We start from the raw sequence: 45,077 nt of genomic DNA on the forward strand, positions 1-45,077 counted from the left end.
AGGAACGAGGTGCGAGGAACGAGGTGCGAGGAACGAGGTGCGAGATGCGAATTATCGTAGGCGCGATTTTATATCGCGCAATATTCAAAGATAACGCGGGGTAAACCCGCTGCTACAATTTCACGCCTACACCAAAACGTAGGAACGGCTTTAGCCGTGAATTGTTCTAAACACTTCGGCACTAAAGTACCTCCTACGGGGTAGGCTCACAAACCACACCGCTCGGCTCAAAACTGACGGCTTTACTTATTTTTGCGCCCATGTTGCGCTAAACGCTCTAACTTGGCTTTTAAAGATGGAGGCGCGTCTGCGGCGATGGCGCTGAGGTAATCGGCTGTTTGTTCGCTCATTTGACGTTTAGAAACAGGCTTTTGCTCTGGCTTATTTGTTGCCGATAAGCGCTGAGTTGCTTGTGGGTTTGCGGTAATTTTAATTTGCCCAAGCTCTACCATACCAGCGGCACGAAAATGCGAGAGCATATCCATTTTTAAGTAATTTAAACGCAGTGCAATCGGTGCCGAAACCGCTTCGATCATCAAAGTACCATCACGGTAATTACTTACTCGGCACTTTTTCGAAAGCGTTTCACCTAAAAAGTCATCAAGAATCGTTTGTTGAGAAGACAAGCCTTGGGTTTTACCAGCATAAGATGCCAAGCGACCACTCAAGCCCGCCATAATATCGCCAACAGCTTTTGGCGCGTATCTATCTTTTGCCATTAATCGTCTACCTAAAAAGGTTAATCACCACAAAGAGAATATACCACCTACGTAAATATGAAGCTATTAGGTTCGAGAGTCGAGGTGCGAGGTACGAGATGCGAGGTACGAGATGCGAGGTACGAGATGCAAGATGTGAGGTGCGAGATGTGAGGTGCGACGCTTGCTTGGCGCGTCTAACATTCAACACAAAGCCGGAAAATCATTAAAGAGCCTACAAACAATAACTCTCGGCTCAAAACTCACAGCTGAAAGCTAATGGCTCCTTAAATTTCACGCCTACGTGGGAACGGCTTTAGCCGTGAATTGCTCTAAACACTTCGGCACTAAAGTACCTCCTACGAGGTAGGCCTTTGGGTAAGGCCCACAAACAACACCGCTCGGCTCAAAACTTACAGCTTATAGCTTAAAGCTTCTCTTCCTCCCCCGTGATTGTTTCTGGTACACTTTTCCTTTGTTTTTTATTTAACTTTCGCGATGACTCAACACTCTCTTACTTTAATTGTATTGGCTGGCGGGCTGGGTAGCCGCTTTGGCGGAAACAAACAAATTGCCGAAATTCCAGGGCTGGGCTGTACCATCATGGAACTTAGTATTCAGGATGCGGTTAAAGCTGGTGTGAGCCAAGCGGTGATCATCATTAATAAAAAAATTCGTGCTGAGTTTGAAGCGACGATTTTACCGCGCCTACCTGAGTCGCTCGAAGTAATCCTAGTTGAGCAAGCAATTAGTGCAGTGCCAAATGGTTATGAGTACCTAGCCGCTGAACGACAAAAACCTTGGGGTACAGGTCATGCATTACTTTGCGCAAAACCCTATGTAAATAACCCTGCTATTGTTATTACAGCCGATGACTATTATGGCGAGTCTTCTTTTACCATTATTAGCGAACACTTCAAACAGCATAGCAATTGGGCAATGGTAGGCTACCCAATAAAAGATACGCTCTCCGAAGAAGGTGGTGTAAATCGTGGTGTATGCTCTGTTGATAGCCACCAGCATTTAACTGATGTGGTCGAGTACCTAGATATTAAACTCGAAAATAATGTTTTAAAAGGCAACAATCCACATGATGAGAGATTACAAATTGCCGATGATGCCCTAGGTTCTATGAGCTTTTGGGGAATAACACCGAGTTTATTTAATGACTTAGAAACAGGTTTTATTGAGTTTTTAGAAAATACTGACAACGGTGTCACGAAAGAGTATTATTTACCAAATGAGATACAACTCGCGATTCAAGATAACCGCCAAGCTGTAACCGTTTATACTGCACAAGAGCCATGGTATGGCGTAACCTACAAAGCTGAACTGGATGCAATAGCACACACTTTATGTCAGTTACGTCGTAAGCTAAACGATTAAACCCTCGCCTCTTCTTGCAAAAAATAAGTAATGGAAAATTAATGAAGTCTAATCCTGTTGCAACTTATCTTTCTGAGCACTTTGGCTTAAGCACAGATAACGTAACGCTAAAGCCAATTGGCAATGGCCACATCAACACAACCATGTTACTTAAATCAGAAGAAAACGCCTTGGTTGTGCAAAAGTTAAATACCGATGTGTTTCCTAACCCTGAGCACCTAGTTGAAAATGCACGACTAATTGAGCAGCACCTAAGTGAAAAACACGACAATGGTGAATACAGCCTCGAAATTATTCGTCATGTTCCAACTATCGAAAGCGACTTTTTAGTTGAATGCGATCAAGGTGTTTGGCGTGCACTCGAATTTATTGGCGGCAGTTATAGTGAAGATGTGGTAGCAACTATCTCGCAAGCACAAACTGCAGCCAATGCATTTGGACAATTCGCGCTAGCATTACAAGATTTTCAGGCTGATCAGCTGCATCATGTGATCCCTGATTTTCATAACTTAGCGATGCGCTTTGATGCTTTCAAAAAAGTCATCGAAAAAGATCCTGTAAACCGTGTAGCCCTTTGCCAAGACGACATCGATTTTTGTTTAGCTCAGCAATCTTTAGTTGATGAATTAAAACAGCTTGAAGGAAACATTCCTTTAAGACCATGCCATAACGACACAAAAATCAACAACATGCTGTTTTGCACGCAATCTGATGATGCAAAAGCAGTCATCGACCTCGATACCTGTATGCCTGGTTATTGGTTATTTGATTTTGGCGATATGGTGCGTACCTTCTGCTCTCCTGAGCAAGAAGATTCAACCAACCTAAATAATGTACGTGTTCGTGAAGAGATCTTCGCCGCCATCGTTAAAGGTTATGTTGAACCACTACAAGATGTGATCACCGACGCCGAAAAAGAAAGCTTTTGGTTAGGCACCAAAGTCATGACCTTTATGATTGGCCTGCGCTTTTTAACAGACTTTATTGATGGCGATAATTACTTTGCCACCAAGCATGCAAACCACAACCTAGAACGCGCCCGCAACCAGTTTGCTCTTTATCGCGATATTCTTGAAAAGGAACATACGTTAAAAGCGATATTAGAGATAAATAAAGGTTAGAGATGCGAGATGCGAGATGCGAGATGCGAGATGCGAGATGCGAGTTATTGTAGGAGCGATTTTACACCACGCAATATAAAAAGATTACACGGGAAATAAATTTCACGCCTACACCACCGTAGGCGTCACGCTTGCTTGGCGCGTCTGACATACAGCGCCCAACCCACAAATAAATGCATAACCAAAATTGATCTTCAAACTGACGGCTGAAAGCTGACAGCTCCTTAAACTTTCGGCACTAAAGTACCTCCTACATGCATTACCAACAAACGCCACCGTTCATCTGTAAACTAACCGCTGAAAGCTGACAGCTCCTAAAATTTTACGCCTATATTAAAACGTAGGGACGGCTCTAGCCTTGAATAGCTTTTCGCTCGCCCATTGCTCTATAAGTCAATAACTTCTATTCTAAAACCTCGCTTAAAGATCAGGAGTTTATTATGCATATAAAACACCACGGAGCGGTGAAAGGCGTAACAGGGTCTTGTCACCAGCTATTTATTGATGACACAAATTCTGTACTTGTTGATTGTGGGCAATTTCAAGGAGAAGACAGTAAACAAAACTTAGCTATCGAGTTTGATATATCAACGGTAAAAGCGCTGATTGTCACACATTGCCATATAGACCATGTTGGTCGCATACCCTATCTACTTGCAGCTGGTTTTAAAGGGCCTATTTTCACCTCGGCTGCCACCGCCAAGCTATTGCCTATGGTGATTGAAGATGCTTTAAAAGTGGGTGTAACTCGCGATGAAGCAATGATCCGCACTTGCTTAAAGTTACTAAAACAACAAATTGTCTCTCTCGATTTCAATACATGGTACTGCATTCCCGAAGGAGTGGGCTTTAGCCCCGAAAAAGTAGCCTCAAGTAAGCAAAATTCATTATATAAAATCCGCCTGCAACGTGCCGGGCACATTTTAGGCTCTGCCTATGTTGAAATTGAGCTAGGTAAAAAGCCAAATACGCATAGAGTGGTATTTTCTGGTGATTTAGGTGCGCCTTACACACCCTTATTACCAACGCCTAAACCGCCTTACCGCGCCGATACATTAGTTATTGAGTCGACCTATGGTGATAAAAACCATCAAGGCCGTAAAGAGCGCGTAGCCGTACTTAAAAAGGTTATAGAACGTGCCATAAGTGATAATGGCGTGGTACTTATACCCGCTTTTAGCATTGGCCGAACTCAAGAGCTACTCTATGAGTTTGAACAACTTATTCATTCTGCAAGCAAGCGCTCTATGTGGCATAAACTGCAAATTATTGTAGATTCGCCAATGGCAGCCAACTTTACAAATGAATATTTACACTTCAAACAGCTATGGGATAACGAAGCAAAAAAACGCGTAAAACAAGGCCGCCACCCACTCGACTTCAACCAACTACACACCATTGATAGCCACCAAGAACACCTTGCCCTTATAAACTTTTTAGCCTCCAAACAGCAACCAGCAATAATCATTGCTGCTAGCGGTATGTGTAATGGCGGCAGAATAGTTAATTATCTAGAACGGTTTTTGCCCGACAAAACAACCGATGTCATCTTTGTTGGCTACCAAGGGCAAGGAACTTTAGGCCGAGAAATTCAAAAATACGGCTCTCGCGGCGGTTATGTATTTATCGATAATCAAAAAGTAATGATTAAAGCACAAATTCATACCATTAGCGGCTACAGTGCCCATGCAGATCAAAAAGGATTAATCAGATTTGTTACCGGCATGCGTAAAAAGCCAAGTTTAATCAAAATCGTCCACGGTGATGAGCAAGCCAAACAAGCACTAGCAGAAAAGCTAAAAGCAGAGTTAGGCGAAAGAGTAGAAATAGTGGTTAGTGGTTAGTGAGTAACGAGTAACGAGTTGCGAGTTGCGAGTTGCGAGTTGCGAGTTGCGAGTTGCGAACAAGGGTAAATTAATTGTTTTTATGTAAGTACATTAATTTACCTAGCATTTTACCAATTTCTTCACACTCATTTGTTATGAGTAAGTAGTTTTCCTTATGCAAGTAACCCAATTCAAAAGCAAGCATAACTTGTGTTTTGAGTTCACCAACGGAGCCTTTAGCTATAGAAAGGAAATGAGCTCTTTCTTTTTTAGAAAAGCGCTCATACCCTTCAGCTATGTTACTTGGAATTGAAACCGAGCAGCGACACATTTGATCTTTTAAACTAAAATCTTTGAGTAAATAAAAACTTCTATAAACTAAAAGACTTAATTGAAAAGCTCTCTTCCATACATCTAATCTCTCGTAGTACATAGCCACTCCTTGGCATCAGTATCTGACTCGTATCTCGTATCTCGTATCTCGTATCTCGTATCTCGAATCTCGTATCTCGTATCCGATTCTCGCATGTCGAATCTCGCCCTTCGCTACTGCGAGTCGTTATTATTTATAACTCTCATACGCTTCTTTCATTCGCGCTAGGTTGCTATAAATATAGCTCGAAGTTAAACGTCCTTTATTAAATACCGTGTTATCAAGCGTGATTGAAGATGTTGGAGCGTAACCTTCATTAAATACAAGAGTATTTACATCATTACCAACACGGGTAGATACAGATGTCCGCCACGCAGACTTACCTTTTAACTGACCAAAACGGGTAACGTTCATATCTTTACGAGGTGTAAGTGGAATATTTATTGCCACACCCACCTTTTGTGAGTCAGTTTCTTGATAGAAAATACCTACGTAGCTATCTCCATACCAAAAACGACTTTCTAGTTTATAGCCACTATCACCATAAAAATAATTACCACCAGATGCGTGTAATGTAATATCTTGCTCTACCCAGTTATATTGGTAAGAAAGTGTTTCATATTCTCGAGATGCTCGGTAATCAGCAAAATCATAATACGCGATTTTTGCACTTACTTTATGACGGCCCTCTGGGCTCAACCACGCGGTTTCGTTGATTATAGCTTTATAATCAAAGTAGTCTTTATAAAAACCTATTTGCGTTTGGTTGTAAAAACCATATGGCAGAGCAAAAGTTTGGTACAGGCTGGCGTTAACTATTCCTTCGTCAAGGCTGTAATTATCAAACACTTTACGGTCTTCAAAATCATCACTCTCTTCAACAATTGTTTGCGCGGCAACGTTAATACCCGCTCCTTTCCAAAGAGGTATATCTAGCGTAGCTCGCACTCCAACTGAATAATCAAATACACCAAATTCTGTAGCATAAGTAGATGAAAGGACAGGGTTTACTGTCAACCTTGGTTTAAAGTAAGGGCTAGCTTCTGCTTTACCTGCCCACACAACCCCTTCAGGAATGCTTACTAGACCTTGCTTGATATTTAGATCGGGGCTAATACCACGCTCTACAAAGGCGCGGTAATTATCAACACTACCTTTAATAGCAATTAAAGGTAAATCTGATTTTGCTAACTGAACACTAAAGTGTTTATTTTCTAAATTAACATGTTCTGTAATGCGGCCTAGAACAACCCCTATAGCATCAATGTCGTTGCGATTAAATACTGAGTTTTCAAAATTAACAAATACTGTGCTGGTATTAAAACCCACTACAACATTTTCAAAACCATCACCAATTAGTGCTTCTTTTAACTGCTCAACCTGTCCGCTTAAATTTGTGTTCGCAAGTTCATTTGGCGCTTGTTCAATATGAGCAGTAGTTAAAGCCTCAGGCTTTTCTGCAAGCTCTGGCGCCATAGATGCTTGAAAAAAGCCAAAGCCATGATCATTTATTTTAGCCACAGGTTTAGTGTTAATAGGCTCTACATATGGCGCTGGTTTAACAGATTTGTAATTGCTTTTAGCTTCGTCTGATAAAGGTAAGCTAAAGTTAACCCCCCAATAGGAGTCTTTATCTTCTGAAAAATCAGTACTACTGTAAAAACGGCTGGTAAAAGTAAGCTCGCCAATATCATATAGCCACTTTTTAGGTACTGTTATACGCGCTGCGGCATTTACCGCTTCAGCATCATACTCTGTTAGTAAGCTAAACCATTCAAAAGGTTGCCACTCAATGCCAGCAAACGCACCATCCATCAAGCCCATTGGACGATCACTAGTTCCAACACCAGCACTAAAGCGAAAGTCCCATACCTCTTTTGATGCTACTGCATAATAGATTTCATAATTGTTTGCTGCACCACCTATATCTTTAGCACCCAATGCGAAACTAAACCATTCTTTGGGTATATAAGGTAGCTGGTACTTTGCATTAAACGATAAATCTCGGGTTTGCAAACGACCTTCACCATGAAACAAATTATCGTGCATTGAGTTAGAAGATATCTGCCCGCTAACTTCAAGGCCTTCAAATAACCCTGCTAAAAAAATAAAATTATGGCCATCCTCAAAGTTCCGCCCTTTAAAACTCAACTGATTGTTAAAGCCAACATCTGCTGTGCCTTTTGACTGTACTTCGGAATTTGGGGTATTGATTAAACCGGTATAACCAGCAAAGGATTGGTAATTTTTAATATCATCCGCAACCACAGGTAAGCTCAATGCAGCTGCACAACTTAAAAATAAGGTATTAATTTTTGGCATAAGGGATCCGAGTTAAAGTTATAAAATCCTTGAATTAGATTAAATATAACATCAGAAGCAAAAAACAAGAAGTTGGTATTAGAAGTTTGCGAGTTGCGAGTTGCGAGTTGCGAGTTGCGAGTTGCGAGTTNNNGAGTTGCGAGTTGCGAGTTGCGAGTTGCGAGTTGCGAGTTGAACAAAATTATATTTGGGGTGGGATAAGCAAGTGGTTAAAAGCTAGTAACTCACTTCTAACCACTAATATCTAATGCTTTCTTTTTAAACCGCTTTTAAATGACGCTCTGCTGGAGCTACCATTTCGGTTACGAAATCAGTGAATTCTCCACCTAAGTTTTCATCGCGCATGCTGTATTCAACAATCGCCTTTAAGTAGCCCAGTTTGTCACCGCAGTCGTGAGCACGCCCACTCATATGGAATGCCTCAACGATTTCGTGTTTCATTAACTCATCGATTGCGTCAGTTAATTGAATTTCGCCACCTGCACCAGCAGGAGTGTTAGCTAGCAGTGGCCAAATTGCTTTAGATAAAACATAACGACCAACTACCGCTAGGTTAGAAGGTGCCTCTTCTTCTTTAGGCTTTTCGACCATGGTTTTAATAGGTGCACTTTCGCCCGCATTAATTTTAACGCCACCAATGTCAGCAATACCATATTTATGAACACTTTCTTGTGGTACTGGCTCAAGCATAATTTGGCTTGCTTTAACCTCGTTAAAGCGTTTTATCATTGCCGCAACGTTTTCGGTTTTTTGATCAGCAGTATAGCTATCTAAAATAACATCGGGCAGTACCACAACAAAGTCGTCATCACCTACAATTGGTTTAGCACACATTACCGCGTGACCCAACCCTTTAGCCTCGCCTTGACGAACATGCATAATGGTTACATCGTCTGGGCAGATAGAGCGAACTTCTTCAAGTAGGGTGCGTTTTACGCGTTTCTCAAGCGTTGCTTCAAGCTCAAAGCTGGTATCAAAGTGATTTTCAATAGCATTTTTAGAGCTATGAGTAACAAGTACAACTTCTTTAATACCTGCCGCTACACACTCGTTTACTATGTATTGAATTAGTGGTTTATCAACCAACGGCAGCATTTCTTTAGGAATAGCCTTTGTCATTGGTAACATACGTGTACCAAGGCCTGCAACAGGAATAACAGCTTTCATAAATTAGTCCCTTATTTAATAATTTAATCTACAATAACACCAAACTAACAGTACCAAAGTAGATACAAGCTGAATGGTTCATAATTTAATTTTTCACTAAATGAACGAAAAACTGAGCTTTAGATAAGCTTTAAGCTCATTCGTTTCTCATTAATCTGTCTTTGTGATATTGACTTTTGCGCGAAATAAATGTCACGCCTACAACACCGTAGGCGTCACGCTTGCTTGGCGCGTTTTAACCCGCACACAATACGAAGCAATTATTTATTATAAAAACCTTTATACCAGCTGATTAACTCAGCCACGCCTTGCTCTACCCCAACCGCAGGCTTGTAACCTGTTGCAGCAAATAAATCTTGTGTATCGGCATAGGTTTTATAAACATCACCTGCTTGCATTTCACGGAAGTTCTTTTTCGCTTCAAGACCTAACTCAGATTCAATTGCTTCAATAAACTTCATTAGGTTAATCGGGCTACCATGGCCAATGTTGTAAACTTTGAATGGCGCTGAACTTGATGCAGGCGAACCTGTTTCAACCTTCCAGCTATTATCACGTTCTGGTACAACCTCAGCAGCTCTAACAACACCTTCAACAATGTCATCAATATACGTAAAATCACGCCACATATCGCCATTGTTATTAATATCTATGGTGTCGCCATCGAGCATTTTTTTAGTAAAAATAAACGGCGCCATATCAGGGCGCCCCCACGGACCATAAACAGTAAAAAAGCGTAAGCCAGTTGTAGGTAAGTTATACAAATGAGAATAACTGTGCGCCATTAACTCATTAGCTTTTTTAGTCGCAGCATAAAACGAAACAGGGTGATCTACACTATCGGTTGTTTCAAATGGTGTTTTTTCGTTTAAGCCGTAAACTGAGCTTGAAGACGCATAAACCAGGTGCGCAACCTTATTGTGACGACAGCCTTCTAAAACATTTAAATGCCCAACTAAGTTTGAATCAGCGTAAGCATCAGGATTCTCGATTGAATAACGCACACCGGCTTGAGCCGCTAAGTGAATAACACGATCAAATTGCTCGCAGGCAAACAACTCGGCCATTGCAGCTCTATCTGCAATATCTAGCTTAATAAAAGTAAAATTTTCGTGCTGTTCAAACTGAGCTAGACGTGCATGTTTTAAATTTACATCATAATAATCGTTCAGATTATCAACACCAACAACAGCATGGCCTTGCGCTAGTAATTTTTGACTTGTAGCTGCACCTATAAAACCTGCAGCGCCAGTTACTAAATATTTCATTATGTTCCTATCTTATTGAGCCCGTAGGCTGCCAATTCATTTGACTTAATGAGAGTTAAGAGCGGCTTCATAGAGAAGCCAAATGCTCACAAGAGATAATGAGATGCTTCGCTTTAGAGGAAAACAAAAAGCATTATTATCGCATTCTCATTCACTTTTCTTTGTGCAAATATCCTCGCGCGAAATAATTTTCACGCCTAACTCAATACATATAATCGCACAAAGAGGCTAAGAGACGCTTCGCTTAAGGGAAGCAAAAAGCATTATTATCACTTCCTCATTCACTTCTCTTTATGAAAATATTTTCGGCACTAAGCCTTCTACAATATATGCCTTAGTAAAGGCCTACAAACAACACCGCTCAGCTGAAAGCTGAAAGCTGAAAGCTGAAAGCTGAAAGCTGAAAGCTGAAAGCTGAACAGCTATTTCGCCTTAATCACTACCAAATAAATCACGTGTATAAACTTTTTCTGCAACATCTTGTAACTCTTCATCCATACGGTTAGAAATAATTACATCAGCAGTTTGTTTAAGCTCATCTAGCGATTTAATAACACGAGAATTATAGAATGAATCTTCTTGTAGACTTGGCTCATAAATAACAACTTCAATACCTTTTGCTTTTATGCGTTTCATTACACCTTGAATAGCAGAGGCTCTAAAATTATCTGAACCTGACTTCATAACTAAGCGATAAATACCAACCACTTTAGGGCTTCGGGCAATAATTGAATTGGCAATAAAGTCTTTACGAGTAGTATTAGCATCAACAATTGCGCGGATCATATTGTTAGGCACATCTTGGTAATTGGCCAATAACTGCTTGGTATCTTTTGGTAAGCAGTAGCCACCATAACCAAACGATGGGTTATTATAATGTTTACCAATACGCGGATCTAAACCAACACCTTGAATAATTTGTTTTGCATCAAGGCCATGGCTTTCGGCATAGCTGTCTAGCTCGTTGAAGTAAGCCACACGCATTGCAAGGTAAGTATTAGAAAAAAGCTTTATAGCCTCTGCCTCAGTAGAGTCTGTAAAAAGTACCTCAACATCTTGTTTTATAGCACCTTGCGCTAATAAACCAGCAAAAACTTGCGCGCGTTCGCTTTGCTCACCCACAATAATACGTGACGGGTGCAAATTATCGTAAAGTGCTTTACCTTCACGCAAAAATTCTGGTGAAAAAATAACATTATCAGTATTAAACTTCTCTTTAACTGATTTGGTATAACCAACCGGTACCGTAGATTTAATAACCATAGTTGCCTTTGGGTTGATTGCTAAAACATCTGCAATTACCGACTCAACAGAACGCGTATTAAAATAATTGGTTTCTGGGTCATAATCTGTAGGGGTAGCAATTACAACAAATTCAGCATCTTTAAGTGCCAGTGTTTTGTCTGTTGTAGCTGTAAAATTAAGTGATTTATTCTGTAAAAAATCACTAATTTCAACATCTACAATAGGAGAATGCCTATCTTTCAATAGCGCAACTTTAATTTCGTCAATATCGAGTGCTACAACTGAGTTATGTTGCGCTAACAACATTGCGTTCGACAGGCCCACATAACCTGTACCTACTACGGCAAGTTTCATTTAAAAAATCCTTAAATAACCTTTTCACTTAGACAACAATAAAATAACTAAGAGTATTAAATGTACTCATCAAGTCAAATTTGTGATTAAAACTAATATATATTACATTGATGAATATGATTTTTTTGGTAGGTCTAGTTTTTTTCGAACATAATTCATGATTTCGCAGTAATTCATTAATAAAACCAAATAGACTATGAAAACAAACATGAAACCATAAAGCATTATAAACTCAGGAAAATCAAACACTTCCCCTATAACACCTACACTTGCAAAAATAGCAGCTATAGTGCAAATAAAAAGCAATGTTTGGATAGAACTAAACCCTAATCGCTGACATATATGGTGCAGATGTTCTCTGTCAGGCTTAAAAGGTGACTTCCCTTGTTTGATTCGGCGAATCATAATAGCAACCATATCCATCAGAGGCACTGCAATTAACCACAATGCCGTGACTGGTCGAATCATTGGGCTTCCCTCATTTTGACTAGCGCCAATCAGCAACCATATTACAGTAAATCCGATTAGCATACTTCCTGCATCCCCCATAAAGACTTTACGCTCGCGGCCTATTAAACCCAAGTTCATAAGGATATAAGGGAACATACAAACAACTAGTAGCAGGCATAAATAACTTAAGCTTTGCTCTCCAACTCCACTTAACAATAAGCCAATACTGCCAAATGTTACAACTGATAAGCCTCCCAACAATCCATCAATACCATCCACCATGTTAAAGGCATTAATACAACCTAGAACGGCAATTATGGTTACTAGCGTTCCCATTATACCCAGCTGAACTTCACCAAAACCAAATAGATTACCTAAACTAGTTAACTCAGCTTCAGCAAAATAGATCATCCCAAAGGAAACTAGTGCCTGAATACCCATTCGTACTTTAACACTCAAATCAAACCTATCATCAAGCGCACCTATTAAAGTCAAAATTGCAATACTAACCATGAATAGGTTGGCGTGATTTATTATTCCGGGATGAGAATAGATATAATGAATGATTGTTATGCAAATAGAAATACCGCCTACAAGAGGGACATTCCCTGAGTGGTGTTTCCTCCCAGAAGGCTTATCAACGAGGCCGATAATACGTGCAACTTTTCGCATTAAAAACAAAAAAGCAAACGAAATAAAGAAAGTGAAAAAAAGGTCAATAAACACAATTCGTCCCAGAATTTGTCAATAAAGATTTATAAAATTCTAATACAAATAAGCTATATTTTCTAGTATAAATTATAAGCAAATAAGTATGTAACAACCGAAAAAATAAAAACAAAAAAAACATAAAGTTATGAGATTAACTCACCTAAACCTTTTGTATGCAAAACTTTTTACAAAGCTAGGACTTAGCCTTAGACCAAATAACAACAGCGTATGCAAGATGTTACTTAATGAAAAAATATGTAACATTTTCATTGCATATATCCTAGAACTAAAATCATTTACAGCCTTCTTAAACCCTCGACGTGCATGAAAGTTTTCATCAATTCTGAATTTCAAAAGGGGTTTAGACAAATTAGCAAACTTATACTCTTTTTTTAGCAAATCAACCCAAAGATAGTAGTCTTGCGTGTTTTTTAAATTTGAATCATAAGCTAAATCAGCACGTCCGATTACATTCATATTAAACATTACTGTAGGATGGTTGAATGGGCAGCGCTTTATAATATTTTTAGTTAAATCCGCATGTTCACTAGGCATCAGCTTGAGGGTTTCGTTACCTTTATTGTCAAACTCAATAATAGAAGAACCCAAAACTGCAACCTCTGGATTTTTTTCAAAAAAAAGTACTTGTTCAGCAATTCTACTTTTGAAAGAAATGTCATCAGCATCCATCCTTGCTATGTAGTCAAATTCATCTTTGTCAAGGATACGCTCAATAGCTCTATTTAATTGAAACGCTAGCCCTTTATTTTCAGGATAAAATTCACAATGAAAATTATTCCTAGTTTGATATAGCTCTATGACTTTTTTCACTTCAGCTGTAACAAAGCCATCAACTTGCAAAAAAACGTCCAATTTTTTATAACTTTGTTCAACCAAGCTTTCAAGTGAAGCGACAACGCACTTTGCATTATCATTCTTATATATTGAAATAGCGACAGCGACTCTACTCATCAAAAGCCCTTTTTAAATCATCAGTCATCTCATAGCAACAAAGCTTTCGTTGACCGGAATATACGGTGTCAAAAAGAACAAAATTACCACAGCTAGAAAACCTAGGATGTAGATCACATCTAGTTTCAAGGTTATAGTCAAACCCATGATAAAACTCTCCGAGTTCAATCAATAATTTAGAATTCAGATGCCCTAATATAAGTTTTTGCATCCGTGCTTTATCCGGATAGGTATCTGTAATGAAGTAGTCATTTTTTATGTTAGGATGTCCATCTCCAAATGTTCTTAGATTTGGATGATTGAAAATTTTCTGACAATTGTTATCTACATTGATCACCCAATAAGCGTCTATACCATCACTCCCTCTCAAATAACCAAATATTTCATTATTTGATTTCCAAAAGCAATGACTTACCATATCGTTGTTACTAACGACTTTCATGTTTCCATCAAGGTCGGCCAAGATCAACCTATCAAACCTTTGGCCTTTATGATACCAGCGGTGTATAAACATATAACGCTCCCCTCCAGGAGAGATCATTATATGATTAACAGTATGAAGGGATTCATCCATATTAATTTGTGTTTCGAAAGCTATTATCTCTTTTAAAGATAGTGTTAGTTTTGATTCACCACTCTTAAGATCAAGGTAGAATATCCCATCATTTTCGTTATCAGGCAAAGCTTGGTGAGTAACCTTCTTTTTGTTAGCAAAATACCCGTAATCACTTGACAATACAGCCAGTCGCTCGAAGTTCAAAGTAAGAGCAAAAGAGTCTGAGTAACAATCATATATAGGAAGTTCAAACTGTTTAACTTGCTTCCTATCATTAGAACTTACTATACGAGAGCAATACTTACCTCTGTTAGAATCATAATCATTAAAAATAAATAAGTCATCGTTAAGCCATTGAAGCTTAGAACCTTGTTGCCAATTGAATGCTTTGGTTTTAAATCTTGCTAAAGTCTCTCCATTAGGGAATTTTCTTAATGCTACTGTAACTTCATCAAAATTTTTAGGAGCTAATTTGGTATTTGAGTGCTCATGAAGTATCAGATACTTACCAGAGCAATTTAAAGGGCTTTTATCATAATAACCAAAAAAAGTTCCAGCTCCAGCGTCATAAAACATGTGATTATTGCTTTTAATTTTATAGCCTTTTTTTGCTTTAAAAAAAACGATTCTAGAGTAGACATTCTTAATAAAGACCTTGACTATAGGAAACTTAGACAAAAAGCGAGCTATATGCCTTTCTACTGTATTATACGATTGAGACATCTTACTTTTTACCTCTGAAATTCATCATTGCTGATAGCCCTTTTTCTCCGAATAGTAAAACAAAGCTTAAAATTAAAAATTTTACTGATCTAGTTTTTACAAAGCTCTTCATCGCAAAGCTAGCCCCCTTCCATGCACCTTTACTTATAAGGTATTTATGGCACAAAAAAAGGTAAGTGGAGTTCTTACGAGCCTTAATTTGCTTTTGATTAAGCCTTGCTAAGTAACTAGAGTACTTTCGATCAATAATCTCAATAGCTTTATAATTATTATTTAATGACTTAGAGATACTAGAAGAATATAAAAACACATTTATTTTAGTGAGGACATCATCAATAACAGCGACTTTTGCACCATTCATCAATGCTTTTAACCAAGCTTCATAATCCTGTCTAGCAGGTAACTCTTCAGAAAAGCCACCAATCATAACTGCAAACTCTCTTTTTATAGTTACCATCGATGTCGTTCCAACTTCATTCTTGATTAACTGAGTCTCAAAACTAACATGTTTTGATGGAGAAATAGTATATGCACTCTTAGAGTTAATAAAATCAACTTTTGCTTTAGAGGTAATAATATCTGCATTAGTATTAGAATACTCTTTTAATACTTTCTCAATTTTATTTGGATAAAACTCATCATCATCATCAAGAAAAGAGACTAAGGTAGACGTAGCCAATTTCAAGCCCATATTTCTTGAGTAATTAGCTCCCATAGGCTCACTATTCCTATGAATTACAGTTAGAATACTGTTTGGTAGTTCCGAAAGTAATGACAGATGCACCCTTACATCTGAACCATCATCAACAACAATAACTTCTTTCGGTAATACCGATTGGGTTTTGATGCTTTTTATTGCCCTCACCAAATCATCATTCCGGTTTTGGGTTGTAATTACAACCGACAAATCATGATTTATCACTTTACGCGCCTTATAATTTTAAATAATTAATTTTAGTTGTTCAAAGTTAAACATGTCTTGAGGTATGTTAATTACCGTATTAATAAAATTAAAAACAAGAAGTGTTGAAAACAAAACAAAAACAACTCCTGCAAACTTCAATTCAATGCGACATAGAAACCATGAAAAAACGATATAAAAAAGTAACAGTATATAATTTAAAAACCTCAAATAAACTTGCTGTTCAATACTAAAACTAAAAAGAGCCAATGAGAGAAGAAGGTAAGTGAATACAATAGAAAAAATCATACCCCTTGCTTCACTCGGGTAAAAATAGTTTAGAGAAATAATAGAAAAGACTATCAGCGTTGACAATACCAAACTAACAAAGGAGACCGGGTTAATTGATATTAGGTATTTTGTAAAACCTAGATAAGTAATGACCTGTTCAAAGGAAAATATTAGTAAAGGTAATAATAGAAGCGACGTAAAAATAACAGGTATATAACCTAGCCTTTTTATAAGAACATTAAAAACTATTGCAGCAATGAAAAAAAGTCCAGCCACATGGAACGATGCGGATAAGATAGCATATAAAAAACATTTACCGCTTGATACTTTATGATAAGAATCTAATTGAATTACCTGGAAGAAAATTGCAATTGAAAGCCAAGTTTGTAAAGCATTAAAAGTACCTATTAATATATTTGGAGTGAGGATGAAAAAAATTAATCCAAATATTGGGGTTGGGGACTTTAGAAAGAACCGGCATAGAAGAGCAACACACAACAAACGGAAAAAATAAACAATCCCAGCATTTGAAACACCAATATAATCAAGAGCAATTACAACAATTGAAAACCCAGGCTCTCTAAAATACTCACCTTCAACTATTTTAACCACAATCTCTAAATAGCTATTATAATCTCTACCAACAACGGGGTTAAAGTACAAATAGAAAGCAATCAATACAAATACAGCTATGTATGAATAAAACTTTAAATTATTACCATAAAACCTTGCAGAGCTAGGCATTACTAAATATCCCCTACATAATGACCAACCAATTCCTGAGCCAGCAGTTTTATTGAAAAATTTTCGGTTACATAAAATTCTGCATTTCTAGTAATATTATCCCAATCATGACGCTGACTAATAGCAAGTTCTAAAGTATTAATATAACTTTCCAAATTTCCTTCCTCAAAAAGGTAACCGGTTTTTTCATGTTCTATTAACTCTGGCAAGCCGGAATGGTCGCTTGCTACAACAATACAGCCTAGAGCCATAGCTTCCTTCGCAACATTAGGTATTCCCTCTGAATTACCATCAGCACCAGTTCTACTAGGCACTAAAATAATATCACTTTTTGAAATACTACTCATGCACTTTGAATTATGTGTGGCCCCAAAAAAATGAACACAATCTTCGAGTTTATTTTTATTAACAAATCTCTTAGCTTCTCCAATAAGAGGTCCTTCACCAAACACCTCTAATTTGATGTTATACCTATCCTTCAGCTTTAGTATTGCACTTAAGGACATTAAAATACCTTTTTTTTCTACTAGCCTACCAACTTGAATTAACTTAATAGAATCTGTACTTTTATTCGAAGGAGGGTTATATTCAGGGAGAGTATTAAAGTCCAAACCTGAATAGTTAACAAAACACTTACTTTCTGACACACCTTTGTTTACAGCTATTCTTTTCAAGCTTTCTGAAACAAAAAAGTATTTTTCAACCCCAGCGTTGCTATTCTCAAATAAGTCAACTTCCTTTTCTGTTACTATGCCGTACTTAGATATATCTACTCCCCTACCCGTTGAAAAAAGCTTTTTTGATATATTAGGGTTTACAGTTTTAGCTAGAACTAAATAAGCCGTTAAATCCATAAATTGACCATGCATAACATCAAATTCATGATTCTTCATTAACCTTGTCATTAACGCAGCTTTTGCATGCAATTTTAAACTAAAATCAAAGATACTGCGGTTTTTAAACTCCTTACTCAAAAGAAGTAAAGGAATATAACTAACAATAGAGCTAATTAACTGCATTCCCCTACTAATTTTAGAAATCGAATTAGAGCTTAAAATTGAGATTTGACCAGATGAGTATAGAGAGTAAAGATTCGGAGCTTGCTTTTTTAATTTAATAAAGTCAACGTTATATATAGTAACAATCGTAACAGCCAGCGAAGTATTTTTAGCAAGCTCCTCCACAAGCCTGTTTATAAAAGATTGAGAAAGAACAGGAAACTTTTCTACTACAATTGCCAACTTAACTTTATTCAAAACTTTACTTACCCTGCACTATTTCTTTAATCATGCCGTTCAGCATATTAATGCCATTATCAATAACTTCTTTGTCTGGTGCAAAATTAGGAAGATTTAGGAATGCATTAGAAAGCCTATCTTCATCAAACTCATCATGCTCGATACAAAACTGACTTAGTGATAATTGAGAATAGAGTCTTTTAGTCTTACTATGTTTAGGTATTGCTATAACTTTCCCGTTCTGCGATATAGTGACAATTCCTACATGCAGTTTACTAGTAATTACCAGTTCAAATGAAGCTAACAATGAAATCATTTCTGTAACATTCACATAAGGGACCAATTTATAATCACTATCTGTGAAACCAGCTTTTTCTAAAGCTGATTTATATTTAGCGATAATTTCATCATTATAGCTGACATGGTTATCAAATATTACATTAAGCGGAGCATCCAAAAAATCTCTATGCTCAACTTTAATAAAACTTAATACTTTAGCTATCACAGCTTCACTTGCAGTATCTAAGTGTATAGCTAGTCCTTTACGTTCTTCTTCAACTAATGGAGTGGATAGAGCTAAGTCAACACAAACACCTACATCATCAAGAGAAAAATAATCTTTACAAAAGTTGTAAGACTCTTTATCACGCACAAGGATATTACTGCATTTCGATAAAAAATTACCGACCAACTTTCGATAGATTGGATTCTCTAAAGGTCCTACCCCTACACCTAATATATGATATTGTGCTTTTGGAAAGTCGGAATTCCATGCAAAGTGTCTATTGTAGTTTCTATAAACCCATCTAGCTTTTTGGACTATACCTACATTAGGCTCGCCAAAATACCCTCCCCCACTGAAAATTACATGCTTGACATCATTTTTTTCATTAGCATTTACTACAGCATACCCTATAGAGTTTTGCTCTTCGGTTAGACCATCTGTTGCCAACCTAACGTTTTCTTTTCCACAAAAGAACGCAATACGATCACAAAGCAGCTTAATTAGTAAAGTATCGCCAAAGTTATTAACAAAATATGATCCATGCACTACTATTTTTTTGGGTTCCATTTATTTACCACTCTCTATTTTTAAAAATTTGTTTCTTTCCACTAAATTCTTTACTTTTTCTGCATTTCTCGCTTTTATAACTCGCTGAGAAGGACCAACAACAACATCTCCAGGGCTAACATCTTTACTTATAATTGCCCCCATCCCTATTACAGCACCATCCCCTATCGTCACTCCTGGTAATATACAAGCATTCATACCGATCCACACGAACTTACCTATTTTGATAGGTGCCGACACATCTTTTTTATCATAGGGCAATAATTCACCATCTATGTTGTGATTAACTGTATGCAAAACAACATTTCTTGAAATATGTGTATAGTCACCAATTTTTATTCCGCCAGCGGCCCTGATAAAGAAGTTCCTTCCTAAAAAGACATGATTACCTATTTCCAATTTATCTTTTTCATAAACTATTCCCGGTCCTTCAAATTTAACTGAAGGGCCTATTTTTTTGGATCCTTTTAAAATTTGAGTCGCTAGTACCCTTTCATACCTTTTCTGGATAACTATTTGTATATTCGCAATAAGAACAAAAAAAACATTTACCATTTTTTTAAATAACACGTTGCCCCCTATTCATCTTAAGAAGAACAAAACATATAACAAAAAAGTAATGCAAAGATAAAACTAATGAGTAAAAGTATATTGACCAGACCATATCAAACCCTCTTATCTTTGACACATAAAACACCGCCCCAATCAATATCAATCTAGTAGCATGCATTATAAAAGCAGCATAGTTTAGTTTTAGAACATTTAAAGCGGTTATTAATGTTGTAGCTGATATTTGAAAAACCAATACCAATGAAAGGGCTCTGCCTAATTCTCCTGCAACAACCCATTTATCACCAAAAACGAACTCAAAAACAGTAGGAGATAATATAAAAACCACTGAAAACATTAAAACACCCAGCACAACCAACTTCTTTAATGTTAATATTGTTAGTTTATATATTTCCTTAATATTACTCTGACCTAACGAGGATATTTCAGAATAATAAACTTTACTTACAGACTGACTTATAACATTTACTGGAATTGAAATTAATGATATAGCCAAAGACAACTGCCCCACCAAGCCAATATCAAAGTATTTACTACAATATAATATAGGTAATTGAGCTGCAACAATGTACAAAAAATGTGAAGGAACTTTAAAATAGACAAAATCTGCATAATAACGAGCGACTTTAAACAGGCGACTCATATTTTTTATATACGTCACCTTCATTTCCTTATAAGACAAGAAATATGAAACTGTACCTGCACTATATTGAAATGCATTACCCAAGATCAAGCTTAATGCTGAGGGATGTAAAATACCTAACGTAACTTTAACCACTCCACCTATTAAGCTTTGTTTAAAGATAACTTTGGAGATAAGCTTGAAATCTTTAACTCTAGCCACCCAAAAACTATAGGTTTCTTGGAGGCTTAAAATGAATGCAGTAAAGATTAAAAAGTACAAATAATCAGATATACCTTCCAACCCTAATAGAGCAACAACTTGATTTTTGAAAAAAAAAGTTAATACAATAAGGCTCACAGCGATAATCAGCGAAGACCAAAGGCTTATATTAACTAGAATTGATGCAGCTCTATTGCTTTTCGGTAAAGGAATAGCAAGACAATACCTCAAGCTTAACATAGGCGCTACTATTAGCATTATTGATACAAATTGGGCAGCTTTTCCCATATCTTCAGGGGTATAAAGCCTTGTAATTAAAGGCATCAATGCAATACCAATTATTTTGGCAGAAGCACTACCTATTACCAGCCTTTTGATATTCTTAATCAAGGTATTATACTACTTTAATTATTTGACTTGTATTCGTAATTGTAATAGCCATAATAGCCATAGGCATTGCTAGCTTTTTTAACTACACCGTTAAATACCACACCTTTTACATCTATGCCATTTTGCTCAAAGCGGTTACGGGTAAGCTCTATTTCGCGCGCGTGGTTTTGCCCAAAACGTGTTACGAGTAATGTAGTACCTGTGTGGGCACTTACAATTGCAGGGTCTGTTACCGCTAAAATAGGTGGGGTATCAATTATTACAATGTCGTATTTGTCTTTTACCTGCTCTACTAATTTAGTAAAGTTGCTATGCATTAATAACTCAGACGGGTTTGGCGGTATTTGACCACGGGTAATTACGTCGAGGTCTTTAACTTGTGATGTTTTAGTTACTTGCCCAAGTGTAAGTCGGCCTGATAATAAATCACTTAAACCATCGTCCCATTTCATGCCGAACTGGGTTTGTAAATAACCTTTGCGCATATCAGCATCAATGATTAGTACCTTTTTACCACTCTGTGCCAACACTGTTGCCAAGTTAACTGATATAAACGATTTACCTACACCTGGGCTTGGGCCAGAAATTGCAATAATATTATTTTTTGCCTCCATCATCGCAAAGTGCAAGCTAGTACGGAGACTACGTAGCGCCTCTATCGATAAATCAGCCGGGTTATCTACTGCTAAAATAGATTTAGGCTTATTTTTCCCCTTACGTGCTTTACTAAAGCCTGTAAGCTTATCTTGGTAATCTGAATAAGGTACGCTCGCATAAACAGGTAAGCCTAATGCTTCAATTTCGCTTGGGTCTTCAACCCCTTTATGAATTGCTTTTTGAATAAGCACTATAGCGACTGCCAGCATGCCGCCTAACATGGTTGCCATTATCACAATTAAAGCTTTTTTAGGTTTAACTGGCTTAGAGGTGTTTACCTCAGCGTGGTCAATTATACGCACATTACCCACTGTACCGGCACGTACAATATCTAGCTCTTGTGTTTTGCTTAAAAGTAACGTGTAAATTTGGTTACTTACTTCTACATCACGTTTTAAGCGTAAAAGCTCTTGTTGGGTTTCTGGTAGGTTACCTACCTCACCCACTAAGTTTTGTTTTTGTTTTTCTACCGCTTCAATCTGTTCAAGTACACCTTGGTACGTTGGGTGGCTGTCTTTAAATTTACGACTTAATTCTAAGCGTTTTAGCTCTAATTCTTGCAGCTTGGTTTCGAGCTCAACTACTTGTTCAAGTACACCTTGAGTCTCTAAAGTAATATTGATTGATTGGCGCTTAATTTGGTAATCATTAAAACGCTGCTCGGCATACTCAAGCTGCTTTTTAACCTCTGGTAGTTGTACTTCTAAAAACTCGAGTGATTTTTGTGCCTCAGCGCTATTACGCTCTACATTACGGCGCACATAAATAGCCGCTACTTTATCAAGCACCTTTTCGGCAAATTGTGTACTTTCGCTTTGTAAACTCAAGTTAATAATGCCTGAGTCTTTCCCTTTTTCACTTGCACTAATATCTTTTTGTAAGTCTAAAATAGTATTTAATCTGTCTTTACGTACTAATGTAAATTCTGTATTAGGGCGGGCAATTAAACTACGTATAGTTAAGTTAAATTTACCGTTAGTTAGCTCTTCACCCACTTTACCTTGCAAGACTACTTCGTCTTCATCATTTAAAAGGGTATAGTTTTTGTTTTTATCAGTCCCTTCACCTGCAACAAGTGTAAAACCAGCACCAATTGCTGAGCGGGGAACATCAAATCTGAATACCTCAATGCTCTCACCGCCCCAGGCGTAACTTGACGCACCAAAACTTGGGTCGGCTAAATCGCCACCTTCCATTGGGGTGAATTTACGAAACGCTCTATTACCAATCACCGGGAATAGTTTAGGTTCAGCAACTATATCAAGCTTTAAGGTATCAACGGCTTCGCCTATCACAGAGCGTGACTTAAGCAGCTCTATTTCGGTTACAGCAGCAGAGGTGCTTTCGAACATACCGGCCATGTCATCAAAGCCTGGTACAGAACCACCACCATCTTCAACTTGGATCATGGCAGTTGCTTGGTAAACAGGTGTAGCAAATACCGCATAAAATACACCAACAGCCATAAATACTGCGGTAACGGCTGCAATAAAATACTTACGGTCGATTAATGCACCTAACAGCATCATTAGGTCGATATCTTGACTGGTTTTATCTTGCGTCGTTCTATTTTGTTTATTGTTTGCTGCTAATGCAGTGGGCTGAGCATTCATTTACTAGCCTTTCCTTATAAATACTTTTGCCAAGCGCTACATGCGCTATCGATTAATGCGTAAACGTGTTCAAAGGCTTCTTGACTTTGGCGGTATGGATCAGGGATTTCTTTATCGCCTATCCATTTGCCAAGTAAAAATGTTTTGCCGCGAGCTTGAGGGTAACGTGCGCACAAATCGTTAACATGGCGCTGCTCCATCACTAAAATAACGCTATTATTTGCCACCAAATTTGAGTTTATTTGTCTGCCTTGGTGCTCGCTCATATCAATATTATGCGCGTTGGCAATTTGCTTTGCTTGTGCATCGGCAGGTTTACCCTCAAGGGCGGTCAACCCTGCTGACGAAACAGCAACGTTTTTACCTTGTAGCTTACTTTTTAATACATATTCGGCAGTAGGGCTTCGGCATATATTACCTGCACAAACTACTAATACAGAATCAAACATACCTTTTCCTAGTTTACAATAGGCGAAATATCATCAACCGTTTCAAAAGTACTTAACGACGGTAATATTAAGCTAATTACACGATTCCAACGCGCTAGTGGTGCTGACGTTACATATACAATGTCGTGCGGTTCAAGTTCAAATTGTTCGGCAAGCACTAATGCAGCAATATTCTTAGCATGAAGTTGGTATACATCAGCAATTACACCATCAGTGTTTAAGTTGCGTTTGCGAAGAACAAATACACCATTAGCGTCGGCTGTATTTTCGTTTAGGCCACCAGCATCGCTTAATGCTTCTGCTAAATTTAAACCATAGCGATTAACACCCACTGTACCAGCGCGCTTTACATCGCCAAGTACAAACACTTTTTGCATATCATTACGACTTACGTGCACAATATCGCCATGCTGCAATAAGCGATTTTGCGAAATATCGCCATAGGCATAAAAATCATCTAACTTAATAATTTCTGTTTTATCACCGCGAGTAAATGTCACGGTGCGCCAGTCAGCACTTTCTGTTAGGCCGCCGGCTTGGTTTAGAGCATCGATTAAAGTTAATGGGATCTCTGTAACTGGTAATACACCTGGCTTGTTTACTTCGCCTGTTACATAAGCCTTTTGGCTTCTAAACCCAACCACTTTCACATCAACCTGTGGCTCTTCAATTACTCGGCTTAGGCGCTTTACAAGCTCTTTATGAACTTGTTGTACTGTTTTACCAGCAGCTTGAATATTAGGTGCGTATGCATAAGTAATTGTGCCATCTGCTTGAACGCGGAAACCGTCAAACTCTGCGGTACGTTGCACAGCAGCAGGAATGGTTAACTCTGGGTGATCCCAAACACCAATCGTAAGTACATCACCTACACCCAATTTGTATTGGTAATTAGATGTATCGATACCATCTAAACTAGAAGGTGTGAAGTTTTTAACTTGAGATTGCTTTTGTTGATTAATTAGTGAAGAGTCAATGATTTGAATATTAACCTTTTCGAGTTCCTTCTCTACATTATCAATTTGTTCGCCCGACTCGATTCCTTCGAAATGGCTGCCGGGGATGATTGTACAGCCTGTCATTGCTAGTAGCGCAAATGACGTCACAATTGTTTTACAGCTAAGCGCCATTGTTATTTCCCAAATAATTTTTTCTTAAAACGTCCAGTTTAAATAAAACCATAACTGTTTATTTTTTGCTGCCTAATTAAAGCATGGCAACTAGATGTTCGCAAGACTGAGTGTTTAGTAAACGCTCACTTGTGACAGTTTTTTGCAAAATAGTTAATGAGAACATCTAGGTTCTTCAAAATTAGAAATCATTGATTGTGTGTGCTTGCAAGCGGTATCGCGTTAAAAATAAAAGAACATACACCTAGGACGTGTTTTAATGCCGAACATTTTACCTAATTCACGGCTAACGTAGTTCGGCGTTAGGCCATCACACAGCATACCATTATGTAGGCGTGAAATTTATTTCGCGCGAAATGTTAGCTGCAGCGCAGTGTTTGAGACGCGCCAAGCAAGCGTGACGCCTACGACCGTAGGAGACGTTTTAACACCGAATATTCTTCCTCAATCACGGCTAAAGCCGTTCCTACGACTTCTGCTTCTCGCTTCTCGCTTCTCGCTTCTCGCAAAACCTTGAAAGCAAAAACCTTTTGCTTGTCTAGCCCTTCGGGCACGCTTCCGTTTCAGTTCGTCGCAGAGCTCCTCTCGCTCCATCTTGAAAGCAAAACTCTTTGCTTTCTTGCCCTTCGGGCACGCTTCCGCCCCTAGGTTGCAGTTCCTACGTACTGATTTTATTTTTATTTTTTAACGTGTTAAAGCGTAATGCTTACACTGTAGGAGGTGTTTTAACACCGAATATTTTACCCATTCACGGCTAAAGCCGTTCCTACGTTAAAGTTGCGCTAAACCGCGACTTATAAACTAATTTCTTTATTATCTACACTTACGGTGACTTGTTTGTTCAATAAATTAACTAACAAAATGCTACGCATGTCACCGTCTGGCTCTTGGTAAATAGCTTGAATATTTTTAAATGACTCTGTGTTTAGGTAAACAACATCACCGGCTTTTGGTAGCGTTGATATTACCTCACTCATATCACTTATAGACTTAAGCTGTGTCATTAGCTGCTCAGGTACGATTTGAAATTTATGGCCATAAGCAACAAAGCCACTTACCCCACGGGTATTTTTTACCGCAGAAAAGTTACAGTTTTGCGAGTCTAGCTTTATGAATAAATAACTAGGGAAAAGAGGAGACGTACGAATTGATCGGCGACCTTTTGCGATTCGCTCAATTTTATGTTCAGGAAAGAATACTTCAAAACCTTGGTTTTGAAGGTTAGTTTGAGCTCTTAGCTCTTGTTTTGATTTACAAAAAAGTAAGTACCAACTTTCCATAGTCACACCTGAAATCCTCATTCTCCCTAAAACCAACCCTAAAGGATTGGTTTTTATGAGCCGGCGATTATACGCAGAGAATTTAAGCGTGTCTATTACAAAATTGTTATTACCCTTTACAAGAACGAACCACTAATCTATAGGTTTATAATTTTTCATTTTTTAGCAATGATTTATCAAGCTGAATAAGCTTTTCATTGGCAATGATTGCTTGGGCAGGCCTGATGTCACCCACTAATAACGAGCTTCCTAAAGCAGCTTTATTGACGGTGCTTGCTAAATCCTTTGAGTGCATAAACACTAAAGGTAAATATAGCTCTAAAAAAGTTAAGCTTTGCTACATCTCTATAAAACCGCCATTGATATGAAAGTATCTTAATTTTATTAGCGCTCATTCCAACCCCTACACGGTAATATGCAAGAGGTTCTTTTAGGCAATAAGCTGCGGGAGTTTCTTTGAGAATATCTAACCATAATCCCATATCTTGTCGCTTACGAATTAATGGCATATATTTTTTGCCCAGTTTTTCTGCATCATACATAGCAGTCAAGCAACCAATTACATTGCTGTACATTAACTTGCTATATGTCGTGCTTTCAGGAGGATGTACAACTGTAGAAACTTTACCGTTAGAAAACTTTTGGTAACTTGTATATGTAAATGCGTAGTTGTTCTTCGTTGCAAAAGCGACTTGTTTTTCTAGCTTTTCAGGTAGCCAAAGATCATCAGCATCTAAGAATGCAATATATTTCCCTTTAGCATTCATAATAGAATTATTTCTAGCTGCTCCTGCTCCTTGGTTTTGTGGCTGAATAGATAACTTAACCCTAGAATCAGAATCTGCATATTTTTTAGCAATAGCAACTGTATCATCTGTCGAACAATCATCTGTTATTAGCAGTTCCCAGTTATTATAAGTCTGGGCTAAAACTGAGTTTATGCTTTCTGCTAAATATTTCTCTGCATTGTAGGTCGGCATAACAACTGAAACTAAAGGCTTCATTCATTATCTACCTAAACCAAACAAGACCACTTTGATCGTTTTCAAAAAGATCTTCATATCTAAAAAAGTGCTATGATGTTTAATGTAGTGAATATCGTATTTGTGTTTCCAGATGGCATCATTCAACGAAGCACCATAAGGGTAGCTAACTTGTGCAAGACCTGTTAAACCAGGCTTTACGGCATGACGAAAACGGTAATATTGAATCTCTTGTTCAAGCTCTTTGATAAAAAATTCACGTTCAGGCCTAGGTCCTACCATGGACATATCCCCTCTTATAACATTAAATAGTTGTGGCAATTCGTCGATTCTGGTCTTACGTATAAAAGCCCCAACCTTTGTTACACGAGAGTCATTTTTACTTGCCCATTGTGCTCCGCCTGCTTCTGCATCAACTCGCATAGAGCGAAATTTGACTACATTAAATTCGATATTATATTGCCCAGTTCGAGACTGTCTATATAAAACAGGCCCTTTAGACTCGAGCTTTATCAAAATAGCCGTGATCAAAATTATTGGAGACGTCAATAAAAGTAGCAGTAAAGCCGACGATATATCAATAAACCTTTTTGCTCTTTGAGTGCGTTTTGTTGATAAAATTGAAAAAGCTTTTTGATGTAGAAAGTAACTACTTTTTAATAGTGAAACTTCAGTATAGCCAAACCTTTCATCAAGATAGCTAACCAATGGCTCTACCCATGCGCCTAGCTCAGTTGCTGTAACCAAAAACTCTCTTTGATTGTCAGAAAGGTGAATATTTTCATAATGAGTTATGATTTTTTCATCAAGATTAACTAGAGAGTAATCGTTAAAGTGCACTTTAATTTCATAATTTGATAAAACACTTCTAATTGCTTCGACTTGCGCTTCTGGGCAATAGACGTATATTTCACTTGTATTATAAGCATACTTAGGCGCCTTGAAGGGCTTTCCATTTTTTAAATTTTTAATCATTAATAATATTCTATAGAACAAGCTAGAAGAGAAAAGTGTCAAAGTCATTAAGTAAGTAACTCCATGTGCTATTTCTATGCTTAATAACCTCATTGGCAGTTTATGGTTTATTCAACGCTAGATGACTACATCAACATTGCCACAGCATTTGTGACACGAAATTACCTATTTAATAAAATTGAAACAAAATACATTTAATATTCAGTTTAACTATTTATTACGCATAAAAGAAAACCACCCCAAAGCATAAAAACATATCCTTGTAAAAAAAACTGTTACCTAATGTAAATTTTTTTTAAAAAGTGCGACTACATTCAACATTCAGCAGAAATTCGAAGAGCCATATTATACACTAAATTAATATGTTTTAAATAAAGGGAAAGCTCTATATTTTTCATTTTCTGATGCAAATTCAGGTGAATTGATTAACCAACAACCTAAACAGAAATGATGGGGTTAGCCTACTTCTATAACCGAAAGAAACCTTTGAGGGATGCAAAAACACAGGTGAATGACTGAAAAGCTTTGATTTCTTGATTGATAAACTTCCGGCCATAAAAAGCAAATAAAATAGGTAAGCCCCACCAGCCAAAAACCCTCTTAAAAATTGCTCCTTTTGATATATTTGTCAGTGGGTTACTGAAGTCACCTCCAGATGTTACTTCTCTATGAATAGAAGTTACAATCGGTAGATACTGTCCTTTTCCTCCTTCCGATAAAATATCAGCTAAAAAAATATTCTCCTCTCCAGACTTGTATTTAGCCCCAAGCCCAAATCGAGTATCAAAACCTACTCCTAAGTTTAAAACATTTTGCTTATTGATGATTATTTCTATCGAGCTTACTTTCATAATACTCAGGTTAGAGTGATTAAAAGCTTGACCCGAATAACTCTTTCGCTCCTGAGCCTCATTTATAGCATACTTCGTAGTTATAAAGTCATTACCTGTACTTTCTAATGCTGAGAAAGCTTCTATTGCACCTTCTGGCACGACTTCAATATCGTCATCAGCAATCCAGATTAGGTCAGCATTTGAAGATAAAATTCCTAGCATTCTACTTTTAGCCAACCCTCTGTCATTTGAATACACAATATCGTAAGCCTCTGTGTACTCGTTCGGCTTGGAGCATTCAGCTATTTCAAATAACTGGCAAACGATAGTTGACCTAATATTTGTTGTCTTAAAGCAGTGCTCGGCAAGCATTTTTGTTTTTTCTAAATTACTAGAAACAGTAGAAATTACTAATTCTCTTTTCATAATACTCTTCATGACTAATTGCTCTATATTAAGCGATTTAGGAGTTAATTAGATTGTGGGTTAATTTTTAAGTCTTTAAAAAGCAAATACGCAAGAGCCATAAAGAACCACATCACAACTATAAATAATGCACTGGTGGTAAAAAAGACCAACGTCATAGTTAAAAGTGATAGCCAATATTTCTTAACGCATAAAAAATAAATGAAAGGGATCATGAAGATTGCCCCGCCTATCAACCCTGTTGATACAAACGCTTCAATAAAGCCGTTTTGAGTAGAAATAACTGCAAAACTGTTTGTTACATCATAATGATAAATACCCTCTATGCTGTTACCAATTCCCGTCCCAGTCATATTGTTTTCGAGTACTAATTTTAGCTTTGTGAAGGAATCAAAAATCCGCGTATTTGATGAGCCATCGGTGCCGCTAAACACACCAATTAATCGCTTTAATAAAGCAGAGTCTGGGTTCAGCAGTACGAGCGCAGGAAGAGCAACAGAAATAAATACCACACTTCTAATTTTAGCCCGAACACTACCACTCAATACCTTATAAGCTATTAGGATAACGATTGAAGCTATCCCAGCAATTGAATACGTAAAGAACAAAGCGGCTAATATTAGTAACCACTTTCTTTTAGTAATGATCGTAACTCTATTCACTATTTCAAAAGAAATAATCAAACCTATACATGCCACCATGAACCAGGAATACCATGAAGGCTCTTCAAACACTCCACCAAACCTCGTGTAAAACGTATAGTCATAAACATTTAGCCATTCTTGTCTTGATGATTGATCGCCATGTGGTACCAAATTCAAAAATGGAGCTTTCTTGAGATAAAATAGAGCAACAAATACAAGCTGGACAATGCTGTGAAAAATAACGATAGAAAGCAAAGCAGCAATGGCTTGAAACTGCTCCTCCTTACTTTTCAACCATAGTGGTAAGCATAATAGTAAAGCCATTGACACCAGTATCCTTAAACCAGTCCCCAGAAAACCTGTGACTGTGAAGTAGTCTTCATAAATCAGACCTAAAGAAGAAATTAGCGATACCAGTACCCAAACTAAAAAAACTACATTAAAGTCATTAATTACCACGCTTCTGAATTTTAATAATGATATCAATATAAAAACCATAGCCCCAAAATCAGCAACTGATAATGGTCCTAAAAGTCTTAGTGTGTAAAGTGACAGAAATAACGTTAAAACGAAAAAAGCTGATTTAGTATTAATGAGCATATCTAACCTTTAAATTACTCATCTAAAACTTTTGGCCGCATTATGTAACAATCTAAAAAAAGGCAAGCAGTACTGAAAAGCAACTAAGACTTGCTTTCTTTTTGAGGTATGAGAAATTCCTTTAGCCTTGCTAATAAAGTACTTAGCAAGTGCATATCTTTTTTGAGAAATAGCTTTTAATGCATTCGCGACGTACAGGTTTAGTATAGCTATTTGAAAGTCGACATAGTTATCACTACCTTCAGCAAGCAAACTATAGCAGGAAACTAATTTTGAAACCTGCGCTTTGACCTTTTCCTCTGGTACATATTTTTGTGCAGAACTCCATGAGCCAACAGCCTCAACTCGATAAACGGCTGTTGTGTCGGGTAAATATAGTGCACCTGCTGGTTTAGAACCGCATATCTGAATAAAAATATCACCGACGGGGGCACTTTCAAACCAACTTGGTAGGCTCTCCATCACGCTTCTTCGCATGAAAATACTGGCAGTAGGAATTAAAGCTCCACCACCTTTAATAATGTCACTAAACGGAAAAACTTTTACTTTTTCATTATATTTAGCGGTTTTATTTACTTGTCCATCAGGAGCTAATGTATAAGCTGATGTAAAGCAAATTTTTAAGTCAGGGCATGCATGTAAGCCCTCTAATTGCTTTTGTAACTTTAGCTCATCAACCCAAAAATCATCCCCTTCACATAAAGCGATGAATTCGCCACAACTTTTTCTCAATGCAATATTTTCTACTTTAACATTACCCTTAGAGTATTGGTTTTCTGTTTGATAGATAACTTTGACGATACTTGGGTAGCTCTGCTCATACGCTTTTAATATATCGCATGTTTTATCTGTAGATGCATCATCATGAATTATTACTTCAAAAGCATATTCAGTCTTCTGAGCAAGAAATGAATTTATTGCGTCGACGATGTAATCTTGTTGATTGAAACATGTACAAATTATACTGATATATGTTTTATCAACATGCTTCCAAAATGATTTTATCTCTTGCTCTGTTGGCAGGGCTGTTAGTTCTTTAAACATGTCAGACCTTGAACCATATCCACTGAAAAGCAAGGAATGTTACATACTTCCATTACATCTAACCTTTCTGCAAATGAATCATCAATAAAGATTGCATTTGTTTCAGTTATAAATTGAGACTTAGGTGTACCATCTGTTATATGAATAACTTGATCAAAAAGCTGGGAAAGCCTCATGTTTTGTAAGGTTTGATGGATATCGTTCGCATGTCGTGTTATTAAAACCACTTCAATATTTTTATTTATACACTGAAAAATAAATTGCACTAATTTATCGTTAACTTTATCACCGAAAATTAAACAATCATCAAAATCTGTATAAAGGACATTAAAGTTTAAATTTATATCAAACTGATATGCTAAATTTCTAAAGAGCTTAATTTCCAAATTATTTTTTAATGCTTTTACTGGAATACCGTTTGAGATAAAAAGCGACATTTCGGCAAAATTGATACCGTTCATTCTGCTCGTGATCATTGACCCTGCGATTCGAGTTGCAACTTCTAGTAAACAAAGTTCACCGAGCAAATCTTTTTTCACTTGAAAAAACCAAGCTCCCTGGAGTTTTAAAGATTTGTTTATTTTTTCTGCGAATGAATAAAATAAACTATTGTCATTTACTAATTCTGTTTCCGTTGCAATACCGTTTCTCATAGCATTGCGCTTTCTGGCTTGAGCATATTGAAGCTGGTTATCTGCATCACTGATACAGTCAACAGTGAACTCTTCTCCTGGTAAATACTCACAAAGAATATCGTCTTCGGTGACATCGAGAAGTTCAGTCTCATTCGTTATAAGTTTTGTACCAACACTTCCTTGCCCAATATTAGGTTTTACGAAAACAGGAAATGACTCAACTTCATTTTTTGAATGATATGTTTTTGGTACTTTGACTACCTTTTCTAGCGCTTTGTAAGTTAAAGACTTTGATCTGCAAACTTTATTTGTTTCGTAGCTTGAACTGATCACTTGTGCGCCTAATAAGTCAGCAAACTCAGTTAATTTTAAAGATGCTGAATCATGTGCTGGAAAAATATGAGTAATCCCATTTTCTTTAACTAAGCTAGTAATTACATCTATAAAATCAGGCTCATCAATAAATGGAATACCTACAATGTGACGAGCACGTGGGATCTCTGTAAAGCAATCAATACCATTAGCACCGAAAAGCTCAACACCTTTTACAACAGATAAAGATCTGACAATTTCTTGCGCAACTTCAGTACCACTAGGTACAACTAACACCCTATTCATCGCCAAAAAGTTTCCTCATAGTGTATTGCTTTGTCTATTTCTTCTTGAGTAGGTAATTTCTGCCAGTCGCCGTAGCGGCTTTCTAAAAATTTTTCAGGCTCTGTAGGAGCACGAAATTTAAATTCTTCAAAATTGATATATTCTGTTTGTGTGAACAAGGTTGGTTGATAATAAATTTGACCAGCATCGGTGTAATATTTACCCTCACTAGCGTTCGCACGTAAACTTAGCATTGCGAAGCCAAGTTTCTTGATAAAATTAGACTTTTTTGCAAAAGATTTACGAATTAGCCAGCTTGATACTTTGGTGAAAAACTTATGGGTTTTAAACTTAAAAGCATTATCAGGCAAACAGTAAAACGGGTAAATATCCACACACAAGCCAATGTCTTCTCTACTCATGGTATGGTTATAAACTTCCCATTCAGTCTCTTTTGAAGTCGTTTTTGTCGACTTGTCAGTAACCCTTAAAACCCAGTCATAATAATCATCTGATGCAAGCGAAAGAAAATGGTATTTAGATATGTTGCTTAAAACCTGAATTGCCTTTTTCTGGTAAGTGGCAGGAATAGCTATATCGAAGTCATCATCCCAAGGGATAAAACCTGAATGACGGACTGCACCAAGCAATGTTCCATATGTAAGGATATAAGGTATCTTATGCTCGTCTAGTGTTTTCGTAATATCAACAGCCATAGTCAATAACTGCTTACGAATATCTTCACTGCTTAATTTAGAGTCCATTTGTTACTCGCTGTAGTTCAGTTTTTTAATAATTTCAATTGCATCATTTAGGCTTTTTTGAACTTTATCCAAGTCATTTTTCTTTAATTCAGCTATTAAAGTTTTGATTTCAGAGGTTGAGATACTTTTAGTTCTTGGTAAATATACAACTTCACATAATGATTTAAGAGAATCAAAACGCCCCTCCCAATCGTCTCCCATTGCAAAAACATCTACATTATACTTTTTAATATCAGTCTCTTTTTGTTCCCACGTATGTTCTGGAATTACTAAGTCGACAAATTTACATGACGCAAGTATTTCAGCTCTTTCTTGATATGAGAAAAACGAACTTTTGCCTTTACCTTTGTTAAATTCATCAGATGAAAGACCAACAATAAGCTTGTCTCCCAGCTTTGAAAGCCTTTCAAGCAGTCTTACATGTCCAACATGAAACAGATCGAATGTTCCGTAAGTTAATATGACTTTCACTTTTTCCCTCCACGACTATTCAAAATCGCATCAATAACTCTTTGCTGTTGTTCCAAAGTAAGATCAGCATGAATTGGTAAACATAAAACTCTATTAGAAATATCTTTAGCTATTGGCGTATCTGAATATTCATTTTTGAACACTTCAAATTCACTTACAATCGGATAAAAATAGCGTCTAGCAAAGATATTATTTTCTTCTAATTTTAGGGCTAGTGTATCTCGGTCAATTCCAAATTTATCTTCATCAATAATTATTGGAAAATATGAATGATTAAGGCTGACCTCATGATTGTTTCGCAAGGTCGATAGGCCAGAAACATTTTTGAGGCTTTGTTGATATAGAGCTGCAATTTCAGAGCGTCTTTCAATTGCGGCATCAACTTTTTTCAATGATGCCAACCCAAATGCTGCTTGAATTTCATTTAATTTAGCATTCATACCACATGCTTTAATTACAGTCTCCGATTCAAAGCCAAAGTTTTTCAATTGATCTAATTTATCTTTTTCTTCTTGGCTTTTACAAATTACAGCACCACCTTCTATTGTTGAATATGTTTTCGTAGCATGAAAACTCAAAATAGATAGATCTCCATAATTTAAAATTGATTGCTCTTTTTCATTTACGCCAAACGCATGCGCTGCATCATAAATAACTTTAAGCTCATATTTTTTCGCTATAGCAGAAATAGCCTGTTCATCACAGGGTGTACCATAAACATGCACAGGTAAAATTGCACATGTATTATCTGTTATGGCAGCTTCAATACAACTAGGATCCAAGTTCATGGTTACTGGATCAATATCGACAAATACTGGTTTTAAGTCATTCCACTTAAGTGCATGTGCGGTGGCTGCAAAAGTGTATGGTGTTGTTATTACCTCGCCTTTTAATTCTAACGATTGGAGAGCTGTAATTAATGCAAGTGTCCCATTTGAAAATAAACTAATATAGGGTACGCCTAAATACTCACAAAGTTTCTTCTCTAACTGTTGATGATAAATGCCATTATTAGTTAACCATTTACGATCCCAGATATCTTCTAAGTAAGGAATTACTTCTTTCAATGGTGGGAGCAGTGGTGAAGTTACCGTAATTTTATCCATTTAAGTTAAACCTTTCTTCGTAAGATAATATTTAGAATTTGCGTGTACAAATCTCGTTGAAAGACCCTTGCTGAGGCAATATATATTAGCGGCATAGTTATTAATAAAAGAAACAACTGTATGTAGCTATTTAAGAGAAATACAGAAACGATACTTGTGACAATAAAGTATGTGGATAAAGCACTTAACACTACCATTAACCAAATAGGCGCTAGTGCATTTAATTGATCACGTATTTTAAGCTTACTAAATTGACCTGTATAATATGAGTTAATGAAGAAAGCTAAATATGTATGAACAAGCATCCCTATGCAAATAGCCTTAATACCAAAAGGTATTGTTATAAATAATATTAAAACAATGAGTGCTTTTTTTATAACTTCAAGCTTTAAAAAAATATCTGAACGACCTTTGACCTGCAATAAATTTAAATTAATAGCATGGATAGGATACAACATAAAAGTGAAACTCAAGATCGTAAGTAAATCTGCAGCTTGTAACCAATCATCCCCTAGAACAACTTTAATAAATGGCTTTGCAATGATACCTAACCCAGCCATCAGTGGAAAAATAACAAAAGCAGCCATTCGTAGCGTTAACTTGTAGCTGTACTCAAACTTGTCGATTTCACTTTGTATATTACTTAACATAGGATAAGTAACTCTTTGGACTATCGTGGTGAAAGTCATTGCAGGAACACTAGCAAGTTGATTCGCCTGAGTAAAAATACCCACTTGAGTTGGATTAAATTGTTTACCTATGATTAGCTGATATATATTTTTAAACAAAGTATCGAGCATTGCCGCAAGCAATAATTTGTAACCGAAACCAAATAAATAGCTAAATGACTGTTTATTAAATAAACTTTTAGGTAACCAAGGGTGAAATAGATTTAATAACAGCATTGTTAATAATGAGTTTATTAGTATTTGATAAACTAAAGCCCAAACACCAAAGTCTAAGTAAGCTAAAGTAATAGATATTACGCTACTAAAAAGCACTGCAGACAAAGAAGCTTTTGCCTGAGTTTTGAAATCCATTTTAATCGTCAATTTTGCTTTTTGAACCAGCGTAAAGCTATTGATGATTATAGATAAACCTAAAACTTTAATTAGAGCTTCAAGCTCTGGCTGCTCAAAGAAAACAGCTATCTGATTTGCGCCTATAAATAAAGCTAAATAACAAAGTAAAGCAACTAAAATGTTAAATTGGAAAGCAGTTGAAAAATCAATTTCTGTGCGCTCTTTTAGCCTAATTAAAGCCGAGCTGAAGCCACTATCAGATATCACCTGGCTTATGGCAATAAAAACAGTGAGAATTCCAATTAGACCAAAAGCATCGGGCCCTAAAAGACGGGCAAGTAACAACATTACGATTAGTTGAATAGCTTGAACACCCAGTCTTTCTAGAGCACTCCACTTCAGCCCATTTACTGCTGTTTTCATATATCTTTTAGTAAGCCTGAAAGATATTGCCCGTAGCCGTTCTTAGAAAATAGTTTTGCACGCTCTTTAATACAATCAGCAGAAAGCCAACCATTATTAAAAGCTATCTCCTCTAAACAGGCTATTTTATAACCTTGTCGTTTTTCAATTGTTTCAACAAAGCTTGCTGCCTCTAACAGGCTTTCATGAGTACCAGTATCTAACCAAGCAAAACCACGTCCAAGGATTTCAACGTTAAGTTTATTTTTTTCAAGATACATTTCATTAAGTGTTGTTATTTCTAGCTCACCACGATGCGAAGGCTCAACTTTTTTTGCTGCTTCAACCACTGAGTTATCATAAAAATATAACCCTGTTACCGCATAGTGAGACTTCGGCTTTGCTGGTTTTTCTTCAATTGAAATTGCCTTTTGCTCATCATCAAACTCTACAACGCCAAAGCGTTCAGGATCTTTAACTTGATAACCAAAAACAGTTGCACCATTACCATTTTGAGCATTCTCAACAGCATGCTTAAGTTTAGGAGAAAAACCTTGTCCATAAAAAATATTATCGCCTAATACTAAGCATACATCATCGTTTCCGATAAACTGCTCACCTAATATAAATGCTTGAGCTAATCCATCAGGTGTGGGTTGGACAGAATAGCTAAGTTTGATACCAAACTGCTCACCAGTCCCAAGCAAACGATAAAATGAGTCTCTATCTTCAGGTGTAGTGATTAAGAGAATTTCACGTATCCCTGCTAACATTAAAACTGATAAAGGGTAATAAACCATTGGTTTATCGTATATTGGTAGTAACTGCTTTGATACGCCCATAGTAATAGGGTAAAGTCGAGTACCTGAACCACCCGCTAAGATTATGCCTTTCATTATTAAATACTCCCTTTTAATTGACCAAGGCGCTCCCGCTTATAAGAACCATCTTGAACACTCTTACACCAAGACTGATTATTTAGGTACCACTTAACCGTTTTTAAAAGGCCTGTTTCGAATGTTTCTTCTGGTTTCCATCCCAGATCCGAGTGAATTTTTGAGGCATCAATAGCATAGCGTTTATCATGCCCTGGTCTATCTGCAACAAAAACAATCTGTTCCGAATATTTCTTTTCTTTTGGAACAAGGTTATCCAGTATTCCACAAATACTCTGGACAACTTCTAAGTTTTTCTTTTCGTTGTGACCACCAATATTGTATGTTTCACCAACTTGCCCTTTTGTTACAACTTCATATAGAGCCCGAGCGTGATCTTCAACATACAACCAATCTCGAATTTGGTTCCCTTCCCCATACACAGGTAAAGGCTTACCTTCTAAAGCGTTTAAAATAACTAATGGGATTAATTTCTCAGGAAAATGGTATGGTCCATAGTTATTTGAACAGTTAGTTATTACAACAGGTAAACCGTATGTTCTTAACCAAGCCCTAACAAGGTGATCGCTTGATGCCTTTGATGCAGAATACGGGCTACTTGGAGCGTACGAAGTCTCTTCAGTAAAAAGAGGAAGCACTTCTTTACAATTAGGCTCCTCAAAATCGTCTGGGTGTGGCAGATCTCCATATACTTCGTCTGTTGATATGTGATGAAATTTAAAAGAATCTCTCTTCTCTTTATCAAGGGTCGATATGTATTCTCTTGCTACTTCTAGCAATGTATACGTGCCTATTATATTGGTTTGAATGAATTCTGACGGGCCAGTAATTGATCTATCAACATGGCTCTCAGCAGCCAAGTGCATTACAGCATCAGGCTGATAAGCTTTGAAAATACGCTGCATCTCTTTATGATTACATATGTCATGACATTCAAAAGAATAGCGCTCATTCTCTTCAATATCTTTCAAAGATTCCAAGTTGCCTGCATAGGTTAATTTATCAACATTGATAACTGAATCAGATGTGTTATTTATAATATGGCGGACTAGTGCAGAGCCAATAAAACCAGCCCCACCTGTTACTAATATGTTCACAAAAACCTCTAAGCTAAAACTTTATCTTTGATCATTAAGATTTACGGCGATTATTTGATATATAAAAGCGTATTAAAACTATAAAAACACCGATTACGCCGGCAAAAAATGTACTTACAATAACTATTAAAGCTCGTTTAGGTTTTAATTTTTCTTCGGGAACGAGAGCTGGGTCGATAGTTTTGAAAACATACTCTTCTCTGACATTGGCAAACATTATCGTTTTCGCCTGCTCCTCTACTAATTTATATAAAACGACTCGAATATCTGCCACATTAGTTTTTTCAATTTGTGCCATTAAAAACTCAGTACTCTTAGTCGCTTCAATTACATCACGCTTTTTCATGGTAAGATTAATATCTTCTATTAACCAATTTACCCACTGTTGCGCAATAAATGGAGAAAAATGCTCCACTCCAATAATGATCATGCCCGATTCTGGATCTTTTGTTACGCTGACCATTTTTATAAATTCTTTATAAGCTTCCTGAGTAGATGGCTTTGGTTTAAATGGAAAGTCTACTTTCCTAACCCATTTACGAGCTTCTTCATCATAAATATTTTTGTCATAGATAACTGTATTATCGATGGAGCTCCACGACTCGATCGCCATTAAATCAGGCATAATACTGTGCTTTTCTATAAACTCAGAAATGAACTTTCGTGACTTAAGTATAGCTAAAGCCAGATCAGTATTATTGGAGCCCGAATCCCCCAAGTTAACGCCAGCCAAACTAGCTAGCCCACCAAACTGACCTGCTAGGGCACTTAAGCCGTTTGACTGCTGTTGTTCAGCTGGTGCCAAAAGTGCCTCAGAGCGGTATATATTCGGTTGATAAATAGCATAAACAATTGATAAAAATGACAAAATAAAAGTTATCGCTATTATTAGCCACTTCCCGTTCATTATAACCAAGAACAAATCATATAAATCTATTTCACCATCTATTCGATTGTGATTATCAGACGCAAAATTTTCTTTCATATTTATCTCAATTGGATCTGCTAAATTAAACTAAGCGACTAAACCTACTGTCCTTAGATACTACTAATTGCAGCTAACGCTACACCTAACTGATAAACAATCTGTGTTGCTGTGCTCCACAGTGTTAAGTTATCCATGTAGTCAGAGTTCATAGGTACAACAATCGTATCGCCAGCCTCTAATAACTTAGAGTCATTCACAGCGAACCAGGTACCCGTATTTGGTATGGTTACAGAACCATTAGCTTTTATGATGTAAATTCTGTCTTCGTCTGCACGCTCTTTTAGACCACCACTTAGGTCAATATATTGATCGACACTCACTCCAGGCTTATATAAATGTGACGTGGTGTAATTTACTTCACCAATTACACTGATTGAGTCTCGTATACTCGGAACATAAAGCGTATCACCGTTTTGTAGCACTAGATTTTGTTTATCCTCTGCAATGAGGGGTAAGTCAATGACTAAACGACCTACGGCTTCAACATTTGCCAAATCAAGTAGTAGCTTATTCATTTCATCATAAGAAAGTCGCGTGCTACTAACTGATTTTTCAAAGCTTTTCGTTGCAATATCTCTTCGTAAATCCTCTGCTAGTTTAGCTAATTGCTTTTGCTCTTGTTGACGAATTGACTCACGTGTAAAAATGGCAGCATCTGGCTCTGCAAACTCAGAGAAGCCACCTGCTCGTTCTAATAAGTTAGTTAATGTTTCTCCACGACGAATGGTATAGATACCTGGGAATTTAACTTCACCTTTGAGCTCAACTTTTACATTTTCTTGCCAATTAGGAATTGAGAAAATATTAATGCTATCTTTGCTTCTCAGGACTTTGTTTTCCGAAGTTTTACCAACCATAGCCTGAGCTAAATTAAACTTAACATGCTCAACTTTAGAGCCTTCACCTGCAACAACACGGGTTATTTCAGCTTGCTCAGTGTAAGCAGACTCCAATAAGCCTCCTGCTGCCGCAATAAGCTCATTGACTTCACTACCTACAGTTAATGGATAAATACCTGGATATGTAACATGACCGTTGATTTCAACTAGTTGCATAGCCTTTTGCACAGAAGCTTGTTGCTTTAATTTAGCAATAATAGGCTTTAACAAAGTGTATCGGCTAAATGCAGCGTAATCTTCAGGCTTAAGCTCTTGCTCTTCTTCTTTTGCTTTTCTTTTTGAAATCTCAGCAATGCTAAGCTCTTTCTCTTCTTCTTTGAATGGATCTTCTGGCTTTAAAACACCTACGTACCTTTCAAACTCTTTTCTTTGATACTCATGCCATTGCTTAACTTTAATCTGTTGTTGTTGCTGCTCAACAGTTAAAGCCATATTAGCAAGTGCAGCTTCTTCTGCCTGCTTTTCCTGGTAACGACTAAACACAAATAACTTATCGTTAGCTTTTAGCTCTAAGTCATGCTCAGCAGCTTTAACTATCGCTTGTGCAATATCAAATTGAAACACTTCAATATCGCCCGCAATGTTAATTTCTCGCACGAGTAAGCCATAACCCAAATCAGCTTGAGGCAGTAAATCACCACGCACTGAAGTTAAAACGTCAGAAATATGCTTACCTTCAAACCACTGATAATGGCCAGGGCGAGCTACAGCACCGATTAAGCTGATACTGTTTTGATATTGAAAGCTTACAGGATTAAAACGAATACGGTCGCCATCACGAGGAATATAATTAATTTGATTACCGCTAAAGTCCACTGATAACACTTCTTTCATATTATTGTTATTGAAGCGTTCAACAATTGCTTTTTTAGCGTAAGCTTGCGGTTTTAAACCACCCGCCATTTTTAATAACTGTGCCGCTGTTTCACCTTTTTTTAGCTCAAAAATAGCAGGACGTTTTACTAAGCCTTCAACAGCGACTTGAGAACCAACTGATGGGATAAACACAACATCACCCGGCTTTAAGATGATATCGTTGCTGCTATCACCATTGATTAGTAGATCGTACAAGTCAAAATTTGCGACAACTTTACCAGCGCGTTTTATTTGAATATTTCGTAAAGAGGCAATATCTGATACCCCACCACTTACGAAAAGTGCATGTGAAACTGTCGCAAGAGAAGAAACGCTATAGCTGCCGGGCTTATACGCTTCACCTAAAACCAAGATACGAATACTACGTAGCCTACCAACAGACACAAACGCTTTAACACCGATCACTTCTTGTTCAACTTTAGCTTTAATGAGCTCTTTGACTTCCATAAAAGTTAAACCAGCCACCTGCACAGGGCTTAAGTTCGGTATATTAATACGGCCTTCACGATCTACAGTTAAATCGTAACTTTCACTTTCTTTACCGTAAAAGTTAATATTTAACTCATCACCACGACCTATTAAATAGGTATCAGGAACAGCCGCATTCTCGGTAGGCATAAATGAAGTAGGCTCACCGGCGAAGATATCATAACCGAAAGGCTCTACTTCACTTTCTTTAGGGGCGAAACGCTCTTCATCTGTTAGTTGCTCTTCCTCTTTCTCGAGTCGCGGTTGGATTGTAGATTCAACTTCAAGAGGTTCTTCACTAGTTGTTTTACCAGTGATAGTTGATAGGTCAACACCATACTGCCTTGCAAGCGCTTCTTGTTGAGCCTTTGGAAGCTTTTTGAATTGCTCAATTTGAGCTGCAGTAGGAGTAAATGCCAATACCGATGAAGTGGTTAGAAACAAAAAAGTAAGGAATAATCTTTTAAATAACATCACAAGTAGGGATATCCATAGTTCTACAGTCAAAAAGATTGTGTATTCTACCTGAAACTCAAGGAAATAAAAAAGGGACTTTCGTCCCTTTTTGTCATTAAATTGTCAACAAAACGATTTATTTAGTTAAAAACTGTAAACTAGCGTTAGTGACGTTTCTGTATCTGTGTTTTCTTTATCATCAGCAACATCTGAGTTGTGAGTGATGTTGTAAGCTACTTTCATTTGTAGTGAGCCGTTGATTTTGGCAAGAATTGCAGACTCTGAACGCGTTTTAGTATTGGTATCACCATATTCAACTGATACTAATTGAGTAAAACGTGCGCTGTCTGAAATCTGCCAGTTATAATCTACTTTACCTAGTGCGATTACTTCACCTTCGCGCTCACCGGCAAGTGAGTTGCCGTTGTCATCAACTTCAGTGCTGTCATCAGGATATTGGAAATACTTATAACCCGGACCAATTTCTGCGTTTAGCCACATATCAGAACGGTCAATTATGCGTAAACCATAACCCGCAGAGATAACTGATTCGTTACGGTATGCACCAAAGTAATCAGATACGTGCGAGCCGTAGATGAATAAGTGTGAGTGCTTTTCGTTTAACTTGTAGTTACCTTGTGCAGAGATTGAGTACTTTTCGTTGGTACGCTGTGTTTCTTTTACACCTTGGTCGTTTTCGATCTCATCTTCTTTGTAGATGCCGTCTAACTTGTACTCGTTATTCCAGTTTTCTAAGTTATGTAAAACCTTAACACCACCTTTAAGTGTTGTTGTTTCAGTGTTACCACTTGTAATAATGGCACCTAGTTCACTGGTTACATCCCAAGTCTTGGTTTCATCTGCTGCGAATGCGCTAGTTGCAGCGCTTGCTGCAACTAGAATTGATAATGCTTTTAATTTCATTAAAAAATAACCTTTACTACTTGTACGTTAGACTTAATTAGTCTTCTTTGTGCAAATGAACATCCATTTGCGGGAATGGGATTGTGATGTTGGCATCGTCTAATGCGATCTTAATGTTTTCCATTAAATCGAAATACGTTGGCCAATAATCAGCAGAGTTAACCCAAGGGCGAACTACAAAGTTTACGCTTGAATCTGCAAGCTCAGATACCGCTACTGTGTATGCTGGGTCTTTTAGTAAGCGCTCTTCTTTATCTAAAACTGATTTAAGAACTGCTTTTGCTTCTTTAAGATCTGCATCGTAACCAACACCGATTACTAAATCGATACGACGAGTTGATTCACGAGAGAAATTTGTAATTGGGCTGCCCATAATTGATGAGTTAGGCATGATAATTACTTTGTTGTCTGGTGTACGTAATTCTGTAGAGAAAATTTCGATTTTCTTAACTGTACCCGCTTTACCACCTGCTTCTACATAGTCACCTGATTTGAAAGGACGAAGTAAGATGATTAAAACACCTGATGCAAAGTTAGATAATGAACCTTGTAATGCTAAACCTACTGCTAAACCAGCCGCACCTAAAATAGCAATGAATGAAGTAGTTTCAATACCTAATTGAGATAGTGCCATTAAGATTGTTGCAGCAAATACAATTGCATAGACAATACTAGCAACAAATGAACCTACAGCTTTATCGACTTTCTTTTTATCAAATGCTTTTTCAGTTAAGCCTTCGCAGAATTTAGCGATGCGACCACCGATGAAGAAAATGATTAGCGCTAGAACCGCCTGTACGGCGTAATGTATGATTAAACCTGAATTCTCGTTGATCCAGTTCATTATTGTATCCATGTTCTCTCCTGAAGTTCATTTGTAGCATCACGCTGTACAAATTATATATGATCTTTGGTTAAAAAATCATTAAATTACGCGTAAAACTACGAAATGAGTATTTGCTCAATTACAAAAACCGCAAGTCTAATCTGCGAAACTGAACGCGAGCTGACCAGTGATGGTTTTCTGAATTTTCTGAGGTGAATAAGTTTTTTCTACTTTTTTCAATTTAGGGCTTCACAAGCCAACCTTAATTATGTAATATGCGCGCCACACCAAACGAGGTGTATCTCAGTGGCGGCTGTAGCTCAGTTGGTAGAGCCCCGGATTGTGATTCCGGTTGTCGTGGGGCCCCATCAGTCGCCCCACTTCTCCCCCTTTTGTAAATCTATATATTTTTCTAAAAGTTTTTCTATTTTAAATTCCAAGATTTATCTTTAACACCTGTTTTCAATTCAAAAAGCCGTCAGCTTTCAGTTGTCAGTTTTGAGCCGAACTGTGTTGTTTGATCGCAATACATTCCCCCTTCAGATAGGTGTTGAATGTAAGACGCGCCAAGCAAGCGTGACGCCTACGATGTAGGAGGCGTTTTAACGCCGAAAAGATTTGACCTATTCACGGCTAAAGCCCTTCCTACGAGACAAGAGATGCGAGGTGCGAGATGCGAGATATTGTAGGCGTGAAATTTATTTCGCGCGAAATATTAACAGCAGTGCCGTGTTTGAGGCGCGCCAAGCAAGCGTGACGCCTACGATGTAGGAGGTACTTTAGTGCCGAAGTCT

Annotated in this window: 38 protein-coding genes and 1 tRNA gene; 4 read left to right on the plus strand and 35 right to left on the minus strand. The window is 37.3% G+C overall.

The features are described from left to right. Positions 1 to 242: 242 nt before the first annotated feature. Positions 243 to 719, minus strand: coding sequence for a DUF721 domain-containing protein (locus AN213_RS19165; RefSeq protein ID WP_055199376.1), 477 nt, complete (start codon positions 717 to 719; stop codon positions 243 to 245). A gap of 477 nt (positions 720 to 1,196) precedes the next feature. Between AN213_RS19165 and AN213_RS19170 the strand changes: the two genes are divergently transcribed. From AN213_RS19170 to AN213_RS19180, 3 genes are all read left to right on the plus strand, one after another. After that, on the plus strand, positions 1,197 to 2,084 hold the full coding sequence (locus AN213_RS19170) for an NTP transferase domain-containing protein (RefSeq protein WP_055199377.1): 888 nt from the start codon (positions 1,197 to 1,199) through the stop codon (positions 2,082 to 2,084). Positions 2,085 to 2,125: 41 nt separating this feature from the next. After that, positions 2,126 to 3,205, plus strand: coding sequence for a phosphotransferase enzyme family protein (locus tag AN213_RS19175; RefSeq protein ID WP_055199378.1), 1,080 nt, complete (start codon positions 2,126 to 2,128; stop codon positions 3,203 to 3,205). A 440-nt stretch (positions 3,206 to 3,645) separates the two neighbouring features. After that, positions 3,646 to 5,049, plus strand: coding sequence for an MBL fold metallo-hydrolase RNA specificity domain-containing protein (locus tag AN213_RS19180; RefSeq protein ID WP_055199379.1), 1,404 nt, complete (start codon positions 3,646 to 3,648; stop codon positions 5,047 to 5,049). Positions 5,050 to 5,119: 70 nt separating this feature from the next. On the opposite strand, the gene AN213_RS19185 is transcribed toward AN213_RS19180, so the two are convergent. The 34 genes from AN213_RS19185 to AN213_RS19350 all read right to left on the minus strand — a co-directional run bounded on the left by AN213_RS19185 (position 5,120) and on the right by AN213_RS19350 (position 44,313). Beyond that, the gene (locus AN213_RS19185; RefSeq protein WP_055199380.1) at positions 5,120 to 5,464 is read right to left on the minus strand and encodes a four helix bundle protein; all 345 of its coding nucleotides are present in this window, start codon (positions 5,462 to 5,464) and stop codon (positions 5,120 to 5,122) included. Between the two features lie 129 nt (positions 5,465 to 5,593). Beyond that, on the minus strand, positions 5,594 to 7,726 hold the full coding sequence (locus tag AN213_RS19190) for a YjbH domain-containing protein (protein ID WP_055199381.1): 2,133 nt from the start codon (positions 7,724 to 7,726) through the stop codon (positions 5,594 to 5,596). Positions 7,727 to 7,984: 258 nt separating this feature from the next. Next, positions 7,985 to 8,893 (minus strand): UTP--glucose-1-phosphate uridylyltransferase GalU, encoded by a 909-nt coding sequence (gene galU / locus AN213_RS19195; protein WP_055199382.1) that lies wholly within the window; start codon positions 8,891 to 8,893, stop codon positions 7,985 to 7,987. Positions 8,894 to 9,153: 260 nt separating this feature from the next. After that, positions 9,154 to 10,161, minus strand: coding sequence for an NAD-dependent epimerase (locus AN213_RS19200; RefSeq protein WP_055199383.1), 1,008 nt, complete (start codon positions 10,159 to 10,161; stop codon positions 9,154 to 9,156). Positions 10,162 to 10,593: 432 nt separating this feature from the next. Then, positions 10,594 to 11,760, minus strand: coding sequence for a nucleotide sugar dehydrogenase (locus AN213_RS19205; RefSeq protein WP_055199384.1), 1,167 nt, complete (start codon positions 11,758 to 11,760; stop codon positions 10,594 to 10,596). Positions 11,761 to 11,862: 102 nt separating this feature from the next. Then, on the minus strand, positions 11,863 to 12,936 hold the full coding sequence (gene wecA / locus AN213_RS19210) for a UDP-N-acetylglucosamine--undecaprenyl-phosphate N-acetylglucosaminephosphotransferase (RefSeq protein ID WP_055199385.1): 1,074 nt from the start codon (positions 12,934 to 12,936) through the stop codon (positions 11,863 to 11,865). A 141-nt stretch (positions 12,937 to 13,077) separates the two neighbouring features. Continuing rightward, complete coding sequence (locus AN213_RS19215; protein WP_055199386.1) at positions 13,078 to 13,893, minus strand: glycosyltransferase; 816 nt, start codon at positions 13,891 to 13,893, stop codon at positions 13,078 to 13,080. Beyond that, a complete protein-coding gene (locus AN213_RS19220) occupies positions 13,886 to 15,172 on the minus strand; it encodes a glycosyl transferase (RefSeq protein WP_201779637.1) in 1,287 nt (428 codons plus the stop codon). Before AN213_RS19220 ends, AN213_RS19215 begins: the two co-directional genes overlap by 8 nt. A gap of 1 nt (position 15,173) precedes the next feature. Beyond that, complete coding sequence (locus AN213_RS19225) at positions 15,174 to 16,094, minus strand: glycosyltransferase family 2 protein (RefSeq protein WP_055199387.1); 921 nt, start codon at positions 16,092 to 16,094, stop codon at positions 15,174 to 15,176. 18 nt (positions 16,095 to 16,112) lie between these two features. Continuing rightward, a complete protein-coding gene (locus tag AN213_RS19230; protein WP_055199388.1) occupies positions 16,113 to 17,108 on the minus strand; it encodes an EpsG family protein in 996 nt (331 codons plus the stop codon). A 2-nt stretch (positions 17,109 to 17,110) separates the two neighbouring features. Then, entirely contained in the window at positions 17,111 to 18,364 is a 1,254-nt protein-coding gene (locus AN213_RS19235; protein WP_055199389.1) for a glycosyltransferase, read from the minus strand. Between the two features lie 4 nt (positions 18,365 to 18,368). After that, positions 18,369 to 19,418 carry a polysaccharide pyruvyl transferase family protein gene (locus AN213_RS19240; RefSeq protein ID WP_055199390.1) on the minus strand — a complete coding sequence of 350 codons (1,050 nt, stop codon included), beginning with the start codon at positions 19,416 to 19,418 and terminating at the stop codon, positions 18,369 to 18,371. After that, positions 19,419 to 19,988: a DapH/DapD/GlmU-related protein gene (locus tag AN213_RS19245; RefSeq protein WP_055199391.1), complete on the minus strand. Its 570-nt coding sequence runs from the start codon at positions 19,986 to 19,988 to the stop codon at positions 19,419 to 19,421. It lies immediately after the preceding gene. Next, positions 19,978 to 21,222: an oligosaccharide flippase family protein gene (locus AN213_RS19250; RefSeq protein ID WP_055199392.1), complete on the minus strand. Its 1,245-nt coding sequence runs from the start codon at positions 21,220 to 21,222 to the stop codon at positions 19,978 to 19,980. The genes AN213_RS19245 and AN213_RS19250 overlap by 11 nt, the downstream gene beginning before the upstream one ends. Before the next feature lie 14 nt (positions 21,223 to 21,236). Further along, a complete protein-coding gene (locus AN213_RS19255; protein ID WP_055199393.1) occupies positions 21,237 to 23,492 on the minus strand; it encodes a polysaccharide biosynthesis tyrosine autokinase in 2,256 nt (751 codons plus the stop codon). A gap of 14 nt (positions 23,493 to 23,506) precedes the next feature. Next, the gene (locus tag AN213_RS19260) at positions 23,507 to 23,941 is read right to left on the minus strand and encodes a low molecular weight protein-tyrosine-phosphatase (RefSeq protein ID WP_055199394.1); all 435 of its coding nucleotides are present in this window, start codon (positions 23,939 to 23,941) and stop codon (positions 23,507 to 23,509) included. 8 nt (positions 23,942 to 23,949) lie between these two features. Next, positions 23,950 to 25,071 (minus strand): polysaccharide export protein, encoded by a 1,122-nt coding sequence (locus AN213_RS19265; RefSeq protein WP_055199395.1) that lies wholly within the window; start codon positions 25,069 to 25,071, stop codon positions 23,950 to 23,952. Between the two features lie 794 nt (positions 25,072 to 25,865). Continuing rightward, complete coding sequence (gene rfaH, locus AN213_RS19270) at positions 25,866 to 26,351, minus strand: transcription/translation regulatory transformer protein RfaH (protein ID WP_055199396.1); 486 nt, start codon at positions 26,349 to 26,351, stop codon at positions 25,866 to 25,868. 260 nt (positions 26,352 to 26,611) lie between these two features. Beyond that, entirely contained in the window at positions 26,612 to 27,355 is a 744-nt protein-coding gene (locus tag AN213_RS19275) for a glycosyltransferase family 2 protein (RefSeq protein ID WP_055199397.1), read from the minus strand. 3 nt (positions 27,356 to 27,358) lie between these two features. Next, complete coding sequence (locus AN213_RS19280) at positions 27,359 to 28,357, minus strand: exopolysaccharide biosynthesis polyprenyl glycosylphosphotransferase (RefSeq protein ID WP_095209798.1); 999 nt, start codon at positions 28,355 to 28,357, stop codon at positions 27,359 to 27,361. A gap of 419 nt (positions 28,358 to 28,776) precedes the next feature. Further along, positions 28,777 to 29,568, minus strand: coding sequence for a hypothetical protein (locus AN213_RS19285; protein WP_150114742.1), 792 nt, complete (start codon positions 29,566 to 29,568; stop codon positions 28,777 to 28,779). 44 nt (positions 29,569 to 29,612) lie between these two features. Beyond that, positions 29,613 to 30,812: an O-antigen ligase family protein gene (locus AN213_RS19290; RefSeq protein ID WP_055199400.1), complete on the minus strand. Its 1,200-nt coding sequence runs from the start codon at positions 30,810 to 30,812 to the stop codon at positions 29,613 to 29,615. Positions 30,813 to 30,830: 18 nt separating this feature from the next. Further along, the gene (locus tag AN213_RS19295; protein WP_055199401.1) at positions 30,831 to 31,856 is read right to left on the minus strand and encodes a glycosyltransferase; all 1,026 of its coding nucleotides are present in this window, start codon (positions 31,854 to 31,856) and stop codon (positions 30,831 to 30,833) included. Continuing rightward, positions 31,841 to 33,109, minus strand: coding sequence for an ATP-grasp domain-containing protein (locus AN213_RS19300; protein WP_055199402.1), 1,269 nt, complete (start codon positions 33,107 to 33,109; stop codon positions 31,841 to 31,843). Before AN213_RS19300 ends, AN213_RS19295 begins: the two co-directional genes overlap by 16 nt. Beyond that, positions 33,106 to 33,852, minus strand: a complete 747-nt coding sequence (locus tag AN213_RS19305; RefSeq protein WP_055199403.1) for a phosphorylcholine transferase LicD — start codon at positions 33,850 to 33,852, stop codon at positions 33,106 to 33,108. The genes AN213_RS19300 and AN213_RS19305 overlap by 4 nt, the downstream gene beginning before the upstream one ends. Positions 33,853 to 33,855: 3 nt before the next feature. Then, the gene (tagD, locus tag AN213_RS19310) at positions 33,856 to 34,323 is read right to left on the minus strand and encodes a glycerol-3-phosphate cytidylyltransferase (RefSeq protein WP_055199404.1); all 468 of its coding nucleotides are present in this window, start codon (positions 34,321 to 34,323) and stop codon (positions 33,856 to 33,858) included. Next, positions 34,320 to 35,429 carry a DegT/DnrJ/EryC1/StrS aminotransferase family protein gene (locus tag AN213_RS19315; protein WP_055199405.1) on the minus strand — a complete coding sequence of 370 codons (1,110 nt, stop codon included), beginning with the start codon at positions 35,427 to 35,429 and terminating at the stop codon, positions 34,320 to 34,322. Before AN213_RS19315 ends, tagD begins: the two co-directional genes overlap by 4 nt. A 5-nt stretch (positions 35,430 to 35,434) precedes the next feature. Further along, on the minus strand, positions 35,435 to 36,874 hold the full coding sequence (locus AN213_RS19320) for a lipopolysaccharide biosynthesis protein (protein WP_055199406.1): 1,440 nt from the start codon (positions 36,872 to 36,874) through the stop codon (positions 35,435 to 35,437). After that, complete coding sequence (gene rfbA, locus AN213_RS19325; RefSeq protein WP_055199407.1) at positions 36,871 to 37,749, minus strand: glucose-1-phosphate thymidylyltransferase RfbA; 879 nt, start codon at positions 37,747 to 37,749, stop codon at positions 36,871 to 36,873. The genes AN213_RS19320 and rfbA overlap by 4 nt, the downstream gene beginning before the upstream one ends. 2 nt (positions 37,750 to 37,751) lie before the next feature. Continuing rightward, positions 37,752 to 38,846: a dTDP-glucose 4,6-dehydratase gene (gene rfbB / locus AN213_RS19330; RefSeq protein ID WP_055199408.1), complete on the minus strand. Its 1,095-nt coding sequence runs from the start codon at positions 38,844 to 38,846 to the stop codon at positions 37,752 to 37,754. A 34-nt stretch (positions 38,847 to 38,880) separates the two neighbouring features. Continuing rightward, positions 38,881 to 39,831, minus strand: coding sequence for a Wzz/FepE/Etk N-terminal domain-containing protein (locus AN213_RS19335; RefSeq protein WP_055199409.1), 951 nt, complete (start codon positions 39,829 to 39,831; stop codon positions 38,881 to 38,883). 53 nt (positions 39,832 to 39,884) lie between these two features. After that, positions 39,885 to 42,551, minus strand: a complete 2,667-nt coding sequence (locus AN213_RS19340; protein WP_095209799.1) for an SLBB domain-containing protein — start codon at positions 42,549 to 42,551, stop codon at positions 39,885 to 39,887. Between the two features lie 126 nt (positions 42,552 to 42,677). Next, the gene (locus AN213_RS19345; protein WP_055199411.1) at positions 42,678 to 43,457 is read right to left on the minus strand and encodes a YdiY family protein; all 780 of its coding nucleotides are present in this window, start codon (positions 43,455 to 43,457) and stop codon (positions 42,678 to 42,680) included. A 37-nt stretch (positions 43,458 to 43,494) separates the two neighbouring features. Continuing rightward, positions 43,495 to 44,313 (minus strand): mechanosensitive ion channel family protein, encoded by an 819-nt coding sequence (locus AN213_RS19350; RefSeq protein WP_054563554.1) that lies wholly within the window; start codon positions 44,311 to 44,313, stop codon positions 43,495 to 43,497. Between the two features lie 279 nt (positions 44,314 to 44,592). Here AN213_RS19350 and AN213_RS19355 point away from each other — a divergent pair. Further along, positions 44,593 to 44,663 (plus strand) — tRNA-His (locus tag AN213_RS19355). Positions 44,664 to 45,077: the final 414 nt, after the last annotated feature.

The organism is Pseudoalteromonas sp. P1-8 (genome assembly GCF_001399985.1).
GTDB lineage: Bacteria > Pseudomonadota > Gammaproteobacteria > Enterobacterales > Alteromonadaceae > Pseudoalteromonas.

Excerpts from the sequence above, each read along its gene's own strand:
- AN213_RS19165 (WP_055199376.1), bottom strand. The coding sequence starts at position 719 with ATGGCAAAAGATAGATACGCGCCAAAAGCTGTTGGCGATATTATGGCG.
- AN213_RS19170 (WP_055199377.1), top strand. The coding sequence starts at position 1,197 with ATGACTCAACACTCTCTTACTTTAATTGTATTGGCTGGCGGGCTGGGT.
- AN213_RS19175 (WP_055199378.1), top strand. The coding sequence starts at position 2,126 with ATGAAGTCTAATCCTGTTGCAACTTATCTTTCTGAGCACTTTGGCTTA.
- AN213_RS19180 (WP_055199379.1), top strand. The coding sequence starts at position 3,646 with ATGCATATAAAACACCACGGAGCGGTGAAAGGCGTAACAGGGTCTTGT.
- AN213_RS19185 (WP_055199380.1), bottom strand. The coding sequence starts at position 5,464 with ATGTACTACGAGAGATTAGATGTATGGAAGAGAGCTTTTCAATTAAGT.
- AN213_RS19190 (WP_055199381.1), bottom strand. The coding sequence starts at position 7,726 with ATGCCAAAAATTAATACCTTATTTTTAAGTTGTGCAGCTGCATTGAGC.
- galU (WP_055199382.1), bottom strand. The coding sequence starts at position 8,893 with ATGAAAGCTGTTATTCCTGTTGCAGGCCTTGGTACACGTATGTTACCA.
- AN213_RS19200 (WP_055199383.1), bottom strand. The coding sequence starts at position 10,161 with ATGAAATATTTAGTAACTGGCGCTGCAGGTTTTATAGGTGCAGCTACA.
- AN213_RS19205 (WP_055199384.1), bottom strand. The coding sequence starts at position 11,760 with ATGAAACTTGCCGTAGTAGGTACAGGTTATGTGGGCCTGTCGAACGCA.
- AN213_RS19215 (WP_055199386.1), bottom strand. The coding sequence starts at position 13,893 with ATGAGTAGAGTCGCTGTCGCTATTTCAATATATAAGAATGATAATGCA.
- AN213_RS19220 (WP_201779637.1), bottom strand. The coding sequence starts at position 15,172 with ATGTCTCAATCGTATAATACAGTAGAAAGGCATATAGCTCGCTTTTTG.
- AN213_RS19230 (WP_055199388.1), bottom strand. The coding sequence starts at position 17,108 with ATGCCTAGCTCTGCAAGGTTTTATGGTAATAATTTAAAGTTTTATTCA.
- AN213_RS19240 (WP_055199390.1), bottom strand. The coding sequence starts at position 19,418 with ATGGAACCCAAAAAAATAGTAGTGCATGGATCATATTTTGTTAATAAC.
- AN213_RS19255 (WP_055199393.1), bottom strand. The coding sequence starts at position 23,492 with ATGAATGCTCAGCCCACTGCATTAGCAGCAAACAATAAACAAAATAGA.
- AN213_RS19260 (WP_055199394.1), bottom strand. The coding sequence starts at position 23,941 with ATGTTTGATTCTGTATTAGTAGTTTGTGCAGGTAATATATGCCGAAGC.
- AN213_RS19265 (WP_055199395.1), bottom strand. The coding sequence starts at position 25,071 with ATGGCGCTTAGCTGTAAAACAATTGTGACGTCATTTGCGCTACTAGCA.
- rfaH (WP_055199396.1), bottom strand. The coding sequence starts at position 26,351 with ATGGAAAGTTGGTACTTACTTTTTTGTAAATCAAAACAAGAGCTAAGA.
- AN213_RS19275 (WP_055199397.1), bottom strand. The coding sequence starts at position 27,355 with ATGAAGCCTTTAGTTTCAGTTGTTATGCCGACCTACAATGCAGAGAAA.
- AN213_RS19280 (WP_095209798.1), bottom strand. The coding sequence starts at position 28,357 with ATGACTTTGACACTTTTCTCTTCTAGCTTGTTCTATAGAATATTATTA.
- AN213_RS19285 (WP_150114742.1), bottom strand. The coding sequence starts at position 29,568 with ATGAAAAGAGAATTAGTAATTTCTACTGTTTCTAGTAATTTAGAAAAA.
- AN213_RS19290 (WP_055199400.1), bottom strand. The coding sequence starts at position 30,812 with ATGCTCATTAATACTAAATCAGCTTTTTTCGTTTTAACGTTATTTCTG.
- AN213_RS19295 (WP_055199401.1), bottom strand. The coding sequence starts at position 31,856 with ATGTTTAAAGAACTAACAGCCCTGCCAACAGAGCAAGAGATAAAATCA.
- AN213_RS19300 (WP_055199402.1), bottom strand. The coding sequence starts at position 33,109 with ATGAATAGGGTGTTAGTTGTACCTAGTGGTACTGAAGTTGCGCAAGAA.
- AN213_RS19305 (WP_055199403.1), bottom strand. The coding sequence starts at position 33,852 with ATGGACTCTAAATTAAGCAGTGAAGATATTCGTAAGCAGTTATTGACT.
- AN213_RS19315 (WP_055199405.1), bottom strand. The coding sequence starts at position 35,429 with ATGGATAAAATTACGGTAACTTCACCACTGCTCCCACCATTGAAAGAA.
- AN213_RS19320 (WP_055199406.1), bottom strand. The coding sequence starts at position 36,874 with ATGAAAACAGCAGTAAATGGGCTGAAGTGGAGTGCTCTAGAAAGACTG.
- rfbA (WP_055199407.1), bottom strand. The coding sequence starts at position 37,749 with ATGAAAGGCATAATCTTAGCGGGTGGTTCAGGTACTCGACTTTACCCT.
- AN213_RS19335 (WP_055199409.1), bottom strand. The coding sequence starts at position 39,831 with ATGAAAGAAAATTTTGCGTCTGATAATCACAATCGAATAGATGGTGAA.
- AN213_RS19340 (WP_095209799.1), bottom strand. The coding sequence starts at position 42,551 with ATGTTATTTAAAAGATTATTCCTTACTTTTTTGTTTCTAACCACTTCA.
- AN213_RS19345 (WP_055199411.1), bottom strand. The coding sequence starts at position 43,457 with ATGAAATTAAAAGCATTATCAATTCTAGTTGCAGCAAGCGCTGCAACT.
- AN213_RS19350 (WP_054563554.1), bottom strand. The coding sequence starts at position 44,313 with ATGGATACAATAATGAACTGGATCAACGAGAATTCAGGTTTAATCATA.